This is a genomic window from uncultured Castellaniella sp., assembly GCF_937988725.1.
In the GTDB taxonomy this organism is placed as follows: Bacteria; Pseudomonadota; Gammaproteobacteria; order Burkholderiales; family Burkholderiaceae_B; genus Castellaniella.
Window position 1 is genome coordinate 223,906 of sequence record NZ_CALKHS010000008.1, and the last position, 45,820, is coordinate 269,725.

General features: G+C 65.3%; 46 protein-coding genes (1 of these 46 cut by a window edge). 25 read left to right on the forward strand and 21 right to left on the reverse strand.

All coding sequences use genetic code 11. The features are described 5' to 3' along the window. Positions 1-1,141, forward strand: the 3' portion of a protein-coding gene (locus tag Q0263_RS07315; protein ID WP_298014860.1) for a methionine aminotransferase. Its footprint begins 80 nt before the window's first position; the window shows 1,141 of its 1,221 coding nt (coding positions 81-1,221); its start codon lies beyond the left edge, outside the window; its stop codon occupies positions 1,139-1,141. Positions 1,142-1,861: 720 nt separating this feature from the next. On the opposite strand, the gene Q0263_RS07320 is transcribed toward Q0263_RS07315, so the two are convergent. Beyond that, positions 1,862-2,911: a metallophosphoesterase gene (locus tag Q0263_RS07320; protein ID WP_298014862.1), complete on the reverse strand. Its 1,050-nt coding sequence runs from the start codon at positions 2,909-2,911 to the stop codon at positions 1,862-1,864. A 76-nt stretch (positions 2,912-2,987) separates the two neighbouring features. Here Q0263_RS07320 and Q0263_RS07325 point away from each other — a divergent pair, with 76 nt between their 5' ends. Beyond that, on the forward strand, positions 2,988-3,608 hold the full coding sequence (locus tag Q0263_RS07325) for a Fic family protein (protein WP_298014864.1): 621 nt from the start codon (positions 2,988-2,990) through the stop codon (positions 3,606-3,608). On the opposite strand, the gene Q0263_RS07330 is transcribed toward Q0263_RS07325, so the two are convergent. Continuing rightward, a complete protein-coding gene (locus Q0263_RS07330; RefSeq protein WP_298014866.1) occupies positions 3,609-3,803 on the reverse strand; it encodes a hypothetical protein in 195 nt (64 codons plus the stop codon). A gap of 167 nt (positions 3,804-3,970) precedes the next feature. Here Q0263_RS07330 and Q0263_RS07335 point away from each other — a divergent pair, with 167 nt between their 5' ends. Continuing rightward, positions 3,971-4,651, forward strand: a complete 681-nt coding sequence (locus Q0263_RS07335; protein WP_298014868.1) for an isoprenylcysteine carboxylmethyltransferase family protein — start codon at positions 3,971-3,973, stop codon at positions 4,649-4,651. A gap of 137 nt (positions 4,652-4,788) precedes the next feature. Then, positions 4,789-5,388: a methyltransferase domain-containing protein gene (locus tag Q0263_RS07340; RefSeq protein ID WP_298014960.1), complete on the forward strand. Its 600-nt coding sequence runs from the start codon at positions 4,789-4,791 to the stop codon at positions 5,386-5,388. Here Q0263_RS07340 and Q0263_RS07345 read toward each other — a convergent pair. Both Q0263_RS07345 and Q0263_RS07350 read right to left on the reverse strand, forming a co-directional pair. Then, positions 5,354-6,718: an ATP-binding protein gene (locus tag Q0263_RS07345; protein WP_298014870.1), complete on the reverse strand. Its 1,365-nt coding sequence runs from the start codon at positions 6,716-6,718 to the stop codon at positions 5,354-5,356. The two genes, Q0263_RS07340 and Q0263_RS07345, sit on opposite strands and share 35 nt — an antisense overlap. Then, positions 6,694-7,359: a response regulator gene (locus Q0263_RS07350; protein WP_298014872.1), complete on the reverse strand. Its 666-nt coding sequence runs from the start codon at positions 7,357-7,359 to the stop codon at positions 6,694-6,696. Before Q0263_RS07350 ends, Q0263_RS07345 begins: the two co-directional genes overlap by 25 nt. A gap of 243 nt (positions 7,360-7,602) precedes the next feature. Here Q0263_RS07350 and Q0263_RS07355 point away from each other — a divergent pair, with 243 nt between their 5' ends. Beyond that, on the forward strand, positions 7,603-8,037 hold the full coding sequence (locus tag Q0263_RS07355; protein ID WP_298014875.1) for a universal stress protein: 435 nt from the start codon (positions 7,603-7,605) through the stop codon (positions 8,035-8,037). A gap of 24 nt (positions 8,038-8,061) precedes the next feature. Here Q0263_RS07355 and gcvA read toward each other — a convergent pair whose 3' ends face one another. Further along, positions 8,062-8,985 carry a transcriptional regulator GcvA gene (gene gcvA, locus Q0263_RS07360; protein WP_298014877.1) on the reverse strand — a complete coding sequence of 308 codons (924 nt, stop codon included), beginning with the start codon at positions 8,983-8,985 and terminating at the stop codon, positions 8,062-8,064. Positions 8,986-9,093: 108 nt separating this feature from the next. Here gcvA and Q0263_RS07365 point away from each other — a divergent pair, with 108 nt between their 5' ends. Beyond that, entirely contained in the window at positions 9,094-10,326 is a 1,233-nt protein-coding gene (locus Q0263_RS07365; RefSeq protein ID WP_298014879.1) for a YbfB/YjiJ family MFS transporter, read from the forward strand. Between the two features lie 41 nt (positions 10,327-10,367). On the opposite strand, the gene Q0263_RS07370 is transcribed toward Q0263_RS07365, so the two are convergent. Next, positions 10,368-10,982, reverse strand: coding sequence for a PIN domain-containing protein (locus Q0263_RS07370; protein WP_298014881.1), 615 nt, complete (start codon positions 10,980-10,982; stop codon positions 10,368-10,370). A 179-nt stretch (positions 10,983-11,161) separates the two neighbouring features. Here Q0263_RS07370 and Q0263_RS07375 point away from each other — a divergent pair, with 179 nt between their 5' ends. After that, positions 11,162-11,728: an isoprenylcysteine carboxylmethyltransferase family protein gene (locus Q0263_RS07375; RefSeq protein WP_298014883.1), complete on the forward strand. Its 567-nt coding sequence runs from the start codon at positions 11,162-11,164 to the stop codon at positions 11,726-11,728. Between the two features lie 124 nt (positions 11,729-11,852). On the opposite strand, the gene gyrB is transcribed toward Q0263_RS07375, so the two are convergent. The 3 genes from gyrB to dnaA are packed head-to-tail and all read right to left on the reverse strand — an operon-like array spanning position 11,853 to position 16,863. After that, entirely contained in the window at positions 11,853-14,306 is a 2,454-nt protein-coding gene (gene gyrB, locus Q0263_RS07380) for a DNA topoisomerase (ATP-hydrolyzing) subunit B (protein ID WP_298014885.1), read from the reverse strand. A 39-nt stretch (positions 14,307-14,345) separates the two neighbouring features. After that, positions 14,346-15,455, reverse strand: a complete 1,110-nt coding sequence (gene dnaN / locus Q0263_RS07385) for a DNA polymerase III subunit beta (protein WP_298014887.1) — start codon at positions 15,453-15,455, stop codon at positions 14,346-14,348. 4 nt (positions 15,456-15,459) lie between these two features. Next, positions 15,460-16,863 (reverse strand): chromosomal replication initiator protein DnaA, encoded by a 1,404-nt coding sequence (gene dnaA / locus Q0263_RS07390; RefSeq protein WP_298014889.1) that lies wholly within the window; start codon positions 16,861-16,863, stop codon positions 15,460-15,462. A gap of 249 nt (positions 16,864-17,112) precedes the next feature. Here dnaA and rpmH point away from each other — a divergent pair, with 249 nt between their 5' ends. The 5 genes from rpmH (at position 17,113) to mnmE (ending at position 21,197) form a co-directional block, all read left to right on the forward strand. After that, positions 17,113-17,247, forward strand: coding sequence for a 50S ribosomal protein L34 (rpmH, locus tag Q0263_RS07395; RefSeq protein WP_043679136.1), 135 nt, complete (start codon positions 17,113-17,115; stop codon positions 17,245-17,247). A 47-nt stretch (positions 17,248-17,294) separates the two neighbouring features. After that, on the forward strand, positions 17,295-17,654 hold the full coding sequence (locus Q0263_RS07400; protein ID WP_298014894.1) for a ribonuclease P protein component: 360 nt from the start codon (positions 17,295-17,297) through the stop codon (positions 17,652-17,654). Then, positions 17,651-17,893 carry a membrane protein insertion efficiency factor YidD gene (gene yidD / locus Q0263_RS07405; protein ID WP_298014962.1) on the forward strand — a complete coding sequence of 81 codons (243 nt, stop codon included), beginning with the start codon at positions 17,651-17,653 and terminating at the stop codon, positions 17,891-17,893. The genes Q0263_RS07400 and yidD overlap by 4 nt, the downstream gene beginning before the upstream one ends. 99 nt (positions 17,894-17,992) lie before the next feature. Beyond that, positions 17,993-19,729, forward strand: coding sequence for a membrane protein insertase YidC (gene yidC / locus Q0263_RS07410; protein WP_298014896.1), 1,737 nt, complete (start codon positions 17,993-17,995; stop codon positions 19,727-19,729). Between the two features lie 70 nt (positions 19,730-19,799). Then, the gene (gene mnmE / locus Q0263_RS07415) at positions 19,800-21,197 is read left to right on the forward strand and encodes a tRNA uridine-5-carboxymethylaminomethyl(34) synthesis GTPase MnmE (RefSeq protein ID WP_298014897.1); all 1,398 of its coding nucleotides are present in this window, start codon (positions 19,800-19,802) and stop codon (positions 21,195-21,197) included. A gap of 7 nt (positions 21,198-21,204) precedes the next feature. On the opposite strand, the gene Q0263_RS07420 is transcribed toward mnmE, so the two are convergent. Together Q0263_RS07420 and Q0263_RS07425 are read right to left on the reverse strand one after the other, a co-directional pair. Further along, entirely contained in the window at positions 21,205-21,498 is a 294-nt protein-coding gene (locus Q0263_RS07420) for an antibiotic biosynthesis monooxygenase family protein (protein WP_298014899.1), read from the reverse strand. 117 nt (positions 21,499-21,615) lie between these two features. Continuing rightward, positions 21,616-22,731: an NAD(P)/FAD-dependent oxidoreductase gene (locus tag Q0263_RS07425; RefSeq protein WP_298014901.1), complete on the reverse strand. Its 1,116-nt coding sequence runs from the start codon at positions 22,729-22,731 to the stop codon at positions 21,616-21,618. A 112-nt stretch (positions 22,732-22,843) separates the two neighbouring features. On the opposite strand from Q0263_RS07425, the gene Q0263_RS07430 reads away from it, so the two are divergent. The 4 genes from Q0263_RS07430 (at position 22,844) to Q0263_RS07445 (ending at position 26,091) form a co-directional block, all read left to right on the forward strand. Continuing rightward, positions 22,844-23,338: a MarR family transcriptional regulator gene (locus tag Q0263_RS07430; protein WP_298014903.1), complete on the forward strand. Its 495-nt coding sequence runs from the start codon at positions 22,844-22,846 to the stop codon at positions 23,336-23,338. A gap of 125 nt (positions 23,339-23,463) precedes the next feature. Next, positions 23,464-23,889, forward strand: coding sequence for an organic hydroperoxide resistance protein (locus Q0263_RS07435; RefSeq protein WP_298014905.1), 426 nt, complete (start codon positions 23,464-23,466; stop codon positions 23,887-23,889). Between the two features lie 62 nt (positions 23,890-23,951). Then, complete coding sequence (locus Q0263_RS07440; RefSeq protein ID WP_298014907.1) at positions 23,952-24,749, forward strand: hypothetical protein; 798 nt, start codon at positions 23,952-23,954, stop codon at positions 24,747-24,749. Positions 24,750-24,825: 76 nt separating this feature from the next. After that, the gene (locus tag Q0263_RS07445; protein ID WP_298014909.1) at positions 24,826-26,091 is read left to right on the forward strand and encodes a nitrate/nitrite transporter; all 1,266 of its coding nucleotides are present in this window, start codon (positions 24,826-24,828) and stop codon (positions 26,089-26,091) included. Position 26,092: 1 nt separating this feature from the next. Here the strand turns inward: Q0263_RS07445 and Q0263_RS07450 are convergent, their stop codons facing one another. Further along, positions 26,093-26,377 (reverse strand): heavy-metal-associated domain-containing protein, encoded by a 285-nt coding sequence (locus tag Q0263_RS07450; protein WP_298014911.1) that lies wholly within the window; start codon positions 26,375-26,377, stop codon positions 26,093-26,095. A gap of 161 nt (positions 26,378-26,538) precedes the next feature. On the opposite strand from Q0263_RS07450, the gene dinB reads away from it, so the two are divergent. Beyond that, complete coding sequence (gene dinB / locus Q0263_RS07455; protein WP_298014913.1) at positions 26,539-27,672, forward strand: DNA polymerase IV; 1,134 nt, start codon at positions 26,539-26,541, stop codon at positions 27,670-27,672. Between the two features lie 48 nt (positions 27,673-27,720). Here the strand turns inward: dinB and Q0263_RS07460 are convergent, their stop codons facing one another. Next, the gene (locus Q0263_RS07460; protein WP_298014915.1) at positions 27,721-28,593 is read right to left on the reverse strand and encodes an MOSC N-terminal beta barrel domain-containing protein; all 873 of its coding nucleotides are present in this window, start codon (positions 28,591-28,593) and stop codon (positions 27,721-27,723) included. 202 nt (positions 28,594-28,795) lie between these two features. Between Q0263_RS07460 and Q0263_RS07465 the strand changes: the two genes are divergently transcribed. Both Q0263_RS07465 and Q0263_RS07470 read left to right on the forward strand, forming a co-directional pair. Beyond that, positions 28,796-29,689 (forward strand): EamA family transporter, encoded by an 894-nt coding sequence (locus tag Q0263_RS07465; RefSeq protein WP_298014917.1) that lies wholly within the window; start codon positions 28,796-28,798, stop codon positions 29,687-29,689. 37 nt (positions 29,690-29,726) lie between these two features. Continuing rightward, complete coding sequence (locus tag Q0263_RS07470) at positions 29,727-30,917, forward strand: acetylornithine transaminase (protein WP_298014919.1); 1,191 nt, start codon at positions 29,727-29,729, stop codon at positions 30,915-30,917. Positions 30,918-30,953: 36 nt separating this feature from the next. Here the strand turns inward: Q0263_RS07470 and Q0263_RS07475 are convergent, their stop codons facing one another. The 6 genes from Q0263_RS07475 to hydA all read right to left on the reverse strand — a co-directional run bounded on the left by Q0263_RS07475 (position 30,954) and on the right by hydA (position 37,509). Continuing rightward, positions 30,954-31,748, reverse strand: a complete 795-nt coding sequence (locus Q0263_RS07475) for an anti-sigma factor (RefSeq protein ID WP_298014920.1) — start codon at positions 31,746-31,748, stop codon at positions 30,954-30,956. A 13-nt stretch (positions 31,749-31,761) separates the two neighbouring features. Next, a complete protein-coding gene (locus tag Q0263_RS07480) occupies positions 31,762-32,286 on the reverse strand; it encodes an RNA polymerase sigma factor (protein ID WP_298014922.1) in 525 nt (174 codons plus the stop codon). A gap of 16 nt (positions 32,287-32,302) precedes the next feature. Continuing rightward, positions 32,303-32,698 (reverse strand): hypothetical protein, encoded by a 396-nt coding sequence (locus Q0263_RS07485; RefSeq protein WP_298014924.1) that lies wholly within the window; start codon positions 32,696-32,698, stop codon positions 32,303-32,305. Between the two features lie 166 nt (positions 32,699-32,864). Next, a complete protein-coding gene (locus tag Q0263_RS07490; protein ID WP_298014926.1) occupies positions 32,865-35,039 on the reverse strand; it encodes a malate synthase G in 2,175 nt (724 codons plus the stop codon). A 219-nt stretch (positions 35,040-35,258) separates the two neighbouring features. After that, entirely contained in the window at positions 35,259-36,095 is an 837-nt protein-coding gene (locus Q0263_RS07495; RefSeq protein ID WP_298014928.1) for a fumarylacetoacetate hydrolase family protein, read from the reverse strand. A 10-nt stretch (positions 36,096-36,105) separates the two neighbouring features. Further along, positions 36,106-37,509 carry a dihydropyrimidinase gene (gene hydA, locus Q0263_RS07500; RefSeq protein ID WP_298014930.1) on the reverse strand — a complete coding sequence of 468 codons (1,404 nt, stop codon included), beginning with the start codon at positions 37,507-37,509 and terminating at the stop codon, positions 36,106-36,108. 396 nt (positions 37,510-37,905) lie between these two features. Between hydA and Q0263_RS07505 the strand changes: the two genes are divergently transcribed. The 5 genes from Q0263_RS07505 (at position 37,906) to Q0263_RS07525 (ending at position 42,336) form a co-directional block, all read left to right on the forward strand. Further along, positions 37,906-38,976: a TRAP transporter substrate-binding protein gene (locus Q0263_RS07505; protein ID WP_298014932.1), complete on the forward strand. Its 1,071-nt coding sequence runs from the start codon at positions 37,906-37,908 to the stop codon at positions 38,974-38,976. Positions 38,977-39,079: 103 nt separating this feature from the next. Next, positions 39,080-39,631 carry a TRAP transporter small permease gene (locus Q0263_RS07510; RefSeq protein ID WP_298014934.1) on the forward strand — a complete coding sequence of 184 codons (552 nt, stop codon included), beginning with the start codon at positions 39,080-39,082 and terminating at the stop codon, positions 39,629-39,631. Then, positions 39,624-40,922, forward strand: coding sequence for a TRAP transporter large permease (locus tag Q0263_RS07515; RefSeq protein ID WP_298014936.1), 1,299 nt, complete (start codon positions 39,624-39,626; stop codon positions 40,920-40,922). Before Q0263_RS07510 ends, Q0263_RS07515 begins: the two co-directional genes overlap by 8 nt. A 45-nt stretch (positions 40,923-40,967) precedes the next feature. Then, positions 40,968-41,696, forward strand: a complete 729-nt coding sequence (locus Q0263_RS07520) for an aspartate/glutamate racemase family protein (protein ID WP_298014938.1) — start codon at positions 40,968-40,970, stop codon at positions 41,694-41,696. Between the two features lie 4 nt (positions 41,697-41,700). Then, a complete protein-coding gene (locus Q0263_RS07525; protein ID WP_298014940.1) occupies positions 41,701-42,336 on the forward strand; it encodes an aspartate/glutamate racemase family protein in 636 nt (211 codons plus the stop codon). A 26-nt stretch (positions 42,337-42,362) separates the two neighbouring features. On the opposite strand, the gene Q0263_RS07530 is transcribed toward Q0263_RS07525, so the two are convergent. Both Q0263_RS07530 and Q0263_RS07535 read right to left on the reverse strand, forming a co-directional pair. Further along, positions 42,363-43,820, reverse strand: a complete 1,458-nt coding sequence (locus Q0263_RS07530) for an amidase (protein WP_298014941.1) — start codon at positions 43,818-43,820, stop codon at positions 42,363-42,365. 32 nt (positions 43,821-43,852) lie between these two features. Beyond that, positions 43,853-44,626 (reverse strand): cyclase family protein, encoded by a 774-nt coding sequence (locus tag Q0263_RS07535; RefSeq protein ID WP_298014943.1) that lies wholly within the window; start codon positions 44,624-44,626, stop codon positions 43,853-43,855. 363 nt (positions 44,627-44,989) lie between these two features. Here Q0263_RS07535 and Q0263_RS07540 point away from each other — a divergent pair, with 363 nt between their 5' ends. Next, positions 44,990-45,706, forward strand: coding sequence for a GntR family transcriptional regulator (locus Q0263_RS07540; RefSeq protein ID WP_298014944.1), 717 nt, complete (start codon positions 44,990-44,992; stop codon positions 45,704-45,706). Positions 45,707-45,820: the final 114 nt, after the last annotated feature.

The following is a 45,820-nucleotide window of genomic DNA, read 5'->3' on the forward strand; positions in this document are numbered from 1 at the left end:
GGGGGACACCATCTTCAGCGAAATGAGCACATTGGCTCATCACTTGAATGCCATCAACCTGGGGCAGGGGTTTCCGGATTATCAGCCGGACAGCGATTTATTGAACGCGGTATGCCAGGCCATTCAGCAAGGCCCTAACCAATACGCCCCCATGACCGGAGTGCCGGCGCTGCGCCAGGCCATTCGAGACAAGGTCATCGCGCACCAAGGCCATCCCTACGACGCGGATACCGACATCACTGTCACTTCCGGAGCCACCGAAGCCCTGACCTCCAGCATTCTGGCGCTGGTCCATGCAGGCGACGAAGTCATTCTGATTGACCCGTCCTACGATCTTTACGCCCCCGTCGTGACATTGGCGGGCGGCACATCCGTTCGTGTCGCGATGAATCCGCCCACACAGGACAAGCCTCGATTCTCCCTGGACTGGAATGCCATCGCGCATGCCGTCACATCCAGAACCCGACTGTTGATATTGAATTTTCCGCATAACCCCAGCGGCCTGACGCTGCGCGAAGAAGATCTGGACGCCCTGGAACAGATCGCAGCCAGGCACGATTTCCTGATCATGTCAGACGAGGCCTACGAGCACATCGTCTTCGACGGCAACTCTCATCTCAGCCCGACCTCCCGTCCCGCTCTGGCCGCGCGCTGCATACTGGTGTCGTCCTTCGCGAAAACATTCCATGCCACGGCCTGGAAAATCGGCTACTGCTGCGCACCAGGTCCGATATCCCAGGAGATCCGCAAGGTCCATCAGTTCGCCGTGTATTCGGTAAACACGCCCATCCAGGCAGGAATCGCCGCTTATCTCAAACAGACACAAGCCATCCAGGGGCTGTCCGCCTTTTACCAGCGCAAGCGCGACCGACTGGTGCAGGGCCTGAATGCCAGCAGGTTGCGGCCTCTGCATTCCGAAGGCACGTTCTTCCTGCTGGTCGACACCAGCGCACTGGGCGAAGGCCTGGAAAAAGAACTGGCCATCAGACTGGCACAAGAGGCGGGGGTGGCCACGATACCCGTCTCGGCGTTCTATGAGGATCCCGCATCACCGCGCGCGAACCACCAGCTGCTGCGCCTGTGCTTTGCCAAGCAGGACGCCACGCTGGATACCGCCATCGAAAGATTGGTGAACGTGTAGGAAAGACTGCTGAGGTTCTCGGAGCGAGGCATCTGTTTGTCTTTATCTTTTATATTTAACTGATAAGACTGATGGAGTCCTGTGGATAAGTGGCATAAATCACTTATTCTTTTAGAATCAGTTGCTTATGAAAGATTTCCCAGTGGATGACCATGTGACCCCGTGATGGACCGTTTGGGGACACCTTTTCATCGATCCGGAAAAACCGGACTTGTGCATATCCCGTCCACCGATGATTCACAGCCCGCGTCCCCTCTGTTTATCCACAAGAGAGGGGGCCGATGAACGGAATTCCACTTCCTGACGGTGTGCTGAAAAAAACTTGCGTGCGGGTCCTGCTCGGACCGGACAGGGCGCCCGAGCCGGGCAGGCGACTTGCTGAAGTCGGGAGATGAGGTACCCCAGGTTCGTAGCTCGTCCGTGCCGTACCCCGGAAAGAGCCTGCAGGAAATCGGTCGAGCCCAGGCCCGGATCCATCTTCTTCTAACAATCTTCTATATATCTATAAGATAGTTGATGGATGCCTGTGGATAAGTGGGACAAGCTGGAAAGTCCCGCCGAATCAAGGCCGTGGCCGATTTTTTCCTGTGGTTTGTCGTGGGGACCGATGGGGGATGGATTGTGGACCGATTGCGGACTGTCCCCGGGTCGGCGACTTATCGACAAACTGTCCCCAGGAAGTTCACGGCCCACCGCCCCTCTGTTTGTCCACAGCCCGGATCAGGTCGTGGGCAGTTGCTGTCCGTTGTCGAAAACCAGTTGGCGTTCCGGCCAGAGCAGGGCGGCCAGGCGGTAGCGTGTGGCGCTGACGCGGCCCTGCTGCCGACGCTCGCTCCAGCGGGCGCCGACGGAATAATCGATGCAGTAGGCCTGGCGCTGCGATCCGTGCCAGGAAGTGGGGCCGACATGCTGGAACAGGCGGCTGTAGCGCCAGTGATCCAGCTTCTCGGGAGCCTGGAACAGGCGCCAGTAGTGGCCGATGACGACGGGAGTCGGATCGGGATCCTGGTCCCACCAGGCGATGCGGTCCGAATAGCGCCATCGGTGGCCGGAATAGAAGGGCTGGGCGCTGCGGGCTTCGATGCCGGATGTCATGCGCTTGATCGGGTTGAAGCGCTGCTGCAGGGATTCGAAATCGGCGACGGCGTCCAGGTAGGGGGGCGGATCGTTGGGGTCTTCCAGTTCGCGGCTCCAGCGTTCGCGTTCGGCGATGTAGCGCGCCCGCAGGTCGTTTTTTTCCGCCAGCTGCTGAATGCGCAGATCCCATTCGTGGATCAGTTCCAGGATGCTTCCCAGGGGAGCCCCGGCGACGGATTCGATGGCGACCGGATCCCAGGCCGCATGGACGATCCGGAGGCCGGGCATGCGGATGGCCAGGGGCAGGCTGCAGAAAAAGTCGCGGATTTCGGGGCGCTGAGTAGCCGTGGCCCGGGTGAATGGCGCGTAATGCGGGGTGTCCGGGGTTTCACGGCTGTCGAAGAACCACCCGGAACCGTCCTTGGCGTCGTGGGCCAGCAGGTTGATTTCGTGGTTGCCCAGAATGGCCAGCGCGCGTCCCTGGTCGACCAGTTCGCGCACCCGCTGGATCACGGCCACGCTGTCCGGGCCACGGTCGCACAGGTCGCCGATGAAGATCAGCAGTCTGTCTTTGAGTGCGGGGTGATGATCGAGTTGATCCAGCAAGGCATCGAGCGCCTGGATCTCGCCGTGGATGTCGCCGATGATGGCCAACGGCTGTTCGGCCAGGGTGTGGACAAGTGTTGGGTTCATGCCCCTATTTTCCTTCGCGCCGGGATTGAGGACAATGGGAGGAATCCGGGGGGTGGGTTTTGCAGGAGACTGTCTGATGAGCCGATATCAGGTCAGCGGGTGGCAGAACAGCTATCAGGAAGGATCGGACGGCGAAGTTCTCAAGAACAAGCTGGGCATCGTCACGCGCGATGACATCAATCATGCGGAACTGATGCTGCTGCGCAAGCTGTATGTCCATGTCCTGCAGCAATTGCCTCAGGGGGCGATCACGGTCCGCCTGATCCGGGAATGGCATCGCCGCTGGCTGGGCAATGTGTATGCCTGGGCGGGTTGCGAACGTTCGGTCAACATGAGCAAGGGCGGTTTCCCATTTGCGGCGGCCGACCGGATTCCGGCTTTGCTGGAGGATTACGATCGGTGCTACCTGGCCCGGTACACGCCGTGTTTCGGCATGTCGCGCCCCGACCTGATCGAAGCCATTGCCCTGACGCACGTGGAATTCATCCTGATCCATCCGTTTCGAGAAGGCAACGGCAGGATCGCGCGTCTGCTGGCGGACGTGATGGCCGTGCAGGCCGGCCTGGGGCCGCTGGACTACAGTCCGTGGGAAGCTCACCGGTCCCATTACATCCAGGCCATCCAGATGGGGCTGATGGGCGATTATCAGTTGATGAAGACCTGGGTCGAGCGCATCGTGCCCGAAGAAGAAAACTGATCAGGCCGGACCGGAGACGGCCAGTTCCAGCGCGGGAAAGCGGCCGTCGGACAGCAGTTGGTTTTCGAGTTCCTGGATGGCCTGGCCGGTTTCGATGGCCGTCGAACTGGCGACGGCGCGGATGATGCGGCGCAGGTCCACGGCGGGAGCCGCGGCCAGCAGATCGGGAACGAGCGGAAGGGTGCTGGAAAGCATGCCCCATTATACTTCGCATTGCGTGGAAGCCCCTGATTCCAGATGGAAAATTTGTATTCAAGGCGTTTGAATGCAGGGATTTCGAGACATTTCCTAAGGGTTATCTAAGTATTGCGATGTAAGGTCGCAGGCTGGCCGCTTTTGGCCAGTTTGAACAGGATGCTGGAATGGGACATGTTCCTATGGATGCCGATTCGGCCGATGGCAAGGCGAATGCGGCGACGCTCGATGCGACCTGGGCGCATCTGGCCAAGGCTCAGGTGCGCCGCCGCCGCGCACTGGGTATTCTGGCCGCCATGGCCGTCTGCGTGCTGCCCTGGGTGAGTTCCGCCTGGCCCGAATCCAGCTGGATGAACCAGGGCCTGGAATGGATCGGGCTGGCCTTCCTGATTCTGGCCGTGCTGGGACGCTGCGCCTGCATGCTGTACCTGGGGGGCCGCAAAGGCGCGGATCTGGTGGCCGAAGGCCCTTATTCGGTCAGCCGCAATCCCTTGTACGTGTTTTCCATCCTGGCGGTTTTCGGCATCGGGCTGCAGACGGGCAGCCTGGTGGTCGGGCTGGCATTGGCGGCGCTGGCCAGCCTGATTTTCCATTGGATCGTCGGCGAAGAAGAGATCTTGTTGCGCCAGGCTTTCGGCGCCAGCTACGAGGCATATTGCCGGAAGACTCCGCGCTTCCTGCCCAAATGGTCCTTGTGGGAATCGCCCCAGCACGTCACGGTGGATCTGCAGGGCGTTTGGAATACCGTGCGTGACGCCTTGCCATACTTTCTTTCCATTCCTGTCTTCGAGGCCATCGAAGCCGCCCAACAGGCGGGATGGGTGCATGTATACTTTTTTCTGTTCTGACCCAAGCGCATCCAAGTTTGCTCAAGTCATCTCTTGATCATCAGGCAACGGAGACCTGCATGCTGAAGAACAGACAGATTGGCGCTATTCCGCTGGTGCGGAATCTGCGCCAGTATCAGGCCCGCTATCAGGCGGACATGCATAGACTGGCGGGACTGGTGCAAACCGTCTCGCCAGGACTTTTTCTACGGGAATGGCTGGCTCGTCCGGGGTCGGTCGGCGCCGTCTGGCCCAGTTCCAGGCAGTTGGCCCGCCAGATGGCGGCCCAGGTTCCCCTGTCGGGCGATGGCTTGGTCGTGGAGCTCGGGGCGGGAACCGGCGCGGTGACGCAGGCTTTGCTGGACCGCGGCATCCCCGGCCGAAGGCTGTGGATCGTGGAACGGTCCCCCGCGTTCGTGCAGCACCTGCGCTACCGCTTTCCGGCGCTGACCGTCGTGGGCGGCGATGCGGCCGACCTGGAATCCCTGCTGCCGGCCAACAAGAAGGTGGACGCGGTAGTGTCCAGCCTGCCGCTGCGTTCATTGCCTCCCGATGTCGTCGGCGCCGTTGTGGAACAGTGGCGGCAATGCCTGGCGATGGACGGCCTTCTGGTGCAATTCACGTACGCTCTGTGGGGGCGCGACATGGACTTGTTCGAAGGCTTTGCCGAAGACCCCAGCCGCTATGCCTGGCTGAACATGCCGCCTGCCCGGGTGCGCATCTTCAGGCGGATGGCGTTTGCCGGAAGCGGATCGTGACTTTCAGCCCCGTCTCGGCCGCGACGTCCGAGAAATCCAGGTCGATGTCGGCGCCCAGACGGGCGACGATGGTCCTGACGATGGCCAGCCCCAGGCCGGAGCCGACCTGTTCAGTGCCCAGCACCCGGTAGAACGGATCGAACACGCGTTTTCTTTCCGGGATGGGAATACCGGGGCCGGTGTCGGAGACGCACAGCTCGACCATGTCACCGACCTCGCGGGCGGACAAGTCGATCCGGCCTCCGACCGGGGTGTAGCGGATCGCGTTGTCCACCAGATTCCGGATGATCGCGCCCAGATCCAGTTCGCTGGCCTGGATCCGGATGTCCGGAACCTGGGTCACGCCCAGGTCCACCGCCTTGGCCTGGGCCTGCGGAATCAGGTCTTCGAGCACCCGCCGGTACAGCACGGGAATCGATGTCGGTCCCGGCGTGATCGCAGGATCGACGGCCGACTGCGCTTTGGCGAGGCTCAGCAGCTGGTCCAGCAGGTTGCGGCCCCTCTGGATGCCCTGGCGCAGGGCGGACAGCCGTTCGCGGGCGGACGGCGGCAGATCGGATTCGCCCAGCCGTTCGGCCTGCAGCGACAGCGCCGTCATCGGGGAGCGCAGTTCGTGCGCGGCATCGGCCACGAAGCGGCGCTGCGTTTCACGCGATCGGGCCAGCCGCGTCAGCAGCCGGTTGATGGCGATGACGAAGGGGCGCACTTCCGTGGGCAGGTGACGATCCGGCACGGGGCTCAGGTCTTCGAATGAGCGCCGGTCGATTTCCCCGGAGAGCCCGGCCATCGGCTGGAACAGCCTGCGCACCAGGCGCGGGATGATCAGCAGCAGGATCGGCACCAGGATCAGAAAGGGCATCAGGGTGCGCAGGGCGCTTTCCCGGGCGATTCCATCGCGAAAGTCGGTTTCCTGGGCGATGGCGACGCGTTCGCCGGAAGGGCGGCTCTTGACCAGCACCCGGTATGTGTCGCCGCGTGATTCCAGGGTATGCATGCCCTCGGCCAGGTTGCCGGGCAGCGACAGGGCGCCCTCGGGCGGCGGTCGATATCCGGCCGCCGGCGGGCCCAGACGCTGGATGATGATGTAGGAATCCTGGTCGCCATCGGCCAGGTGGGCGGATGCGTTGCCCGGCGCCAGCACCAGATGCTGCTGGTCCATCAGTTCCGCGATCTGGTAGAGCACGTCGTCCTGCAGTTCGTGGGCTTCGTCCAGGGCCGAGAAAAAGGAAAAGACGCCCGCGATGCCGGCCACGGCGACGATGACCGCCGACAGGATGAAGGACAGGCGGAATTGCAGGGACGCTTTCAGCTGTGTTTTGAAACCATCCATCCCAGTCCCCGGACGTTGCGGATCACATCGTGTCCCAGTTTGCGCCGCAGGGCGTGAATCAGGAATTCGACGGCATTGCTTTCGACTTCCTCGCCCCAGCCGTACAGCCGGTCTTCCAGTTCTGCCCGCGACAGGATGGCGCCGGGCCGCATCAGCAGGGCCTGGAGCAGGGAAAATTCGCGGCCGGACAACTGCACGGGCGAACCGTCCTGAGCGCATGCCTGTTTGGTGGCGAGATCCAGCGTGACCACCCCATTATCCAGCATGGGGCTGGCCTGGCCGTTCCGGCGCCGGATGACGGCCCGCATCCGGGCCAGCAGTTCGGCCATGTCGAAAGGCTTGAGGATGTAGTCGTCCGCGCCGGCATCCAGGCCGCGCAAGCGATCGTGCAGGGCATCGCGGGCGGTGATGATCAGGACGGGGATGAGGTTGCGCCGCGCGCGCAAGGTGTCCAGGACCTCCAGGCCGTCCTTGCCTGGCAGGCCCAGGTCCAGCAGCGCCAGGTCGTAATGCTGCGCGGCCAGGGCATCGAGCGCGGCCTGGCCGTTGCGCACCCAGTCGGCCGCGTAGGCGGCGTCCTGCAGGGCATCGCGGACGACCTGGCCGATCATGGGGTCGTCTTCGACCAGTAGCACGCGCATGGGTTTTCCATCCTCATTCTTTGAGGACCAAGGATAAATCGAAAGGCGGCGGTCAGGGGCTGGCGGGCCGTTCCAGCGCTTCTTCGCGGGGCGGTCCGGATGTTGTCGGAGGGCGATGCCGCGCGGCCGGGCCGCGCAATCCGCGGAAGTCTTGTCCTGGTGCAAGGATTCGGCGCGCCCCGGTGTCCGGGGGATGCCGCAATGCGATAAATTGTCCATTGGACAACCAGACAGGAGCTTTTCATGGCAAAGGACATCGTGCTGGCCAGCGACGGATCCGCGTACAGCCTGCAGGCGGCGCGCTACATCGCTCAGGCGGGGCTGCTGCCCGAGGGCGGCTCCGTGCACATCATCCACGTCACGCCCCGGCTGCCCGGCAACGTCGCCCGTTTCGTCGACGAACAGGTCATCAAGGACTGGCATGAGGAAGAGGCCGTCAAGGTCCTGAAGCCGACGGCGGATGTGCTGGGCGAGACCGGGGTTCCGTGCGTCACTCGCGCGCTGGTCGGGTTCGCGCCCAAGGAAATCGCCCGCTATGCGGACGAGATCGATGCCCACATGATCGTCATGGGGGCGCACGGCCGCGGCGTCCTGCTGGACGCCGTGCTGGGATCCGTGGCCGGGCGGGTGTTGTCGATGACCCGGCGCCCGGTGCTGCTGATCCAGCAGACGGAATAGGCTGGCGGCTTCCGCCGGGAGCCTCTAGGTCTTGCCGCGTATGTTCGATTTTGCGGCGGTCGATTGGTGCGCCTGCTTCAGCAGCCAGTCGCAGAATACGCGCGCCTTGGACGGTAGTGCGCGGTTTTCCGGGAAGACGATGTAATAGGCGGACGACTGGCGAAACGCGGGCTGATCCTGCAGTACGCGCACCAGCCGGCCACTTGCGAGTTCAGCACCGATCATGATCGGGTTGGCGAGCATCACCCCCTGTCCGGAAAGCGCGGCTTGCATCGCGAGCGGGTACTCATTGAAACGAGGCCCCGGCATCGACGGCTCGACGTTCCTTCCCGCGCTCCTGAACCATTCCACCCAGGACATGAATGGATGATGGATCAAGGTGCACTTGCGTAGTTCGCCGACCGTTCCGGGCAGGCGTCCGCGACGATATGCCGGGCTGCAGACCGCCAGGTAGACGAGGTCGTCCAGTGGAAGCCGATCCGCGCGCAAGCCCGGCCAGACGCCGTGGCCGAAACGCAAGGCGAGATCCACGTCATCGTGATTGAAATCGACCAGCGCGATAGCGCCGCTGAGATTGATTTCCAGATGCGGGTGGCGTTGTCGGAAGTCTGCCAATCGCGGCACCAGCCAGATCGCGAGTGAAGGCGGCGCGCTGACGTTCAGGGTCTGGGGCCGGTCATCCGCGCGTACTTGCGCAACACCCTTCGCAATGAGCGACAGGGCCTCGTTCACCGCAAGGTAGAGTCGCCGGCCGTCTTCGGTCAGCAACATGGAGCGGCCCGCGCGCCGAAACAGCTTTGTTCCGAGCTCGGCCTCCAGCGCCTTGATCTGGTGGCTGACGGCGCTGTGCGTGAGGAACAGTTCTTCCGCGGCGCGGCTGTAGCCGTGGTGGCGCCCGGCGGCTTCGAAGATGCGTAGAGCCTTGAGCGAAGGCAGGTGATCCGGCATCGGAAAATGTTAGTCCAGCTCACCTATCGGGTCAAAAAATCTCGTTGGAATTCTGCGCCGCGCAGGCATACCTTTCTGAATCCTGCTTGATGAATGACGGAGTTCAGAATGGACCGTTCCAATTGCGCCACCCTCGACTCGCGGTCCGGCCCCGAGAGGACAGTCGAATCGTCCAGCACTTCGCTGTGGGTGCCGGCCGGCCTGGCAATGGGGGCGGCAGCCGCGCTGGGCTTTGCGCGGTTCGCATACTCCCTGTTGCTGCCCGCAATGCGGCACGGCTTGCACTGGAGCTTTGCCCAGGCCGGTTCACTCGGCACCGCAATGGCGGTGGGTTACTTGCTCGGGTCGCTGTTGACCGTACAGGCGGAGCGCTGGCTCGGCACCGCACGCGTGTTCGTGCTCGGGCTTCTCATTACCGCCGCATCCCTGCTGGCCATGGCCCTGTTTCATGATTATGGGGCGCTGCTCCTGATGCGCTTCATTGCCGGTTTCGTAACGGGCTGCGTATTCATCACGGGCTTCAGCCTCGCTGCGCGGGCGGGCGCCGCCTCGGGCCGCAGCAGCCTGTTCACCATCATTTATGGGTCTGGCGCGGGGATTGGCATGGTCTTGAGCGGCCTGATCCTTCCGCCTGTGCTGGCCTCGGAGTGGGATTGGGCCGGCAGTTGGATAGTGCTGGGGCTGTTGACGCTGATTTCAATCGCATTGGCGATCCCGGCGGTGAAACGCGTGCCGCCGATGGCGGTCGCGGTGGCAGGCGGTACGAGCGTCTCGCTAGGCCGCCTGCGTCCTATTTTGTGGGCTTATTTCCTTTATGGCGCTGGCTACTATGCGCTGATGACGTTCGTGATCGCATACCTTCACGCCGCCGGTTATGATCAGGCGCGCATCGTGGACTTCTGGATTGTGGCGGGACTGGCGGTCAGTGCCTCAATGATTCTGTGGGGGCCGTTGCTTGGCCGGCTGCGTGGCAGCGGCGGGGTGGTTCTGACCACGGGCGTGCTGATCGCAAGCGCGCTGGTCCTTCTGCTGATGCAGGGCGTTGCCGCGGTCATGCTATCGGCGGCGTTGTTCGGGGGGTCGCTGATGGCCAGCGCGTTCGCGCATCTCGACTATGCGCGCGGGCTCGTTCCCTCGCATGCGTGGACACGGATCATCGCGGCGATGACCGTCATGTTCTCGCTGGGGCAGACCGCAGGGCCATTGCTGTGCGGATCGATCGCCGACTATGGCGGTATGCGCGTCGGTATGTTTTCCGCCATCGGCCTGCTGGTGCTCTGCGTTGCGCTCGCGTCGTTGCAACGCGGGTCGGTGGCGAAGCCGGGTGCCGCGTTGCGGTGACTAAACACGTCTGGTGCGGACCGGGTTCGCAGCCGCTACGGTCACTGCGGCGTCGGCGTCGGCGTCGGCGTTTCGGCCGTCAACCGCTTGAGGCGATGCAGCCGTTCGCGCTGCAAGGTATCGGCCAGCGGCTCGGGGGCATGGCCCAGCGCAACGGAATCGGCGGCCACGGCCTGCACGGCGGCATCCAGGCGCGATGATCCCGCCCGCCACCATTCGGCCAGCAATTGATCGGGGGAATACGCATCCAGCCCCTGGCGCCGCAATTCGGATCGATCGAAATCCTTCAGGTTCCATGTCATCACCTGCACGGCGGGCGGGCGCTGCAAGCCGCAGCGCGCCCGTCGCGCCAGGCCGGCCGCGATCACGTGAAAATCCTTCGGGTCGCTGTAGCGCAAACCGATTTCGTAGGGGGCGGTGTTGGCCTCCATGGCGCCGGGAAAGCACTGATTCATGGCGTCCCATTGTTCCGCCAGCGTTTCAGGCGGAATCTGCCACAAGCGCGCCGCGTTGCGGCGCCATTCCTCGCCGATGCGTTCGGTCCAGATCGGCTGGAATACGCCCTGGTCGGCCACACGCAGCAGCAATTGGCGCTGCACCGTGGACATCAGCACACAGGCATCGAGGACGACGAAGGGAGGGACAGAGCGGAACATGGGGCGCCACAAGGCGGTGGATGCGGGGTTTCGACGGAGGGGGCACGCCCCATGGATGCCGGACGCTGGGCTGAAGTAGAGCAAAAATGGCAGCTCGGATCAAGTCGGCGTTCATTTCCTCAAGCCCTGGCAGTGGGTATCATGGAAATACGGATTCCGTTGCCCACCGGGGAAAGCTCATGCAGAGATACTTCGCCGCGCTGACCATCGTGCTGATGCTCGGAATGGTGCTGGCCCGCGCCCTCGTGATGCGCCGGGCGGGAGTGCAGGCCCTGAAGTTCGGTGCGATCGACAAAAGGGATTTCCTGATCCCGCCGTTCGCCTTCTTTTATTTCTATCTTGTGTTCGCCGCCGCGTTCGGCTGGCCTTCGGTTAGCACGCGGACGTTCTTCGAGTCGGATCCGGTCGCCTGGGCGGGTGTCGCCCTGTGCGCGGCCGGCCTGGCCGTGTTGCTGTGGAGCCTGATCTCTTTCGGACGGAGCTTTCGCGTGGGCATCGACGCCGATCATCCCGACAAGCTCATCACCACCGGGATCTTCGCGTTCAGCCGCAACCCCATTTATGTCGGCTTCGCTTCCATCGTGCTTGGACAGTTCCTGGTGTTCCCGAACTGGGTCCTCCTGGTCTATGCCGGTGCGGCGATCGGGCTTTTTCATCGGCAGGTGCTGCTCGAAGAGCAGTTCCTGAGGCATCACTATGGGCAGGAGTACCTCGCGTATTGCGGGCGGGTCAGGCGGTATCTCTGAATCACTTCCGGAATGCGGTGGCTGCAAAGAAATGACCGCCTGATCGGCGGTCATTTTTCAAAGCGCTATGGGTGGCCGGATTTTTCCGTGAACCTTGGCCGATTTCTTCGAAATCCAACAACCGTCAAACGTCGATGTTCCCCGCCTGCAGCGCATGCGCTTCGATGAAGGCCCGGCGCGGTTCGACGTTGTCGCCCATCAGGGTGACGAAGATCTCGTCGGCGGCGATGGCGTCCTCGATCTGCACGCGCAGCAGGCGACGCACGGACGGGTCCATGGTCGTTTCCCAGAGCTGTTCGGGGTTCATTTCGCCCAGGCCCTTGTAGCGCTGCTTGCTGATGCCGCGTTCGGCCTCGGTGCGCAGCCATTGCATGACCTCGCGGAAATCGCCGACGGATTTTTCCTTCATCTTGTCGCCGACGCCCCGGCGCACGACGGCGCCTTCGCCCAGCAGGCCCAGGAAGGTCTTGGCCGTGCGGGACAGGACGGCGTAGTCGCCGCCGCGCACGAAGCCGCGGTCGAACAGGCTGACGCGCAGGTTGCCGAAGTGGGGGCGGATGACGGCCAGGCGCCAGGCGTCCTCGATGTCGTCGTACTGGGCCTCGACGTGGACGGCGTCGGGGGCTTCCGGGTCGCGCAGGGCCTGTTCCAGCGCGGCGGCGCTGGCGCGGGCGGCGGACTCGTCCACCAGGCTGACCTGCACGCCTTCGGCCATGGCGGACAGGGCTTCGATGTCCATGATGCGCGACAGGCGGGCGATGACGTGGTCGGCCAGGACGTACTGGCGGGCCAGATCCATCAGCGCGTCGTCGCGGATGGGGGCGGCGCCGGCGCTGGTCACCAGTTCGGTGTCCTTCAGGGCCAGCTGCAGCATGAACTGGGCTTCCTCGCCGTCGTCCTTCAGATAGCGTTCTTCCCGGCCGACCTTGACCTTGTACAGCGGCGGCTGGGCGATGTAGACGTAGCCGCGTTCGATCAGCGCGGGCATCTGGCGGTAGAACAGCGTCAGCAGCAGGGTGCGGATGTGGGCGCCGTCCACGTCCGCGTCGGTCATGATGATGATGCGGTGATAGCGCAGCTTGTCGATGTTGAAATCGGGGCCGATGCTGGTGCCCAGCGCCGTGATCAGCGTGGTGATCTGTTCGCTGGACAGCAGGCGGTCGAAGCGGGCCTTTTCGACGTTCAGCACCTTGCCGCGCAGCGGCAGGATGGCCTGGAACTTGCGGTCGCGGCCCTGTTTGGCCGAGCCCCCGGCCGAGTCCCCTTCCACGATGTACAGCTCGCACAGGGCGGGGTCTTTTTCCTGGCAGTCCGCCAGCTTGCCCGGCAGGCCGGCGCCTTCCAGGACGCTCTTGCGGCGCGTCATCTCGCGGGCCTTGCGGGCGGCCTCGCGGGCGCGGGCGGCTTCCACGATCTTGGAACACAGGGCGCGGGCGTCGTTGGGATTTTCCAGCAGCCAGGTTTCCAGCGTGCGGCTGACGGCGTCCTCGACGGCGGGGCGGACCTCGCTGGAGACGAGCTTGTCCTTGGTCTGGCTGCTGAACTTGGGTTCCGGGACCTTGACCGACAGCACGCAGGCCAGGCCTTCGCGCATGTCGTCGCCGGTGGTGTCGACCTTGGCCTTCTTCGCCAGTTCGTTGTCCGTGATGTACTTGTTCAGCACCCGGGTCATGGCGGCCCGCAGGCCCGTCAGGTGGGTGCCGCCGTCGCGCTGCGGGATGTTGTTGGTGAAGCACAGCACGGTTTCGGCGTAGCTGTCGTTCCATTGCATGGCGACTTCCACGCCTACGCGCACGCCGCCGGCGTCGGATTCGGTCGTGACGGCGAACACGTTGTCGTGCAGCGTGGTCTTGGCGCGGTTGATGTACTGGACGAAGCCCTTGACCCCGCCCAGGAAGGCCAGGTTTTCATCCTGGCCCGTGCGCTCGTCCACCAGGCGGATCTTCACGCCGTTGTTCAGGAAGGACAGTTCGCGCAGCCGGCGCGCCAGGATTTCGTAGGTGTAGTCGATGTTGCTGAAGATCTCGGAGTCGGCCAGGTACTGGACCCGGGTGCCGGTGCGTTCGGAATCGCCGGTGATGGCCAGCGGGGCGACCCGTTCGCCGCGCCGGAATTCCATCTGGTGTTCGTGGCCGTTGCGCCAGATCGTCAGGCGCAGCCATTCGGACAGCGCGTTGACGCAGGACACGCCCACGCCATGCAGGCCGCCCGACACCTTGTAGGAGTTCTGGTCGAACTTCCCGCCGGCGTGCAGTTCGGTCATGACGATTTCGGCCGCGCTGCGGTGATGTTCGTCGTCCTTGTGGATGGCCGTGGGGATGCCCCGGCCGTTGTCCATGACCGAAATGCTGTTGTCGGCGTGGATGGTGACGACGATGTCGTCGCAGTACCCGGCCAGGGCCTCGTCGATGGCGTTGTCCACCACTTCGAAGACCATGTGGTGCAGGCCGGTGCCATCCGACGTGTCGCCGATGTACATGCCCGGCCGTTTGCGGACGGCTTCCAGGCCTTTGAGCATCTTGATCGAATCGGCGCCGTAGCCGGCGGATGGCGTGTTCGGAGTGGTGGGTTCTGACATGGAAATCCTGTGATTGAATCAGTCGGGCGCGGGCGGCGATCAGATGCGCATGGGCATGACGACGTACTTGAATTCGTCGTCGTCGGGCACCGTGATCAGCACCGAGGCGTTGACGTCCGGCTGCACCGACCAGCTGACGTTTTCCGTCTTGACGTTGGCCAGCACGTCGAGCAGGTAGGTGACGTTGAAGGCCACGTCCAGCGGTTCCTGGGCGTAGTCGACCTCGAGTTCTTCGCGAGCCTCTTCCTGTTCGGCGTTGGACGAGGAAATGCGCAGCAGGTTGTCGCCCAGCTGCAGCCGCACGCCCTTGAGCTTGTCGGTGGTCAGGATGGCGGCGCGCTGCAGGCTGGCCTGCAGCGATTCGCGGGGGATCAGGATGTGGCGCGTATAGCCGGTCGGGATGACGCGCTTGTAGTCGGGGAACTTGCCTTCCACGAGCTTCGAGACCAGTTCGATCTGGTCGAAGCGGAAGCGGATCTGGCCCGCGGCCAGGTCGATCTGCACCGGCGATTCGTCATCGGCCAGCAGACGCTGCATTTCATGCACGGTCTTGCGCGGGATGATGGCGTCCATCTGGGCTTCCAGGCCCTCGACGGCGATGCTGGCGTGCGCCAGGCGGTGGCCGTCCGTGGACACGGCCCGGACCTTGCCGGGTTCCAGCACCATCAGCAGGCCGTTCAGGTAGTAGCGGATGTCCTGCTGCGCCATGGAAAAGTGCACCTGGTTGAAGAGCTGCTTCAGGGACTTCTGCGGCATGGAGAACGATGCCGTCCATTGATCCGCCTGGGACACCGTGGGGTAGTCGGCGGCGTTCAGCGTCTGCAGGGCGAAGCGGCTGCGGCGCGCCTGGACGGACAGTTTCGCGTCGTCCAGCGACAGGCGCACGTCGCCGGTGTCGGGCAGGGCGCGCAGGATGTCGAGGAACTTGCGGGCGGCCACGGTCGTGGACTGGACGTCGTCGCCCACCCCGAAATCGGCCTGCGTGGTGATCTGGACTTCCAGATCGTTGGCCAGGAAAGCAACCTGATTGCCTTGCTTGCGGATCAGGACATTGGCCAGGATCGGCAAGGTGTTGCGCCGTTCGACGATCCCCACCACGGTCGTCAGGGGCTTGAGGATGGCATCGCGGCTTGCTTGTATCAGTAGCATGTCATTATCCTTTGAGGGTTTGCTCGAGTACGTGAAGTGCGTGATTCAATTCAGTCTGTTTGCCCCGCAGATCGGTGATCTTGCGGACCGCGTGCAGCACGGTGGTGTGATCGCGTCCGCCGAACAGGTCGCCGATTTCCGGCAGGCTCTTCTGGGTCAGTTCCTTGGCCAGGTACATGGCGATCTGGCGCGGCAGCGCGATATTGGCGGGCCGGCGCTTCGAATACATGTCGGCGACCTTGATTTTATAGAAGTCGGCGACGGTTTTTTGGATGTTCTCCACCGTGATCTGGCTGTTGGATACCGACAGCAGATCCTTCAGGGCTTCCTTGCAGACTTCGACGGTCAGGACTTCGCGGCCGTGGAAGCGGGCGTAGGCGGAGACCTTGCGCAGGGCGCCTTCCAGTTCGCGCACGTTGCTGCGCAGGTGCTTGGCGATGAAGAAGGCGACTTCCTCGGGCATGGTGATGCCTTCGGTCTGGGCCTTGCGCAGCAGGATCGCCACGCGCATTTCCAGTTCGGGCGGCTCGATGGCGACCGTCAGCCCCGAATCGAAGCGCGAGATCAGCCGGCTGTCGATGTTGGCCAGTTCCTTCGGGTAGGTGTCGGAGGTGATGATGATCTGCTTGCGCTGCGCCACCATGGCCTCGAAGGCGTAGAAGAACTCTTCCTGGGTACGATTCTTGCCGGCGAAGAACTGGATGTCGTCGATCAGCAGCAGGTCCAGCGAATGGTAGTAGCGCTTGAAATCGTCGAAAGCCCGGCGCTGGTAGGCCTTGACCACGTCGGACACGTACTGGTCGGCGTGCACGTAGCGGATGCGCGGATTGTTGCCGCCGGCCAGCAGGGCGTTGCCGATGGCGTGGATCAGGTGGGTCTTGCCCAGGCCCACGCCGCCGTACAGGAACAGCGGGTTGTAGGAGACGCCGGGGTTTTCGGCGACCTGCAGCGCCGCCGCGCGCGCCAGCTGGTTGGCCTTGCCGATGACGAAGTTGTCGAAGGTCAGGTCCAGGTTCAGGCGCGACCGGTCTTTCATGGCCTCGTCGGCGGCGGCGTGGACTGGGGTCGGCGCCGCGGCGGGCGCGGCCGCCGGGCCGGACGAGCCATTGGCGGAGGCGGACGGCGCCGGCGGCACGCGCACGGCCGGAGCCGGCCGCGCCTGGCTGGCGTGGATTTCCAGCTGCACCTGCACCGCCTGGGAAAACCAGTCGCTGGCGAGCGTTTCGATGCGCGTGGAATAGTTCTTGCGCACCCAGTCGAGCTTCATGCGATTGGGCGCGCCGAGCCTCAGGATCGCGAGTTCCTCGTCGTAGCCGAGGGGAACCAGGGGTTTGATCCAGGCGCTGATCTGTTGGGGGGGGAGTTCCTGTTCCAGCTGCTGGAGACAGGCCTGCCAGAATTCATTCATAGGGGTCATCGTGCGAAACCTCGATTCTACCCTTTCCTGTGGTGAGTTATCCACAGACCGTGCGGCGGCTTGCGCCGCGCAGCGGGGGATAAGTTCACAAGTGATTGACGGCACGTCAAAAATTTGTTGAAATAATGGGCTTTTCGATGCTTTGGGTGATATGGGTACGCGTGTGCCTGTGATGGCGCCCGGGCGATCGAGCCTTCAGTCACATAACCTCGCACAACCCCGAGCTCTTTTGGATTCGCCATGAAACGCACTTTCCAGCCTTCTGTTACCCGCCGCAAGCGCACTCACGGGTTTCGTGTCCGCATGAAGACGCGTGCGGGCCGTGCCGTCCTCAGCGCCCGCCGCGCCAAGGGCCGCAAGCGCCTGGCCGTCTGATCCGTCGTCCCCGCGCCGGTCTTTGGCCGGCTTCGGAATCGACCGCCATGCCTACCGATTTCCCTTCGGCGGCCCGGCTGCATCGCCCCTCGGAATACGCGGCGGCCCTGAAGGGCCGGCGTATCGCCCGAGGGGCTTTGTTCATTGTCTCCGGTCCCCGGCAATCCGAACCGGGTCCCGCCCGCCTGGGGCTGGTCGTGCCCAAGCGCCACGCGCCCCTGGCCGTGACGCGCAATGCCATCAAGCGTGTCATCCGCGAGGCCTTTCGCCTGCGCCGGGCCGGTCTGCCCGATGGCGATCTGGTGTTCCGGCTGGTCAGCCGTCCCGCCCCCGCCAGCCTGACGGTCCTGAAGCGCCAGGTGCGAGAGGAAGCCGATGCCCTGCTGGGCAGGATCGCGAAATGTTGATCCGGTCCTTGTTCATTGCGCCGATCCGCTTCTACCGGTATTTTCTGAGCCCGTGGGTGGGGCAGCAGTGCCGCTTCACGCCGACCTGCTCCGCCTATACGATCGAGGCCATCGAAGTCCATGGCGTCCCGCGCGGCATCTGGCTGGGCATGCGCCGCATCGCGCGCTGCCATCCCGGATGTCCGGGCGGACATGATCCGGTGCCGCCGGCGCGGTCCGCCGCAAGCGGTCACGGATGAATCAAAAAGGGCCCGGGGACGCATGATCAAGTCCCTGTCAGCCACCCTACGTTAAACTGGTGAGCTTTTGCTCCCGACCCTATTCGAAAACAGGCGCCAATGGACATTCGACGCACCATCCTCTGGATGATCTTTTCTTTTTCGCTCCTGCTGTTGTGGAACAACTGGCAGGTGTATCAGGGTCAGCCGTCCCTGTTTTCCCTGACGCCGCCGGCTGCGGAAACGGCCAAGCCGACGGACAAGACCGCGTCGGCCGACCGGAAGGACGTGCCCGCCGCGGCCGCGCAGGGCTCGGCCTCGGGGCAGACCGCGGTTCCGGCGTCCGACGCCGCGCCTGAAGGCAAGCCCGTGCACGTGAAGACCGGGGTGTACAACCTGACGTTCGACACGCTGGGGGCGCAACTGGTGCGCGCGGAACTCCTGGACTACAAGAACCAGGAAGCCACCACGGGCATCATCCCCTGGTTCAAGGGGCTGATGGGGCACAAGCCGCCGCAGGACGCGGGCGATGCCATGTATCTGCTGAACGACCAGCCGGGCGACATGTACGTGGCCCAGACCGGTCTGGTGGGCGCGCCGCAGGGGCAAAGCTATCCCACGCATCTGACGCCGTTCACGCTGGTCGGCGACGGCCCGGTGGTCAAGGGCGACACGACCGAGGTCTCGTTCGAGGCCACGGCCGGCCAGGTCCGGGTGGTCAAGACCTTCATCCTGTCGCACAACGGCTATGACATCCGTGTGCGCAACGACATCACCAATCTGGGGGATCAGCCCGTCGATCCGTCGCTGTACCTGCAGCTGACGCGCGACGGCCACGAGCCTTCCAACACGACGGGCTTCTACAGCACGTTCACCGGGCCGGTCGTCTATTCGGCGGAAGACAAGTTCCAGAAGGTGAAGTTCGAGGAAATCACCAAGAACAAGGCCAGCTACATCCAGCAGGCGGACAACGGCTGGGTCGGCATGGTGCAGCATTACTTCGCCACGGCCTGGGTGCCGCAGCAAGGGGTGGTCCGCACCAACCAGGCGCTGGCGCTGCCGGGCAATCTGTTCGCCATCCGCACGATCGAGTCCGTAGGCGCGATCGCCCCGGGGGCCAGCAAGTCGGTGGAGGCCCAGCTGTGGGTCGGTCCCCAGGACCAGCGTGCGATGAGCACGGTCGCGCCGGGGCTGGACCTGGTCGTGGACTACGGCTGGGTGACGATCATCGCCAAGCCGATGTTCAAGTTCATGATCTGGCTGCACGGCCTGGTGGGCAACTGGGGCTGGACGATCGTGCTGCTGACGCTGCTGATCAAGCTGGTGTTCTACCCGCTGTCGGCCGCCAGCTATCGCTCGATGGCCAAGATGAAGCTGGTCGCGCCGCGCATGAAGCACCTGAAGGAAAAGTTCGGCGACGACAAGGCGAAGCTGAACGCGGCCATGATGGAGATGTACCGCACGGAAAAGATCAACCCGCTGGGCGGGTGTCTGCCGATGGTGGTGCAGATTCCGGTGTTCATCGCGCTGTACTGGGTGCTGCTGGGCAGCGTCGAAATGCGCGGCGCGCCGTGGCTGCTGTGGATCCACGACCTGTCGGTCAGCGATCCCTGGTTCATCCTGCCGGCCTTCATGATGCTGACGATGTTCCTGCAGATCAAGCTGAACCCGACGCCCCCGGATCCGACGCAGGCGAAGATCATGATGATCATGCCGCTGGTGTTCGGCGGGATGATGTTCCTGTTCCCGGCCGGCCTGGTGCTGTACTGGTGCGTGAACAACACGGTGTCGATCATTCAGCAGCGGGTGATCATGAATCGCCTGGATCGGGAAAAGGCGGCGTCGGCGTCCAGCTGAGGCTCCGGGATGTTGATATGATGAAGCGGCGCTCTTTCGGGGCGCCGCTTTTGTTTGGACTTCTATTTCTATGAGCGCCTTTTCTTCCGATCCCATCATCGCCATCGCCACCGCTCCCGGGCGGGGCGGGATCGGCGTGATCCGGGTATCGGGGCCGGATCTTCGCGCCTGGGCGGATGCCCTGTGCGGCCAGGCGCTGCGGCCCAGGCATGCGCACTATCTGCCGTTTCGCCATCGGGACGGAGACGTCATGGACGAAGGCCTGGCGCTGTTCTTTCCCGGCCCGCATTCCTATACGGGCGAGGACGTGCTGGAACTGCAGGGGCACGGCGGGCCGGCGGTCTTGCGACGGGTGCTGGACGATTGCCTGGCCCGGGGGGCGGGCATCGGCTTGCGCCTGGCGCAGCCGGGGGAATTCACGCAGCGGGCGTTTCTGAACGATAGGCTGGATCTGGCGCAGGCGGAAGCCGTGGCGGATCTGATCGAGGCCAGTTCCACGGCGGCGGCCCGCAGCGCGATGGCGTCGCTGTCGGGGGCGTTCTCGGCCGAGGTCGATGCGCTGAGCGAGCGCATCGTGCAGCTGCGCATGCTGGTCGAGGCGACGCTGGATTTCCCCGAGGAGGAAATCGACTTCCTGGAAAAGTACCAGGCGGCGGAGCGCCTGGACACGGTGACGGCGGCGCTGGATGGCGTGCTGCGCACCGCCCGGCAGGGAATGGTGCTGCGCGAGGGCCTGCACGTGGTGCTGGCGGGGCAGCCGAACGTGGGCAAGTCCAGTCTGCTGAACGCCCTGGCGGGCGAGGACGTCGCCATCGTGACGCCGATCGCCGGAACGACCCGCGACCGCGTGATCCAGCAGATCCACATCGACGGCATTCCGCTGCACATCGTGGACACGGCGGGGCTGCGCGACACCGACGACACGGTGGAGCGGATCGGCATCGAGCGCAGCTGGGCGGAGATCGCCCGCGCCCAGGTGATCCTGCATCTGCAGGATGCGCGGCATCCGGATGATCCCCTGGATGCGGAGATCGTGCGCCGCCTGCCGGCGGGAACGCCGGTGCTGCGGGTGCTGAACAAGGTTGATTTGCTGTCCGGCGGATCAGACCTGCGGGCAGCCCGTGGTGCGGACGACCAGGACATGCCGGCGGCATCCGAAGAAATTCAGGTGTCCGCCCGCACCGGCGCCGGCCTGGACGTCTTGCGCGCCCGCCTGCTGCGGATCGCCGGCTGGACGCCGGGGACGGAGTCCCCCTGGCTGGCGCGCGAACGTCACGTGCAGGCGCTGGAGGCCGCCCGCGAGCACCTGCTGCTGGCCCGCGAGCATGCCTCGCACAGCGATCAGGTGCTGGACCTGTTCGCCGAGGAACTGCGCCTGGCGCATGAGTCCCTGTGCGAGATCACGGGGCAGTTCACCAGCGACGACCTGCTGGGCGAGATCTTTTCCCGGTTTTGTATTGGGAAGTGAAAGCCGCTTATTCCCCCACCACTTCCGTGTGCACGACTTCCGGCGCCTTGGCGAAATAGCCGCCGACGATGCCGCGCCAGGCCTGGAAGTCCTCGGATTCGCGGAAGTGCTTCATGTGGTCTTCCAGGGTCTGCCAGTGGATCTGCAGCACGTACTGTTCGGGATGCTCGATGACGTGGTGCAGTTCCAGGCGGTGAAAGCCCCGGGCCCGCTGGAACAGGGGCAGGGCTTTTCGTACGCCGGCTTCGAAGTCGGCCTGGGCGCCGGGCTTGACGGTGATGTGGGCCATTTCGCGGATCATGTCGGGTTCCTGTGTGTGGGTTGAGTGACGATGCCCATGATTATGCACCGTGGGCGGCGAGTCCCGGCGGGCTGGCCGCGCCGGGACTCGCCTTCGGGGGCGGCTCAGCCGCCGGTCCTAGCGGCGCATGCGTTCCATGACTTCGTCGGCGATGGCCAGGCAGGACGTCAGCCCCGGCGATTCGATGCCGTACAGATTGATCAGGCCGGACACGCCGTGCGCCGAGGCGTCCTGGATCATGAAATCCGCATCGTGGCCGTCCAGGGCCGCCAGCTTGGGCCGGATGCCGGCGTAGCTGGGCTGCAGGGCGTGGTCGGGCAGGTCCGGCCAGTAGCGGCGGATGGCCGCGTAAAAGCCGTCGGCCCGGGCGGGATCCACGGCGTAGTCGATGGCGTCCACCCACTCCACGTCGGGGCCGAAGCGGGCCTGGCCGGCGAGATCCAGCGTCAGGTGCACGCCCAGGCCGCCGGGCTCGGGCACCGGGTAGATCAGGCGGGAAAACGGCGATTTTCCCGACAGGGCGTAGTAGTTGCCCTTGGCGTAGCGGCCTGCGGGAATGCTGGCGGGCGGGATACCCTGGATGCGGGCGGCCAGCTCCTGGGCGTGCAGGCCGGCGCAGTTGACGACCCGGCGCCCGATGATGTCCATGGGCTCGTCGCCGCCGACGTGCAGCAGGATGCCCGCGTCCGGGCCGCCCAGCACGGCGCCGCCCAGGACCGGGGCGCGCAGCGCCAGCAGGCCGCCGGCGTTTTCCAGGTCTCCCTGCAGCGCCAGCATCAGGCCGTGGCTGTCGATGATGCCGGTCGACGGTGATTCCAGCGCGGCCACGCACTGCAGGTCCGGTTCGCGGGCCCGCGCCTGGCGGCGGTCCAGCCAGCGCAGGTCGTCCACGCCGTTGGCCGCCGCGGCGGCGGCGATCCGGCGCAGGCGGTCCTGCTGCCCTTCCTGGGTGGCGACGATCAGTTTGCCGCAGCGCTGGTGCGCGACGCCATGCGATGCGCAATAGTCGTACAGAGACTTGCGGCCCTGCACGCACAGCCGGGCCTTCAGCGATCCTTGCGGATAGTAGATGCCGGCGTGGATGACCTCGCTGTTGCGCGAACTGGTGGCGGTGCCGATGGCCGGTTCGGCCTCGACGACCAGGGTTTCCAGGCCGGCCTGCGCGCAGGCGCGCGCCACGGCCAGGCCGACGACGCCGGCTCCGATGATGATGCAGTCCAGGGATTCAGTCATGGGACATGTCTTGCGATGGTCGGGCGGATACTGTAGCGCAGACGGCCGAGCCGTTGATGCGGGGCGGGTCGTTCGCTTGCTATTAAATAGCACACGATTTAACATGCGGGATATGGAGCTTCATGAACCCACGACGGCAGCGGAAGGATCTTCCCGGCATCTCACCCTGGATGCCCAGTTGTGCTTCGCCCTGTATTCCGCGCAACTGGCCATGGGCAAGATCTATCGTCGCCAGCTGGCCGGATTGGGCCTGACCTATCCGCAGTATCTGGTCATGCTGGTATTGTGGGAAACCGATGGCCTGACGGTCTCGGCGCTGGGCGATCGCCTGTACCTGGATTCCGCCACGCTGACGCCGCTGTTGAAGCGCTTGCAGGCATTGGGCTTGCTGCGCCGGGACCGCGCGCAGGCGGATCAGCGCCAGGTGCTGGTTTCGCTGACCCCTGCGGGGCGGGCCTTGCGCCGCAGGGCCGAAGGCGTGCCTCAGGAAGTATTGTGCGCCACGGGCTGCACGCCTGCCCAGGCCCGTGTGCTGAAAGCCGATCTGGAAGAATTGCGGGCGCACCTGCAGGGTGCCGCCGCTGTGGAACACCCGGCGAAACAGTGATGGGCCGCGGCCAGGCAGCGCGTCTGCCGGGCCGTCGGCGCCGATCGATTCGCTTCGCCGTCAGGAAAGCCGCCGTTCGTGGTGCCGAGGCTTTCCTTCCGAACCGCGCCACCAGGAGTCCAACCATGACAGTCGAAAACGTTCTCTACACGGCCCACGCAACCGCCACGGGCGGCCGCGACGGCAGCGCCAAATCCTCCGATGGCCGCCTGGACATCAAGCTGTCCGTGCCCAAGGAACTGGGCGGCGATGCCGGTCCCGGCACCAATCCCGAACAGCTGTTCGCGGCCGGCTATTCGGCCTGCTTCCTGGGCGCCCTGAAACTGGTCGCCGGCAAGGAAAGCGTCAAGCTGCCGGCCGATACCCAGGTGACGGGCGCCGTGGGCGTCGGTCCCATCCCGACGGGCTTCGGCATCGCGGTGGAACTGAAGATCTCCGCTCCGGGCGTGGATCATGCGAAGCTGAACGATCTGGTGCAGAAGGCCCACGTGGTCTGCCCGTACTCCAACGCCACGCGCAACAACATCAAGGTCACGCTGACGGTGGCATAAGCGCTCCGGGCGCCGGCCGGCGCCCGGGATCCGGGGTCCGGCTGCGACGCGGCCAAAGGGGGGTGCAAGTGCTTTCCGGAGCGCTGCTCGACGCCGCCATCGTGCGGCTGCTGGCCACGGCCGCCGTGATCATCGGCGTCAGTTGGTCGGTCAAGCTTTTCGGGCCGCTCATCGGCGGCGTCCTGGCGGGGCTGCCCATCACCCTGGGGCCGGGCTTCTATTTCCTGGCGGGCCAGGCGGAGCCTGATTTCGTCGCGCAAACGGCATCCTATGCCCTGCTGTCCCTGTGCGCGACGCAAAGCTTTCTGCCGGCCTACATTCTGCTTGCCAGGCGGGCGGGTCCTGCGACGGCGCTCGCGGGCGGATTGGCCGCCTGGGCGCTGATCGCGTCGTTTCTGCGTTTTCTGCCGTCGCCGCTGTGGCTGGGGCTGCTGCTGTTCGCGGGCGCGACGCTGCTGTTCCGGCGGCTTGCGCGGCGCGCGCTGCTGCCTGTGACGACGCTGGGCGGCAAGGCGGGGTGGGGAACCCTGCTGCTGCGCGGCGTGCTCGCCGGCATCCTGGTGGCGGGCGTGACGACCCAGAGCCATCGCCTGGGATCGACGCTGTCCGGCATCCTCCTGTCCTTTCCGATCGGGTTCAGCGTCATCTCCTTCACTCTGCACCAGCAGATGGGCAACGCCGTCGTCATGGCGACGCTGTATTCCGCCATCCTGGGCACGTCCAGTCTTGCCGGGTTCTGCGCCTTCATGGCGCTGGCCGCGCCGCACATGGGGCCGTATGCGGCGCTGGCCGTCGCGCTGCTCGCCGCGTTCGCCGTCACGTTCATGCTGCTGGCCTGGCGCCGCGCGCAAGCCGTCTGATCCAGGTCATATACCAGCACGCGCCGTATGGATATGATCTTTCCTGAGCGAAATGATTTCGCCTTGGGAGATCGCCATGTCCTCAGAGTCGTCGCCGCATCCGGCGCCTGTTTCTCGTCAGGCGCTGTCCGTGCTGTTTTCCAGCACCTTCGCCTTCACGGTCTGTTTCGCCATCTGGACCATGTTCTCCGTCCTGGGCGTGCCGCTGAAGACCGAACTGCATCTGAATGAAACCCAGTTCGGCCTGCTGATCGCCACACCGGTGTTGACGGGTTCCCTGATCCGGGTGCCTCTGGGCATGCTGACCGACCGTTTCGGCGGGCGGATCGTCTTTTTCCTGGTGCTGCTGATCTGCGTGCCGCCCCTCTACCTGATGGGGCATGCCACGACTTATGCCCAATTCCTGGTCCTGGCGCTGTTCGTCGGCCTGGCCGGCGGCACGTTCGCCGTGGGAACGCCCTATGTGGCCCGCTGGTTCGTCCCGGAAAGGCGCGGCTTCGCGATGGGGATATTCGGCGCCGGCAATTCGGGGTCCGCGCTGAACATGTTCGTCGCGCCCCTGGTGATCGGCGCCTTCGGCTGGGCCATGCTGCCCAAGGCCTATGCCGCGCTGATGCTGGGCACGGCGATCCTGTTCTGGCTGTTCAGCCATTCGGATCCATCCCATCGCATGCCGGCGGGCGCGGGCGTTCTGCAGCAGCTGAGCGTGCTGAAGGACCCCCGCGTCTGGCGGTATTGCCAATACTATTCGGTGGTGTTCGGCGGCTATGTGGCGCTGGCCTTGTGGATCACGAAATACTATGTGGCGGAATACGGCTTCGACCTGACCCTGGCCGCTTTCCTGGCCATGATCTTTTCCTTGCCGGGCGGGGTGCTGCGGGCTCTGGGGGGCTGGTTTTCGGACCGCTTCGGCGCCTACACCGTCACCTGGTGGGTGATGTGGGTGTGCTGGGTGTGTTTCTTCCTGCTGTCCTATCCGCAGACGCAGATGACGGTCCAGACCCTGAGCGGCCCGGTGTCGCTGCACATCGGTCTGAACGCCACGGCGTTCACGATTCTGCTGTTCATCGTCGGGGTGGCCATGGCGATCGGCAAGGCGTCCGTCTTCAAGTTCATCAGCGACGACTATTCGGACAACATCGGCGCGGTGTCGGGCGTGGTGGGGCTGGCCGGCGGCCTGGGCGGGTTCGTCCTGCCGATCCTGTTCGGCATCCTGCTGGACGTCACCGGGGTCTATTCCAGCGCGTTCATGCTGCTGTACGGCGCCGTCTGCGTGTCGCTGGTGTTCATGCACTATTCGTACCGGCGGGCGCCGCGCGCCGGTACGGAATTGGCGGAGTGAATTACCCCCCACACCCCCCGCAGCAGTTGCCGTCCTGGCCGTGGACCGGCTTCAGGGCTTCGTAGCCGGCGTCGGCGACGGCGACCTGCAGGCGCTGGGTGGAGACCTGGGCGGTGTCGAACGTGACGGTGGCTTTTTCGTCGGCCAGCGACACGCTGACCTGCGAGACGCCGGGAATCGCGGCCAGGACGCGGTCCAGCTTGTCGGCACAGTCGGGGCCGCGCAGGCCCACCAGGCGCATGGTTTCGGTCTTCTGGGATGATCGTTTCAGGGTTTCGGCTTGCATGGGTCCTCGCGCGCGGGGAAATGCCCTTGAACGGGGCAGGGTTATAGATACATATAAAATATATCTTAAGATCGGCTAGTATAGCAGTGCCTGTCCGCCTGCGTGTCGAATCGCGCGGCGGGAATCGCGTCGAACGCCGCCGTTGACGCCAGGATGCCCACATGTCCGAATCACCCGTCCGCCGAATCGCCCACCTGGATATGGATGCGTTCTTCGCATCCGTGGAATTGCTGCGCTATCCGGATCTGCGCGGGCAGCCGGTGGTGATCGGCGGGCGCGGCGAACCGCCCGAGGATGGCCGTTACGCGCGGCTGCGCGATTATGTGGGGCGCGGGGTCATCACCACCGCCACCTACGAGGCGCGGGCGTTCGGCGTGCATTCGGCCATGGGCATGATGAAGGCCGCCCGGCTGGCGCCCGACGCCGTGCTGCTGCCGGTGAACTTCGCGGCCTATCGCCATTATTCGCGCCTGTTCAAAGAGGCCGTGGCGGCCATCGCGCCCCGGATCGAGGACCGCGGCATCGATGAAATCTACATCGACCTGACGGGGATGCCGGAGGATTCGGAGACGCTGGCGCGGCGGTTGAAGCGGGCGGTGCGCGATGCGACCGGCCTGGTGTGCTCCATCGGCGTTTCACCCAACAAGCTGCTGTCCAAGATCGCTTCGGACCTGGACAAGCCCGATGGCATGACGCTGATCGGCACCGGCGATCTGCAGCGGCGCATCTGGCCGCTGCCGGTCTCGAAGGTCAACGGCATCGGCCCCAAGGCCACCCGCCGCCTGCAAGGCATGGGCATCGAGACCATCGCGCAGCTGGCGGCGGCCGCGCCGGACCGGCTGCAGGACGCCTTCGGCCTGGGCATGGCGCAATGGCTGCTGGACGTGGCTCACGGCATCGACGACCGGCCGGTGGTCGTGGAGTCCGAACCGCGCTCGATCAGCCGGGAAACGACGTTCGAGCGCGACCTGCACGTGGTGCGGGACAAGGCCGCGCTGTCGGCCATCTTCCGGGAATTGTGCGAACACCTGGCCCGGGATCTGGCGCGCAAGCGGGTGCGCGGGGCCACCATCGGCATCAAGCTGCGGTTCGACGACTTCCGCATCGTGACCCGCGACCTGACCCTGGACGAGGCCGTCGGGGACGTCGACGCCATCCACCGGGCGGCGGGGCAGTGCCTGAAGCGGGTGACGCTGGACCGGCGCCTGCGCCTGCTGGGGGTGCGGGCCGGCAAGCTGGAACCGGTCGACGACGAGAGCGCCGCGCGGCATCCGGTGCAGTTGTCCCTGTACTGATCCGTCCGCCGTAGCGGGCGCGCAGGTCGGTCGTGCGGATCTTCTGCCTCAGAAATCGAATTCCGGCTCGATGGCGTCGCCCGCCCGCAGCCAGTGTTCGCCGTCCGGCAGGGCGGCGATGGCGTTCACGCCGAACAGCACGCCTTGTTCGAATTGGCGGTGCCGCGCCAGGGTGCGGCCCGGTTCGGAGGCGGTGTCGCCGGTCAGGGGATCCACGTTCGGGATCGGGCAGCGGGCGCAGGCCTTCACGAAGGCGAATCCCAGGCCCCCGGTGCGGAAACCGGCCAGGTGGTCCTCGTCGTAGGGCTCCAGGCCTTCCAGCACGATATTGGGCCGGAAGCGGATCATGTCCACCGCCGGATGGCCGTCGTTCGCCAGCTGCCCGTTCAATTCGTCCAGGGAATGCCGGTTGGTGACCAGGAACGGAAAGCCGTCGGCAAAGGCGAAGGCGTGTCGGTCCACGGGCAGGAACGATTGCGGCCAGTCCGGATGGGTCTGGATCCATTGCGTCATGTGGCGCATGCTGGCCAGGCGGTGGGCGCGGGGATGGATGTGCAGCAGGCGGCAGGGCGCGCCCAGGAAGCCGCTGAGCCAGCGCGCGACCTCGTCGCCCTGATCGGCCCCTGCGGTTTCGGTGCCCCAGATGGCGACCGGGACAGCGGGCAGCTCGCCGCCCGTGACCGGCGCGAAGCAGTCCGGCTGGCCGGGCGCCTTCAGCCAGACGCCGTCGGGCTGGGGCGTGGGCCGGATCAGCACCATGCGGGGGTGCTGGCGCTGGGTCATGAAGACGCCCCGGTCGTCGACGATGACCCAGTGGCGGTCGTATTCCAGGCCGGCGCCGCTGACGCGGATGCGGTCGTGGCGGATGCCCGCGCAGGATTTCACGGGGTAGCTGTACAGGCTGTGGATGGCCAGGGGCATGATCGGGGTCGGAACAGGGGGACAAGGCGAATATTCTAATCTCAGGCCGGCGCGCCGCACGGACCCGCGCGAAATGCCGCTCATGGACCGGCCCCGCCCGCGCGCAGGCGGCCGCGCGGCGCCCCGGAAGGGGAAATCCGAAAATGCCGTAGCATGACGGATTCGCCGACATCCTTTGGCGCGAATTCCGCTGGAGCTCCTCATGCCCTTGAAAGACATCCTGGCCGCCTTGGTCGTCATCGTGGTCTGGGGGGCGAATTTCGTGGTCATCAAATTCGGGGTGGACGAAATCCCGCCGATGCTGCTGGGGGCGCTGCGGTTCCTCTTCGTGGCCTTTCCCGCGATCTTCTTCGTTCCTCGCCCGGCCGTCCCCTGGCGCTATGTGGCGGGATACGGGGCCACCATCTGCCTGGGACAGTTCGTCTTCCTGTTTCTCGCCATCTACCTGGGCATGCCGGCGGGGCTGGCGTCCCTGGTGCTGCAGGCGCAGGCGTTCTTCACGGTGGCGATCGCGGCGCTGGCGCTGCGCGAGTCCATCCGCGCCCATCATGTGCTGGGCATGGGACTGGCCGTGGCGGGCCTGGTGATGCTGGATGCCGGGGCGGATTCGACCGCGGTGCCGCTGACGGGCTTCCTGCTGACGCTGCTGGCGGCCTTCAGTTGGGCCTGCGGCAACATCGTGCTGAAACGCGCGGGCCAGGTGCGCATGTTGTCCATGGTGGTGTGGGGGGCGCTGCTGCCGCCGATTCCGTTCCTGCTGCTGTCGGCCGCGTTCGAAGGCCCGGATCGCATGCTCGACAGCTTGACGCATCTGAGCTGGCGGGCGGTGGGGGTCGTGGTGTATCTGTCGGGCGTGGCGACGCTGGTGGGGTATGTGCTCTGGGGCCGTTTGCTGTCGCGCCATCCCGTTGCGCGCGTGGCGCCGCTCAGCCTGCTGATCCCCGTGGTGGGGCTGTTGTGCGCCGACTGGACCCTGGGCGAACGCCTGGGACCGTGGCAGTGGCTGGGCGGCGGTGTGGTATTGATCGGACTGACCGTCAACCTGTTTGGCGCCCGGTGGGCCGCATGGCTGCGGAACCGCGCGCAACCGACCTAAAATACCCCTTTTGGCGTTTTGACTGGAATTCATACCCATGACCATTGATCGCGCAGGGATCAACGCCCTGATGGAAATTACGTCGCGCCCCGAACTGGTGTTCGTCAGCGGCCAGGGCGCCTGGCTGCAGGACAATGCCGGCAAGCGTTATCTGGATTTCATCCAGGGCTGGGCGGTGAACTGCCTGGGGCATAACCCGGCGCCCATGATCGACGCCCTGGCGCGGCAATCGCATGCGCTGATCAATCCTTCGCCGGCTTTCTACAACCAGCCGTCCATCGATCTGGCCAGGCGCATCGTGGAAGCGTCCTGCTTCGACCGGGTGTTCTTCGCCAACAGCGGCGCGGAAGCCAACGAGGGCGCGATCAAGCTGGCCCGCAAATGGGGCCAGCTGCACCGCAAGGGCGCCTACAAGATCATCACTTTCGACCACAGCTTCCATGGCCGCACGCTGGCGACCATGTCCGCGTCGGGCAAGGCGGGCTGGGACGTGAAGTTCGCGCCCCAGGTCGACGGTTTCCCCAAGGCGGACCTGAACGACCTGGATTCCGTCCGCGCCCTGATCGACGATCAGACCGTGGCCGTGATGCTGGAGCCCGTCCAGGGCGAGGCCGGCGTCATCCCCGCCACCCGCGAGTTCCTGCAGGGCCTGCGCGCGCTGACCCGCGAAAAAGGCCTGCTGCTGATCGTGGACGAGGTGCAGACCGGCATGGGCCGCACCGGCCGGATGTTCGCCTACCAGCACGCCGGCATCGAGCCCGACATCATGACCCTGGGCAAGGGCATCGGCGGCGGCGTCCCGCTGTCGGCGCTGTGCGCCCGCGAGGCGGTCTGCTGCTTCGAGCATGGCGACCAGGGCGGCACCTACAACGGCAATCCCCTGATGACGGCGGTCGGCGTGGCCGTGTTCGACGTCCTGGCGGCCCCCGGGTTCATGGAATCGGTCAACGAACGCGCCCGCCAGCTGTCGGCCGGGCTGATGGCGCTGTCCGACAAATGGGGCATGCGGGGCGAACGCGGGGTCGGCCTGCTGCGCGCGCTGATCATGGACCGCGACGACGGCCCCGCCCTGGTGGCGGCCGCCCGCGATCGCGCCCCCGAAGGCCTGCTGCTGAACGCGCCGCGCGGCAATCTGCTGCGTTTCATGCCCGCCCTGAACGTGTCGACCGAGGAAATCGACACCATGCTGGCCTGGCTGGATGCGCTGGTGAAGCAGGTACGCGGCTGACGAGGGCCGCGTTCCGACGGACGCGGCGCGCCCGGCTCAGCCCAGCTGGCGGTAGATGGCTTCGGCCAGCACGTGCAGCCGCTCGCGTGGCAGGGCCGCGCTGACCGCGTAGCCCTGGCGCCCGTCGATCCAGTAGAAGCCCAGGGTCGACCCGTCGCGGGTCCACTGGAAGGCCGTCGGCGCGGCGGCGGTCGTTTTCCCCTGCGGCAGCACCGAAACGTAGAGCGTCACGCGTTCGCCGGCCGCGTCCTGGTACATGAACTGCGCGCGCGCCTGCCCGGCTTCGCCCGGCAGCAGGCGGCCGCCCACCAGGTGAAAGCCCTGGGCGTCGAGCGTCGGCACCTTCAGCGGCACGCCCAGCCGCTTGGACAGCCATTGCACCAGGTGCGCCTGCTGTTGCGCCGCCACCTCCACGGGGTGGCGCTGTTCCGGCACGTAGACCGCATGGGCGGCCGCCGCCTCGCGCACGAAGACCGGCAGCTGCGCCAGGGCGCCCGCCGCCGGCGGCGAGGCGTCGTGTCCCGCGCCGCCCAGGCCGTAGCCTGTGCCCAGCCCCAGCGCGAGCATCATCCCCGCCGCCAGCGCGTGCGGCCAGCGCCATTGCAGCGGCGGCCGGCGCAGCGCGCGGCGCAGCCTCGGCGGCACCGGCTCGTCCAGCACCTGGGCGTGCAGGGCTTGCAGGCCGGCGCATTGCGCCTGCAGGGCGGCGGCGCGGGCCGCCTCGTCGGGGTGCGCCGACAGCCATTGCGCCACTTCCGCGGCGCGCTCGGGCGCCAGCTCTCCATCCACCCAGGCATGGAGCGTGGTTTCGTCGGGGCGGTTCATGGACATCGATCGCATTCCTTCATTTGACGGCCTTCAAAGCCACCCTGGAAGGCGCTTCTCCCTCCATCAGGCGCCGCAGCTGCTCGCGCGCCCGCGCCAGGCGGGACATCACCGTGCCGATGGGGATGCCGAGCATCCGCGCCGTCTCGGCATAGCTGTATTGTTCCATCGCCACCAGCAGCAACACCTCGCGCGCCTGCGGCGCCAGCAGCGCCAACGCGCGTTCCAGGTCGAGCCGCAGCCCCAGGGCTGGCGTGGGATCGTGCCCCGGCTCGGGGGCTTCGTCCCAGTCGATCGTGCGCTCCCGCGCCGCCTCCCGCCACTGGTTGGCGAAGAGGTTGTGCATCAGGGTGAGCAGCCAGCCGCGCAGCGCCGCCTGGACCTGGTCCGCGGGCGCGGCCGGCGGCCGCCACAGCGCCCATTTCTGGCAGGCCCGCTCCAGCGTGTCCTGCACCAGGTCGTCCGCGCGCGCGGCGTCGCCCACCAGCGCCCGCGCGTAGCGGCGCAGGCGGGGGATGTGGGCGGCGGCGTCGTCGATGTCCACGCGCGCGGGATCGTTCTCAGGGTTTGGCGGCGTGCCAGGCGCCCTTGAGGAAACCGTCGCCCGTCTTGTCCCCGGGTTTGGCGTCCTTGGTCCAGTAGTAGAGCGGACGGCCCTTGTAGGCCCATTGCTTGCTGCCGTCGTCGCGGTTCACCACGCTCCAGTCGCCGGTGGCGGCGGCCCCGCCGGGCGCCATCAGCGGCGGCCAATTGGTGGCGCAGCCGCCGTTGCACACGCTCTTGCCCGAACCCGTGGCGTCCTTGTCGAAGACATAGAGCGTCATCTGGTTGGGGCCGACCAGCACGCCGTCCATGGCGGTGGCCGGCGCCTGGGCCTGAGCGTGAGCCGCGGGCGCCAGGGCGCAGGCGGCCAGCAGCATCGGGCCGAGGATGGAAAAGGAAGCGGAACGAGTCATGGCGGTTCTCCTTGCTTGGGTTGGTCTGCGGTAAACAGTCCAGCCGCGCGGTTTATTCCATTGGACTCCGTATTTTTGTCCGGGGCGACCCCCCGACAATAAAAAAAGCCGCCGGGACCGTGACCGGTCCGGCGGCTTTCGGGGCGGGGCGAAGTCGCCCTGAGGATCAGGCCTTGGCGGCCTGTTCCGCCTTCTTCACCTGGCGCCAGTGGTGCAGCAGCGGCTCGGTGTAGCCGTTGGGCTGTTCCAGGCCCTTGAAGATCAGGTCGCTGGCGGCCTTGAAGGCGCAGGACGTGTCGAAATGGCCGTCCATGGGTTCGTAGGCGGCGTCCCCGGCGTTCTGCTTGTCGACGACGGCGGCCATGCGGCGCAGGGTCTCTTCGACCTGCGCGCGGTTGGTGACGCCGTGCAGCAGCCAGTTGACGATGTGCTGGCTGGAGATCCGCAGCGTGGCGCGGTCTTCCATCAGGCCCACGTCATGGATGTCGGGGACTTTCGAGCAGCCCACGCCCTGGTCGATCCAGCGCACCACGTAGCCCAGGATGCCCTGGCAGTTGTTGTCCAGTTCCTGCTGGATCTGCTTGGGCGTCCAGGTGGGCGCGCCGGTGACCGGCACCGTCAGGATGCGGTCGAGGTAGTCCTCGTGGTGGTTTTCCAGGGACTTCTGCACTTCGACCACGTCGACCTGGTGGTAGTGCAGGGCGTGCAGCGTGGCGGCGGTGGGCGAGGGCACCCAGGCCGTGTTGCCGCCGGCCTTGACCTGGCTGACCTTCTGTTCGAGCATGGCGGCCATCAGGTCCGGCATGGCCCACATGCCCTTGCCGATCTGAGCGTGGCCGCGCAGGCCGCATTCCAGGCCGGTCTGCACGTTGTTCAGCTCGTAGGCCTGGATCCAGGCCTGGGACTTCATGTCGTGCTTGCGCACCATGACGCCGGCGCGCATGGAGGTGTGCAGCTCGTCGCCCGTGCGGTCCAGGAAGCCGGTGTTGATGAACACCACGCGCTCGGTGGCGGCGGCGATGCAGGCCTTCAGGTTGACGCTGGTGCGGCGTTCCTCGTCCATGATGCCCATCTTGATCGTGTTGGGCGCCAGGCCCAGCAGCTGTTCCACGCGGGCGAAGATTTCGCCGGCGAAGGCGACCTCGTCGGGGCCGTGCATTTTCGGCTTGACGACGTAGATGGACCCGGTGCGGGAGTTCTTGCGGGCCTTCAGGTCGTGGATGGCGATCAGCGCGGTGCAGGCGGCGTCCAGGATGCCTTCGGGCACTTCCTTGCCGTCGCGGTCGAGGATGGCCGGGTTGGTCATCAGGTGGCCGACGTTGCGCACGAACATCAGCGAGCGGCCGTGCAGCTTGGCGGCGCTGCCGTCGCGGGCGATGTATTCGCGGTCCGGATTCAGGCGGCGGGTGATGGTCTTGCCGCCCTTGACCAGGTCTTCGGTCAGGTCGCCCTTCATCAGGCCCAGCCAGTTGCGGTAGGCGACGACCTTGTCGTCGGCGTCGACGGCGGCGATGGAGTCCTCGCAGTCCATGATGGTGGTCAGGGCCGCTTCGACGACAACGTCCTTGATGTGGGCGGCGTCGGTTTTGCCGATGGGCGACTGGGCATCGAACTGGATCTCGAAGTGCAGGCCGTTGTGGCGGAACACCAGCGCTTCGGGGGATGCGGCGTTGCCGCGGTGGCCCAGGAAGGCGTCGGCCTTGGCCAGGCCGGTGACGCTGCCGTCCTTCAGGGTGACCTGAAGCGCGCCGCCGACGACGGCATAGCCGGTGGCGTCGCGATGCGAACCCTGGGCCAGGGCGATGTTGTCGTCCAGGAACTGGCGGGCGAAGGCGATGACGCGCGCGCCGCGCACCGGGTTGTAGCCGCCCGCGCGGGCCGCGTCGTCGGTTTCGGGGATGGCGTCGGTGCCGTACAGGGCGTCGTACAGGCTGCCCCAGCGCGCGTTGGCGGCGTTCAGGGCGTAGCGGGCGTTCATGACCGGCACGACCAGCTGCGGGCCGGCCTGTTCCGTGATTTCCGTGTCGACGTTGGCCGTGGTGACGGTGACCTTGGCCGGCGCGTCTTTCAGGTAGCCGATCTGGCGCAGGAAGGCGCGGTAGGCGGACGGGTCGGAGACGGCGCCGGGGTGCTTGCCGTACCAGTCGTCCATTGCGGCCTGGATGCGGTCGCGCTCGGCCAGCAGGGCGCGGTTCTTGGGCGCCAGGTCGTGGATGATGGCCGACAGGCCTTCCCAGAAGGCGGCGGACTGCACGCCCGTGCCGGGCAGTGCTTCCTGTTCGAGGAATTGGTGCAATACGGTTGCGACCTGGAGTCCATGGCTGGAAATGCGATCGGTCATGATGGTCCTTGGGTATTCTGAAGACGTTAACCTCTAATTATAGGCAGTCTTCTATAAGAGTTAAAGGGTGGCGGGTTCGCGGACGATACCCGGGCCGGGTTTCCAAGTTGTTGTCGCACAGAAGAAAAATGCCGTCCGGGCGGCGGCGGACCGGCTATATGCCGGTTCAGATACTGCTTATTCGCCGGGCGCTCGGGCCGGGCCTTGCCGTCCGGCGCCTCAGTGCGCGACGATCTGGATGCGCTGGCTGCCCAGTATGCCTCCCGAGGCGGTGATCTCGTCGCCCGGCTCGAGGTAGGCGCCGGTGGCCAGGCCGACGCCCGCCGGGGTTCCCAGCGTGATCACGTCGCCGCAGGACAGGCGAAAGAAGCGCGACAGGTAGGCGACGACTTCCTTCACGTTGAAGATCATCCCCGACGTCCTGGCGCATTGTTTGCGCTGGCCGTTGACGCTCAGTTCCAGCGGGATGTCGGCGGGATCGGGCACTTCGTCCGCGGTGACCAGCCAGGGGCCCAGGGGGCCGAAGCCGGGGGCGCTCTTGCCGATCGTCCACTGGCCGGCGTAGCGGTTCTGCCAGTACCGGTCGGTGAAGTCGTTGGACAGGCAATAGCCGCCCACGCAGTCGAGCGCCTGCTCTTCGCCGACCTGCCAGGCGTCGCGGCACAGCACGATGGCCATCTCGACTTCGTAGTCCACTTCCCGGCTGCCGGGAGAGAGCCGCAAGGGGTCGCGGGCGCCCGCGATGCAGCTAGGGGCCTTGTTGAAGACCAGCGGGTACTCGGGGATGGGCAGTTTCGCCTCCGCCGCATGGTCGGCGAAATTGAGCCCCAGGCCGATGAAATTGCCGACCTGCGCCACGCAGGGGCCTATGCGGGTGTCGGCGGGCAGGACGGGAAGCTGCGAGGCATCCAGCGCGCGCAGGCTTTGCAGCGCCTCGCCGGCCAGCGTGCGGCCCGTGATGTCGTCCACGACGCCGGACAGGTCGCGCAAGAGCCCCTGGGCATCGAGCAGACCGGGGTGTTCCTGGCCCGGCGCGCCGTGTCTGAAGAGTTTCATCGCCGCGTCCTCAGAGCATCGGTTTGTCGCAGGGCAGGAATTCGCCCTTGCCCGCCGTGCCCAGGAACTCGAATTCCCGGCTGACCAGTTCGCCGCGCGAGAACGTCATGACCGGCCAGCCGGTGACCGTGCGCCCCTCGTAAGGCGTGTAGTCCACGTCGTGGTGCAGCATCGTGTTGCTGATGACGACTTTCCGGTCGGGGTCCCAGAGGCTGATGTCGGCGTCGGAGCCCACCATGAGCGAACCCTTGCGGGGATAGAGCCCGTAGAGTTTGGCGGGCTGGGTGGACGTGAGCGCGACGAACTGGTGGATGCTGATGCGCCCGCCGTTGACGCCGCCCGAGAACAGCAGCGGCAGGCGTGTTTCCAGCCCGGGGATGCCGTTGGGGATGTACTGGAATTTCTGTTCCTTGCCGCGCAGTTTCTTGCCGTGCGGGTCCTCGTAGCTGAAGGGGGCGTGGTCCGAGGAAAAGACGGAGAACACGTTGTGCGCCAGGCCGCGCCAGACGGCCTCCTGGTTGGCCTCGTCGCGCGGCGGGGGGCTGCAGACGCACTTGGCGCCTTCGTAGTCGCCGTGTCCGAGGTCTTCGGCGGTGAGGTACAGGTACTGCGGGCAGGTTTCGGCATAGATGCGCTGGCCGCGTCCGCGGGCCCAGCGGATCTGTTCGATGGCTTCGCTGCCGGAGACGTGGACGATGAGGATGGGCACGTCGACCAGCTCGGAGAAGGTGATGGCCCGGTGGGTGGCTTCGCGTTCCACGGCCTGGGGGCGCGATACGGCGTGGTACTGCGGCGTGGTCTTGCCGTCGGCCACCAGGCGGTCGGTCAGCCAGCTGATGCAGTCCGAATTTTCCGCGTGCACCATGACCAGCGCGCCGCCCTGGCGCGCCACGTCCAGCACGTTCAGGATCTGGCGGTCATTGAGCTTCAGGTCGTCGTAGGTCATGTAGACCTTGAAGGAGGTGTAGCCCTCCCGGATGAGCGCCGGCAGTTCCTGTTCCAGGACTTCGGGCGTCGGATCCACCACGATCATGTGAAAGGCGTAGTCGATGCAGGACTTGCCGCCGGCGCGCTGGTGGTAGTCCTCCACGGCGGCGCGCAGCGACTGGCCTTTGAGCTGCGCCGCGAACGGGATGATGGTGGTGGTGCCGCCGCAGGCCGCCGAGCGGGAGCCGCTGACGAAGTCGTCCGCCATCCGCAGCCCGAAGCCTTGCGGCTGGTCCAGGTGGCAGTGGGCGTCCACGCCGCCGGGCAGGGCGAGCAGGCCGCTGGCGTCCACCGTTTTGCGTGCCGGCCCCAGCGCCGTGCCCAGGGCGACGATCTTGCCGTCCTGTATGCCGATGTCCGCGCGGAAGCGGTCGGCCGCCGTGACGATTTCCGCTCCGGTGATAAGAAGGTCCAGTTCCTGTGCCATGGTTGCTCTCAGAAGTGATGTTTTGTCGGCCGCCATGTGATGTGTGGATTGCGGGTGGCCATGACATCGAAGCGTAATGTTCGATGGTCATTGTCAACATTAGTGTTTTTACTTATGCGGTAGATTTTGTGCTTATTTTTCGACAGTTGTTCTTGTTTTTATAGTTGTTCTTAATCAATCAGTTATGGTGGAAATATGTTCGATCTGAAGGTCGATTTCAGGCCCTTGTAGGTGGCTGAAATCCGGTATTTCAGATCGAATGGAGAGAGGTTTTCTTTGACATATTGTACACATCATGTTTATGCTCTGAGTGCCAAGTCGCCTTTGAGAGCCGGGACAGGATTTCATGGGCGGAGATTCACTACACACACGACTACACCTGGCGAGGAGACAATCATGAGCTTCAAAGCAAAGAGCCTTTTTTTGGCCACGACGCTGGCTTTCACCTGCGTGGCATCGACGGCGGCCTGGGCGGATCCGGCAACGCTGAAGGTGCTGGGCAACTTCACGGGCAACAAAAAGCAGGTCGACCTGGTGGAACGGCCCTTCTTCACCCAGCTTGCCAAGGACACCGGCATTTCATCGCAGGTCAGCTACAGCCCCATGGACCTGGTCAACGTCAAGGCGGCGGATGCGCTGCGTCTCCTGAAGGCCGGCGCGTTTGACGTGGCCTCGGTGCAGATCGGCATGGCTTCGCGGGATGATCCCTTCCTGGAGGGCATCGACCTGGCCGGCGTGGCCACCAATGTCGCCGACCAGCGCAAGGTGATGGAAGCCATGCGCGACGAATTCGACAAGGAAGTCCAGAAGCGCTTCAACGCCAAGGTGCTCACCTTGTGGCCCTTCGGACCGCAGATCCTGTTCTGCAAGGACCCCATCGAAAAGCTGGAGGACTTCAAGGGCAAGAAGATCCGTACCTTCACGACGTCCATGGCCACCCTGGTGCAGGGCCTGGGCGGCTCACCCGTCACCTTGCAGTACGGCGAAGTCTATCTGGCCCTGCAGCGCGGCGTGGCCGATTGCGGCGTGACGGCGGCATCCGCCGGCAATGGCGGGAAATGGCCCGAAGTGACCAAATACCAGATCCCGCTGGCGGTCTCGAACGCCATGCAGGGGCATTTCATCAACATGGACACCTGGAACCAGTTTTCCCCCGAGAAGCAGGAGGCGCTGCTCAAGTCGTTCAAGAAGATGGAAAACGACATGTGGGACCTGGCCACCGCCATCGACAAGGACGCGACCAACTGCAATACCGGACAGGCGGATTGCAAGGAGCACACCAAGTACAACATGACGCTCAATCCGGTGACGCCGGAAGAACTCGCCCAGCTCAAGGGCGTCGTCAACCGCAATGTCCTGCCTCAGTGGGCCAAGGAATGCAACGCGGTGATAGAGGGGTGCTCCGACCGTTGGCTGTCCACCGTGGGCAAGGCCATGGGCTATGGCCGCATCTCCGGGATCCGGTAAGACGTTTTGATCGGAGGCTCTCATGGCCAGACCAAATTTGATCTCCAATGCGTGTTTACCGGTAGCCCGGGTAGCGGCGTATGTCGCTGGATATGCGTTGATCGTGTTGTCGTTGCTGATCACCTATGACGTCATCGTGCGCAAGCTGTTCGATGCCTCATCCATCGGAACGGATGAAATTGGCGGCTACATCGTTGCCATCATGGCTGCTTTCGGCTTCACCTACGCATTGCTGCAAGATGCTCATACGCGTATCGACATCTTCTACCAATGGTTGCCGGAACGCTTTCGGCTGATAGCAAATTTTCTGGCCATGTCCGGAATGGCGGCGTATGCCTGTTTCCTGGCCTGGCGGGCCTGGGGCACTCTGGACGAAAGCATCGCTTTCGGAAGCACCGCCAACACGCCGCTGCATACGCCGCAGTGGATTCCCCAGTCCATCTGGCTGCTGGGCCTGGTTCTGTTCGCCGCCGTCGCGGTGCTGCTCCTGCTGCATGCCGTCTGGCTGCTGGTGCGCGGCCGTTCGCACCAGGTGCTGCAGTTCTATGGCCCCAAGACGCTGGAGGAAGAGATCGAGGAGGAACTGCTGGACGTGGACGCCCTCGATAGTCAGCCCTCGTCCGCCGTGAGCGCCCAAGGAGACCGCCATGATTGATTTTGGCACCGCATTCATTGGCTTCATCATCATGCTGGCGCTGATGCTCACGGGCATCAGCATCGCGGCCTCGCTGTTCCTGACGGCGGCGCTGGGGGCCCTGCTCTATCTGGGCGTGCCGACGCTGATGTCTTTCGGCAACACCATGTGGGGGGCGCTGAACGACTTCATCCTCACCTGCATTCCCCTGTTCATCCTGCTGGGGGAAATCCTGGTGCGCGCAGGCGTGACGGACCGCATGTACCGTTCCCTGGCGGGGTGGCTGTCGCGCCTGCCCGGCGGCCTGCTGCATACCAACATCGTCTCGTGCTCCATCTTCGCCGCCATTTCCGGGTCTTCGGTGGCGACGGCGGCCACCATCGGCACGGTGGCGCTGCCGGCCCTGAAGGAACGCAAATATGACGAGAAGCTGGTGCTGGGCTCCGTCGCCGCGGGGGGCACCCTGGGGATCCTGATTCCGCCCAGCATCAACATGATCGTTTACGGCGCGATCACCAACACCTCGATCGGCAAGCTCTTCATCGCCGGCATCGTGCCCGGCCTGCTGCTGGCCGCCATGTTCATGCTGGCCATCATTCTGTTCAGCGTGATCCGGCCGTCCGTGGCCGGGACCAAGGAAGACCTCGCGCCGCTGTCGGAGCGTCTCCGCGACCTGTGCGGACTGATTCCGCCGGGCCTGGTCTTCTTCGTGGTGATGGGCGGCATCTACATGGGGTGGGCCACGCCCACCGAAGCCGCCGCGATCGGCGTGGTGATGTCGCTGCTGGTCGCCGCCTGGTACCGCAAGCTGAGCTTCGCCATGCTGCACGAATCCTTCCTGGCGGCCACGCGCACCACGGCCATGGTCCTGCTCATCATCCTGGGCGCCTTCTTCCTGAATTATGTCGTCGGGATGCTGGGCGTGCCGCAGGCCGTGTCCAACTACGTGGCCACCTTGGGCACGACGCCCATTGAAACCATCTGGATCCTGGTGGTGCTGTATATCATCCTGGGGTGCTTCCTCGAAACCCTGTCCATGATGATCGCCACGGTGCCCGTCATCGTGCCGCTGGTGGTGTCGCTGGGCTTCGACCCGGTGTGGTTCGGGATCTTCCTGGTGATCATGATGGAACTGTCGCTCATCACGCCGCCCGTCGGCATGAACCTGTACGTGGTCCAGGGCATCCGGGGCCGGGGGTCGATCGCGGACGTCATCCGCGGATCGTTGCCATTCGTGCTGATCATGCTGCTGCTGGTGGCGCTGATCATCTATTTCCCCGGTATCGCGCTCTGGCTGCCGTCGAAGCTGTGACGCCGGGCCGCATGACTTCCCTTTTTCAGGTTGATGGGTGATGAAATGACTAAACGTGTGTTGCTCGGGATCCTGACGCCGTCCTCCAATACGGCGCTGGAGCCCTTGACCAGCGCCATCGTCAGCGAGGTGCCGGGCGTGTCGGCGCACTTCGCGCGCTTTACGGTGACCAATATTTCGCTGGACCGGAACTCGCTGGGACAGTTCGACACCGGCAAGATACTGGATGCCGCCAGGCAGTTGGCGGATGCGCATGTGGACGTGATCGGATGGAGCGGGACGGCCGCCAGCTGGATGGGATTCGAGTCCGACGAGGCCCTGTGCCGCGAAATCACGGAGGCGACCGGCGTGCCGACGACGACCTCCGTGCTGGCGCTCAACGAGATCCTCGAGCGGACCGGCGTGAAGCGGCTGGGTCTGATCTCCCCCTACATCGAGTCCGTGCAGCGGGAGATCGTTGCGAACTACAAGGCCGCGGGCATCGACATTCCGGCGGAGCGCCATGCGGGCCTGCAGGTGAATTTCGACTTCTCCGAGGTCTCCGAATCCCAGGTGCTGCAGATGGCGCGCGAAGTGGCCGCCTCGGGGGTCGAGGCGCTGACGGTCATGTGCACGAACGTCAAGGCGGCGCAACTGGCCGAGCGCGTGGAAAGCGAACTCGGCATTCCCCTGTACGACTCGGTCTCGACCGTGGTGTGGAAGGCGCTCAAGATGGCGGGTGCCGATCCGAAGCAGGTCCGGAACTGGGGACGCCTGTTCCGCGAACTAGATTGAACGGGTGAGAACGCTCTTTCTCAATCCCAACGCCGATCCGGCCATCACGAGAGTGTTCCGGTTCGGCATCGCCGCCGCCATCGACGGCCGGGAAGACTACGCCGTGCGGCTCAACGCCGGCGCGCCGCGCATCATCGACAGCCTGGCCGACAATGAACTGGCGGCGCGGCTCATGGTCCGGCAGCTGCCCGTGATCGGCCGGGATTTCGACCAGATGGTCGTCATGTCCTCGCTGGACACGGGCTTTGATGTCCTGCGGGCGGCCAGCCCCATTCCCGTGCACGGATTCACCCGCAGCGTGCTGGCCTGGCAGGGGCGGCGGCAGGCGAAGCTGAATCCGGTCTTTTTCGGCGCCGAACTGGCGCCCGCCTATCAGGGGCTGTTCGAGGCCTCGGGCTGGGCGGGGCTGGTGGCGCAGACCCGGATCCTTCCCCTCTCGCCGCTTCAGGCCTGCGCGGCGCCGGAAACGGCGCTGGATGCCGCCGCGGAAATCTGCCGGGAATTGCAGTCCGTCAACGACTGCCCCTGTTTCATCGTGGGCGCCGTGGGCATCACCCTGAGCGAGGCTCTGGCGCATCGGGGGTACAACGTGCTTCAGCCGATTCCGGCCATGCTGGGCGCCCTGGACCTGGCGCCGTAACCGCGCCCGTCGGCGCGGCTGCCGCTTCAGGCTTGCGCGCGGCTGCTCGTGGGCACCTGGTAGGCGAAGCCGAGCTGTTCCAGATGCTGCGCGAATTCCAGCAGCTGGGCGTCGCGGCCGGGGCCCGCCACCAACTGCAGCCCGACGGGCAGGCCGTCGGCAGTGAAACCGCCCGGCAGCGACAGGCAGGGCAGCCCGGTCAGGGACACCAGGTAGGTGATTCGCAGGTAATCCAGGATGTCCCGCATGGGCTCGCCCTCGATTTCCGTGACGTCGGTGATGCTGTTCAGGAAGGGGGGCACCGAGGCGCTGACGGTCACCAGGATGTCGTGGTGTTCGAAGAACTGCTGGAAGGACTGATAGACCTGGCCGCGCTCTTGCTCCGCCAGCAGCAGTTCCTGGGCGCTCAGGCCGGCGCCGCGTTCGACGTTCCAGCGGAACGACGGCGTCAGCTGATCGCGGTGTTTTTCATAGAGTTCGTGGTGGGCGTAGTAGGCGCCGGCCGTGCCCAGCGTCAGGAAGGCGTGCCGCACGGCATCCGCGTTCGTCTGCGGATGTTCCCGTGTCAGCGGCATGCCGGCATGCCGCAGCCTGTCCAGGGCCGATTCGAAAACGGCCCGTACGTCGGAATGGATGGCGGTCACGCCCAGATCCGCGCTGCAGGCGACGCGCCATGCCCGATGCGGAGCCCCGGAAGGCTGGGCGCCGAGCATGGACAGGGGGTCTCTTGGGTCGGGCCCCGCGATGGCGTTGAACATGAGCGCGGCGTCGCGCACGGAGCGCGTGAGCAGGCCGTGCATGCCGAAGGCCGACCACAGGGATGATTTGGGCACATTGGGGATGCGGCCCAGGGAGGGCCGGAATCCGACGATGTGGCAGAAGCTGGCGGGCGTGCGCACCGAGCCGCCCATGTCCGTGCCCTGAGCCAGCGCCACCATGCCGTCGGCGACCGCGGCGGCGGAGCCGCCGCTGGAGCCCCCGGTGGAGTAGAGCGTGTTCCAGGGGTTGGCGGTGGGACCGCACAGCGCATTGGTGCAGACGGCGCCGCTGGCGAATTCCGGCGTGTTGGTCTTGCCCAGGATGATGGCGCCGGCTTGCCGCAACCGGCTGACCACCAGGTCGTCGGCGGCGGGGACGTGGTCCGCGTAGGCGCGTGAACCGAACGTGGTGCGCAAGCCGGCGGTGCGCGTGTTGTCCTTGATGGCGATCGGCAGGCCGCACAGCGGGCCCGCGGGCGCGCCGCTGGCCAGCGCGCGGTCCGCCGCTTCCGCCTGCTGGCGAGCTTCCTGAGCACAGACAGTGATGAAGGCCCGCAGCGAGGGATCGCGCTGCTCGATGCGGGCCAGGCTGGCGTCGACCAGGCGGCTGGCGCTCAGCCGGCCGCTGCGCAGGGCGGCGGTCAGATCGCTGGCGTCGACCTGGCAGAGGTGCGATGGCTGTAGCGATGCGTCGTCCAGCGGAACCTTCGGGCTGTCTGTGCTCATGGATCTTCCTTCAAGGCGGCGCGAATGGCCCGTTATTCCTGGACCATGGCGACGGGACGGCACCAGCCGCCGGAGGCGCGCTCGATCAGGATGGGGAAGATCGCGACCTTGAAGCCGTGCGTGGGCAGTTCATTGAGGCGCGCCATTTTTTCGACGTGGCAGTATTCCTTGTCGCGGCCGGCGTAATGCCCGGGGAAGAACGCGTCCTTGTCGCCGTGGCGCAGCGCTTCGGCCATCGTGGGGATGGGGATGTCCCAGCCCCAGCCGTCCGTGCCCATCATGCGGATGCCCTGTTCCACCAGCCACAGCGTGGATTCGCGTCCCATGCCGGGGTGGCGCATGACCCAGTCCACCTTGTCGAAGTCCTTCCAGCGGTCGGTGCGGATCAGCACGATGTTGCCGGGCTGGAGCGTGTAGTTGATCTTCTTGAGCGCTTCCTTGAGGTCGTCGACCCCGATCACGCGCCCTGCCTCCATCCAGGAGAAATCCAGCACCACGCCGTCGCCGTAGCACCATTCCAGGGGGATCTGGTCGATGGTCTTGGCGGGCTTGCCTTCGGAGGTCGGCCCGTAGTGGATGGGCGCGTCCATGTGCGTGCCGGCGTGGGTGGAGAGGGTGACGCGCTCCATGGCCGCGTGCACGCCGGGCAGGGGCAGTTCATCGGGCTGGATGCCGTAAGCCTTGGCCCTCAGGCGCCCCATTTCATAGTGGTCGGTGTATTCGATGTGCTGTTCCTGCGAATCGAAGGATGCGTTACGGATCGGCAGGCTGAGGTCGACCAGACGAAGTTTTTTTTCCGCGGACATGATGCTGTCTCCTGGGTGATGATGATGGTGCAGGGGGGATGCCGCGTCTTGTGCCGGCTTAGTTGCAAAGAATTTGTTGCCACAACTGTCAACAATCATATGAGACTTTGCATTCTTCGATGGTAACTATTGCGCCTATTTTTGTCAAAGGAGGTTTTCAGGCGAGGTGAGCGGATGGGCGAGAGGCCCGCTGCGTATTGCGCGCCGCGTGCCGCGAGCTGTTCCGAGGAATGTCCGCAAAATTCTGAAAGCTCATTGTGTACAATAAAGACCGACAAAATGAAGCCAGGTCTCGACAGGCCTTGGGGTCTTTTTCGGATCGCCCGGATTCGCAGCCATTCATTGCTCCAGAAACCCGACACCATGCTCACTCAGATCAAGAAGAACGCATCCCGCCGCAAACAGACCCGCGCCGTCATGGACGTCGAGGGCATCTATCAGCGCATACAGCTGGGCATTCTGGAGCGGCGCCTGCTGCCGGGGGCGAAGCTGGCGGAAGAGCGCCTGGCCGAAGTCACGGGCGTCAGCCGCACCAAGATCCGCCAGGTGCTGGCGCGTCTCGCCCACGAGCAGATCGTCACGCTCATCCCGAACCGGGGGGCCTACGTGGCCCAGCCCACGGTGGAGGAAGCGTGCGAGATGTTCGAAGCCAGGCGCCTGCTGGAGCCGCCGCTGGTGGCCAAGCTGTGCGGCCAGGCCACCCCGGAAGACGTGGCGGTCCTGCGCAGGCACCTCGCCGAGGAAAAAGAGGCCCGGGAACAGGATGACCTGCGTCGGATCATCCGCCTGTCAGGCCTGTTCCACATCCATCTGGTCGACATGGTGGCGGGGGGCTTCCTGGCGCGCGCCATTCGCGAGCTGACGTCCCTGACGTGCCTGATCATCACCCTGTACGACAGCCCCACCGCGTCCGCCTGCCCGCAGAACGAGCATTCCGACCTGGTGGACCTGATCGAGGCCGGCGATGCCGAAGGGGCTCACCGCCTCATGCTGGAACACCTGACGCATATCGAGCACAGCCTGAACCTGAAAGGCGCTCAGCCGCTGGAACCCGATTTCGACGAGTTGTTCGCGCACTGAGCGCGGGGGGCGGCAAGCCGCAGGCGCAGCGTGGGGGCCCTCTTTCATCGCCGGGCCGCCCCAAGATGAAAAGCGCCCCCTCGGGGGGCAGCAAGCCGCAGGCGCAGCGTGGGG

Bases quoted from the DNA above. Each gene is read 5' to 3' on its own strand.
- Q0263_RS07340 (WP_298014960.1), top strand. From the start codon at position 4,789: ATGCATAGACTGGCGGGACTGGTGCAAACCGTCTCGCCAGGACTTTTT.
- Q0263_RS07530 (WP_298014941.1), bottom strand. From the start codon at position 43,820: ATGAGCACAGACAGCCCGAAGGTTCCGCTGGACGACGCATCGCTACAG.
- Q0263_RS07540 (WP_298014944.1), top strand. From the start codon at position 44,990: ATGCTCACTCAGATCAAGAAGAACGCATCCCGCCGCAAACAGACCCGC.
- gcvA (WP_298014877.1), bottom strand. From the start codon at position 8,985: ATGCCGGATCACCTGCCTTCGCTCAAGGCTCTACGCATCTTCGAAGCC.
- dnaN (WP_298014887.1), bottom strand. From the start codon at position 15,455: ATGCTACTGATACAAGCAAGCCGCGATGCCATCCTCAAGCCCCTGACG.
- Q0263_RS07355 (WP_298014875.1), top strand. From the start codon at position 7,603: ATGGCAAAGGACATCGTGCTGGCCAGCGACGGATCCGCGTACAGCCTG.
- Q0263_RS07325 (WP_298014864.1), top strand. From the start codon at position 2,988: ATGAGCCGATATCAGGTCAGCGGGTGGCAGAACAGCTATCAGGAAGGA.
- Q0263_RS07535 (WP_298014943.1), bottom strand. From the start codon at position 44,626: ATGTCCGCGGAAAAAAAACTTCGTCTGGTCGACCTCAGCCTGCCGATC.
- Q0263_RS07425 (WP_298014901.1), bottom strand. From the start codon at position 22,731: ATGACTGAATCCCTGGACTGCATCATCATCGGAGCCGGCGTCGTCGGC.
- dnaA (WP_298014889.1), bottom strand. From the start codon at position 16,863: ATGAATGAATTCTGGCAGGCCTGTCTCCAGCAGCTGGAACAGGAACTC.
- Q0263_RS07445 (WP_298014909.1), top strand. From the start codon at position 24,826: ATGTCCTCAGAGTCGTCGCCGCATCCGGCGCCTGTTTCTCGTCAGGCG.
- Q0263_RS07330 (WP_298014866.1), bottom strand. From the start codon at position 3,803: ATGCTTTCCAGCACCCTTCCGCTCGTTCCCGATCTGCTGGCCGCGGCT.
- Q0263_RS07470 (WP_298014919.1), top strand. From the start codon at position 29,727: ATGACCATTGATCGCGCAGGGATCAACGCCCTGATGGAAATTACGTCG.
- hydA (WP_298014930.1), bottom strand. From the start codon at position 37,509: ATGGCACAGGAACTGGACCTTCTTATCACCGGAGCGGAAATCGTCACG.
- Q0263_RS07475 (WP_298014920.1), bottom strand. From the start codon at position 31,748: ATGTCCATGAACCGCCCCGACGAAACCACGCTCCATGCCTGGGTGGAT.
- Q0263_RS07350 (WP_298014872.1), bottom strand. From the start codon at position 7,359: ATGCGCGTGCTACTGGTCGAAGACGACCCCATGATCGGCCAGGTCGTC.
- Q0263_RS07490 (WP_298014926.1), bottom strand. From the start codon at position 35,039: ATGACCGATCGCATTTCCAGCCATGGACTCCAGGTCGCAACCGTATTG.
- Q0263_RS07515 (WP_298014936.1), top strand. From the start codon at position 39,624: ATGATTGATTTTGGCACCGCATTCATTGGCTTCATCATCATGCTGGCG.
- rpmH (WP_043679136.1), top strand. From the start codon at position 17,113: ATGAAACGCACTTTCCAGCCTTCTGTTACCCGCCGCAAGCGCACTCAC.
- Q0263_RS07435 (WP_298014905.1), top strand. From the start codon at position 23,464: ATGACAGTCGAAAACGTTCTCTACACGGCCCACGCAACCGCCACGGGC.
- Q0263_RS07505 (WP_298014932.1), top strand. From the start codon at position 37,906: ATGAGCTTCAAAGCAAAGAGCCTTTTTTTGGCCACGACGCTGGCTTTC.
- Q0263_RS07320 (WP_298014862.1), bottom strand. From the start codon at position 2,911: ATGAACCCAACACTTGTCCACACCCTGGCCGAACAGCCGTTGGCCATC.
- Q0263_RS07335 (WP_298014868.1), top strand. From the start codon at position 3,971: ATGGGACATGTTCCTATGGATGCCGATTCGGCCGATGGCAAGGCGAAT.
- Q0263_RS07365 (WP_298014879.1), top strand. From the start codon at position 9,094: ATGGACCGTTCCAATTGCGCCACCCTCGACTCGCGGTCCGGCCCCGAG.
- Q0263_RS07430 (WP_298014903.1), top strand. From the start codon at position 22,844: ATGGAGCTTCATGAACCCACGACGGCAGCGGAAGGATCTTCCCGGCAT.
- Q0263_RS07485 (WP_298014924.1), bottom strand. From the start codon at position 32,698: ATGACTCGTTCCGCTTCCTTTTCCATCCTCGGCCCGATGCTGCTGGCC.
- Q0263_RS07460 (WP_298014915.1), bottom strand. From the start codon at position 28,593: ATGCCCCTGGCCATCCACAGCCTGTACAGCTACCCCGTGAAATCCTGC.
- Q0263_RS07520 (WP_298014938.1), top strand. From the start codon at position 40,968: ATGACTAAACGTGTGTTGCTCGGGATCCTGACGCCGTCCTCCAATACG.
- yidC (WP_298014896.1), top strand. From the start codon at position 17,993: ATGGACATTCGACGCACCATCCTCTGGATGATCTTTTCTTTTTCGCTC.
- dinB (WP_298014913.1), top strand. From the start codon at position 26,539: ATGTCCGAATCACCCGTCCGCCGAATCGCCCACCTGGATATGGATGCG.
- Q0263_RS07495 (WP_298014928.1), bottom strand. From the start codon at position 36,095: ATGAAACTCTTCAGACACGGCGCGCCGGGCCAGGAACACCCCGGTCTG.
- gyrB (WP_298014885.1), bottom strand. From the start codon at position 14,306: ATGTCAGAACCCACCACTCCGAACACGCCATCCGCCGGCTACGGCGCC.
- Q0263_RS07450 (WP_298014911.1), bottom strand. From the start codon at position 26,377: ATGCAAGCCGAAACCCTGAAACGATCATCCCAGAAGACCGAAACCATG.
- Q0263_RS07465 (WP_298014917.1), top strand. From the start codon at position 28,796: ATGCCCTTGAAAGACATCCTGGCCGCCTTGGTCGTCATCGTGGTCTGG.
- Q0263_RS07370 (WP_298014881.1), bottom strand. From the start codon at position 10,982: ATGTTCCGCTCTGTCCCTCCCTTCGTCGTCCTCGATGCCTGTGTGCTG.
- mnmE (WP_298014897.1), top strand. From the start codon at position 19,800: ATGAGCGCCTTTTCTTCCGATCCCATCATCGCCATCGCCACCGCTCCC.
- Q0263_RS07400 (WP_298014894.1), top strand. From the start codon at position 17,295: ATGCCTACCGATTTCCCTTCGGCGGCCCGGCTGCATCGCCCCTCGGAA.
- Q0263_RS07375 (WP_298014883.1), top strand. From the start codon at position 11,162: ATGCAGAGATACTTCGCCGCGCTGACCATCGTGCTGATGCTCGGAATG.
- Q0263_RS07420 (WP_298014899.1), bottom strand. From the start codon at position 21,498: ATGATCCGCGAAATGGCCCACATCACCGTCAAGCCCGGCGCCCAGGCC.
- Q0263_RS07345 (WP_298014870.1), bottom strand. From the start codon at position 6,718: ATGGATGGTTTCAAAACACAGCTGAAAGCGTCCCTGCAATTCCGCCTG.